The organism is Brevibacillus jepli (genome assembly GCF_047229145.1).
In the GTDB taxonomy this organism is placed as follows: domain Bacteria; phylum Bacillota; class Bacilli; order Brevibacillales; family Brevibacillaceae; genus Brevibacillus.
In genome coordinates this window covers 1-55270 of sequence record NZ_JBFEFW010000031.1, presented here as the reverse complement: position 1 = coordinate 55270, position 55270 = coordinate 1, and the positions used below count along the sequence as shown (strand labels likewise).

Below are 55270 nucleotides of genomic sequence, written 5' to 3'. Positions count from 1 at the left end.
GCTTGGCAGACTATCCTTGTCCGGCAGCAATTGATTCATTTGTGATACGAGAGCTACCGTTTCCGGTACATCCAAAGACAGCTCTCGGAGACGATCCACTTGCATGAAAACTTCCTCCGGCTTCCCTTGCAAAGCTACCTGGCCTTGTGCCATCACAAGCAGATAGTCTGCATACCGGGCTGCCTCTTCCATGCTGTGCGTTACCAATAGCGTCGTGAGGTTTTGTTCCCGATGAATCCGGTAGATCCCTTCGAGAATCGATTGACGTCCCGCAGGATCAAGACCCGCAGTCGGTTCATCCAGTACCAGAACCTTCGGCTGCATGGCAAGAACACCAGCCAAAGCTACACGTCGCATTTGCCCACCACTCAAATGAAACGGTGAGCGATCCTTGATCGTGGCATAGTCCAATCCCACAATTTCAAGGGACTCCTTTACGCGTGCCTCCACCATTTCCGCAGGCAAGTCAAAGTTGAGCGGTCCAAAAGAAACATCCTTTCCAACTGTTTCTTCAAACAGCTGATGTTCAGGATATTGAAAGACGAGCCCAATATCACGCCTTTGAGCATGGGGTAAACGCCGCTTTGGAGTGATGACCTCATTACCCAGGGTAATCTGCCCTGCACTAGGCATCAGCAACCCGTTCAAATGCTGAATCAACGTTGACTTACCGGAGCCTGTGTGGCCAATAATTCCGACAAACGAGCCTGATGGGATCGTCAGGGAAATATTGTGTAAGGCAACTCTTTCGAACGGTGTTCCCTTTGCGTAGATATGGCTTACTTGGTCAAAAGTAATTTGCATACGTGCTCCACCAGCTCCTCTTGATGCAGGACAAACGGTACATCAATCCCTTTGGAATGAAGTGCATGTCGCAAGCGAACAACAAATGGTACGTCCAAACCTACCTGTTTCAATCGCTCCACCTGATTAAACACGTCACTCGGCTGACCTTCCATCAGGACTTCTCCAGCATTCATGACGATGACCTTATCAGAATAGATGGCTTCTTCGGGAAAGTGGGTAATGTTAATGATCGTGATTCCCTCGTCACGGTTCAGTTGACGAGCCAGATTCAACACTTCCTGTCTCCCTTGTGGGTCAAGCATTGCTGTCGCTTCATCCAAGATGATGACAGAAGGACGCATCGCCATAATCCCTGCGATCGCCACGCGTTGCTTTTGTCCACCAGACAGACGATGTGGTTGTGCAAGTAAATAAGACTCCATTCCAACTGAAACTAACGCCTCATCAATACGATCACGCATCTCTTTGGGATCGACACCCATATTTTCAAGCCCAAAGGCTACATCATCTTCCACAGTAGCCCCGACAATCTGATTGTCCGGATTCTGAAAGACCATGCCAACATGTCGTCGTATTTCCCAAAGCAGCTCCCCGTTTTTCGTATCCATTCCACCGATGAGTACATTGCCGCCTTCTGGTAGCAATAGAGCATTCATCAGCTTTGCCATCGTGGATTTGCCGGAACCGTTATGACCCAGGACGGATACAAAGGAACCTTTTTGAATCGTCAGGTCAACTCCTTGCAATACCGGAACCCGTTGGCCATCCTCACCATCGTAGGTATAAGAAACATCTCGCAATGCCAGCAGGTTTTCTTCATTCATGAGGCATTCACAACCTCCCCAGCCTTCACAGGGAACTGACTAGCAGGATTTCGATGAGAAAGGAAAAAAGGGTTGAATCAGAGTCCAGCCTATGACCAGATCTGCCCCCACCCTTTTCGCGGTAATTTACTAGACCGAAGTCTAGATAAACGACCTGTTACATGTATTAAACGAATTCGATGTACGCCATTGGAGCAGCGTCGCCACGGCGAGGGCCGGCTTTCAGGATACGAGTGTATCCACCGTTGCGCTCTTTGAAGCGAGGAGCGATTTCATCGAACAGTTTTTGAACAGCATCGCGGCCTTCTGCATTCGCAACTTCTTTGCGAACGAAAGCAGCAACTTGACGGCGAGCATGCAGATCGCCACGTTTCGCGAGCGTGATCATTTTTTCAGCGATTGGGCGGAGTTCTTTCGCCTTCATCTCTGTAGTTTCGATGCGCTCGTTGATGATCAGGTCTGTTACCAAGTCGCGGAACAGCGCTTTACGAGCTGAGCTACGACGACCCAATTTACGTTGTGCCATGTGGTTTACCTCCCTCTTAATCGAGAGAACAAAAGTTTGCTTCTTGGTTTGCTATTCTAATCGTCGCTGCGCAGGGACAGGCCCAGTTCAGCTAACTTTTCTTGAACTTCTTCAAGAGATTTGCGCCCCAGATTGCGTACTTTCATCATGTCCTCTTCGGTCTTCTGCGTCAGCTCTTGCACGGTATTAATACCGGCACGCTTCAAGCAGTTGTAGGAACGAACAGAGAGATCGAGCTCTTCGATAGTCATCTCCAAGACTTTCTCTTTCTTGTCCTCTTCCTTTTCCACCATGATTTCTGCATCCTTCGCCTCGTCAGTCAAACCGACAAACAGGTTCAGGTGCTCCGTCATGATTTTAGCGCCGAGACTTACGGCTTCTTCCGGACTGATGCTACCGTTAGTCCAAACCTCAAGTGTCAACTTATCATAGTTGGTCATTTGCCCTACACGGGTATTTTCCACTTGATAGTTAACGCGCTTGATCGGCGTGTAGATCGAATCAATCGGAATCACACCAATAGGCAGATCCTCAGATTTGTTTCCGTCTGATTGAACATAACCACGACCACGTCCAGCTGTCATGCGGATATGCAGACGACCGCCATTGGCCAACGTTGCAATATGAAGATCAGGGTTTAAGACCTCCACATCACTGTCAGCACGGATATCTCCCGCTTTGACAACGCCTTCGCCTTCTGCATCGATCTCGATTACTTTTTCTTCATCGGAATGGATCTTCAGCGCCAAGCCTTTGATGTTCAGGATGATCTCGGTTACATCTTCAACGACGCCTTCAATCGTAGAGAATTCGTGAAGAACCCCATCGATTTGAACAGTACGAACTGCCGCGCCTGGCAAGGACGAAAGAAGAATTCGTCTCAGCGAGTTGCCAAGGGTAGTTCCGTATCCGCGCTCTAGAGGTTCTACAACAAACTTTCCATACGAGTTGTCGTCGCTAACTTCCACAACCTCGATTTTTGGTTTTTCTATTTCTATCATTAAACAAACCCTCCTTCAAAACGTCGAAATCCTTGGGTGGGCCGCATACGTGCCCACTCAGGAATTTCCCCGGCGGTTTACCGTTTGCGTGCATGACAAGCTATAAATCAGAATTTACCATTCTAGTATGGACATGTTCTGAACGATATAAACCAGTTACACGCGGCGACGTTTTGGTGGACGGCAACCGTTGTGCGGAATTGGCGTCACGTCTTTAATCATGTTCACTTCAAGACCAGTTGCTTGCAGGGAACGGATCGCAGCTTCACGACCAGCACCTGGGCCTTTTACCGATACTTCAAGGGAACGCATACCGTGTTCCATAGCAACGCGTGCAGCCGCTTCAGCAGCCATTTGCGCAGCAAATGGAGTGCTTTTACGGGAGCCTTTGAAGCCGAGGGAACCAGCACTGGACCAAGAGATCGCGTTACCGTGTGGATCCGTGATAGTTACAATCGTGTTGTTGAAAGTAGAGCGGATGTGTGCTACGCCGACTTCAACATTTTTACGATCACGACGACGGGTACGAGTTGCAGTAGCCTGTTTTCTTTTCGCCATGTCAGTTTACCCTCCTTTACTTCTTCTTGTTTGCTACTGTACGGCGTGGACCTTTACGCGTACGAGCATTTGTTTTAGAACGTTGACCGCGAACTGGAAGTCCACGACGATGACGGATGCCACGGAAGCAACCGATTTCCATCAAACGCTTGATGTTGAGGGAGATCTCACGACGGAGGTCACCTTCCACCTTCACAGTTTTGTCGATGTACTCACGAAGTTTTGCAACTTCATCTTCTGTCAGATCGCGAACACGCGTGTTCGCATCTACACCAGTGGTGGACAGAATTTTTTGAGACGTGGGGCGGCCAATACCAAAAATGTAGGTAAGAGCAACTTCAACGCGTTTTTCGCGCGGCAAGTCTACGCCTGCAATACGTGCCATGTGTCAAAAGCACCTCCTTGTTTACCCTTGTTTTTGCTTATGCTTCGGATTTTCACAAATAACCATTACGTTACCTTTACGACGGATAACCTTGCATTTCTCGCAGATCGGTTTAACCGAAGGTCTCACTTTCATGGTTCTTGCCTCCCTTTTCTAGGGGTTTTGCTTACCTTATTTATAGCGGTACGTAATACGTCCGCGGGTTAAGTCATACGGCGACAATTCAACAGTTACTTTATCCCCCGGCAGGATACGGATAAAGTGCATGCGGATTTTTCCAGAGACATGAGCGAGGACTTTATGTCCATTCTCTAATTCTACTCGAAACATAGCGTTTGGCAAAGGTTCGATTACCGTACCTTCCACCTCAATAACATCATCTTTTGCCATGGTAAACTCTCCTTTCTTCTGCTCTTCAGTCGGACCATGAGTTTTGCGAAATGATCACACAACGAACTTATCGTCGACACGTTGGACGACAATCCCGAAGAACCCGGAACTACCGCTTTTAAATTCGTGTAAAAATCTCATAGCCATCTTCCGTAATCGCGATGGTGTGTTCAAAATGAGCACAAGTTTTCCGATCCACTGTTACTACCGTCCAATTGTCCTCCAATGTGCGGACATAACGTTCGCCGGCATTTACCATTGGCTCAATTGCCAACACCATGCCTGGTTTCAACCGTGGACCTCGATCAGGAGGCCCGTAGTTAGGAACCTGCGGATCTTCGTGCAAGTTTTGCCCGATCCCATGCCCCACATACTCGCGAACGAGTGTGAAACCGGCAGCTTCAGCATGAACCTGAATCGCATGAGAGATATCAGACAAGCGTGCACCCGGAATAGCTTTTTCAAGCCCCTTGTACAACGACTCTTCCGTTACTCTGAGCAGCTTTTCATTTTCAGCCGATATCTTACCGACCGGATACGTCCAAGCGGAGTCGCCATGGTAACCCTGAAACTGGGCACCGATGTCTACACTAATAATGTCTCCCTCTTGTAATATCCGTTTTCCTGGGATCCCGTGTACGAGTTCTTCATTGACTGAAGCACAGATACTTCCTGGAAAGCCACCGTAGCCTTTAAACGATGGAATTGCTCCCATGCTTCGAATAAAGGTCTCGGCAATTTCGTCAAGCTGCTTCGTCGTGACACCAGGCTTGATCGCCTTGGCCAGTTCTTGATGGGTGAGTGCGACGATACGACCAGCTTCGCGCATAACCTCAAGTTCTGCTTTCGACTTTAGGATAATCATTCGCAATTACCCTCGCAACAAAGACTTAATTTCCGCAAACACTACCTGGATATCTTGTTCTCCATCGATATCTCGCAGAAGTTCCTGTGCGGAGTAGTAGTCGATGAGTGGCTGTGTTTGAGCAATGTTTACATCAAGGCGTTGTGTTACCACTTCGATCTTGTCGTCTTCACGCTGATACAGCTTACCACCATCTTTATCACATACGCCAGCCTCTTTTGGAGGATTGAACATCGTGTGATAGCTAGCACCACAAACAGGGCAGATCCAGCGACCGGTCAGACGTTCAATCAATTGCTCGCGTTGAACGTTGATGTTAATTACATGGTCAATTTCGCGTCCCAGCTCTTTTACTGTAGCTGTCAACGCTTGTGCCTGAGGAACCGTGCGAGGAAAACCATCCAAGAGGAATCCCTTTTCGCAGTCTTCCATCGAAAGGCGTTCCCGCACAATACCAATAACGACCTCATCAGGGACGAGATGACCTTTATCCATATAGGATTTAGCCTCTAGTCCGAGCGGCGTTTCGTTTTTGACCGCAGCTCGGAACATGTCGCCTGTCGAAATGTGCGGGATGTCAAACTCTTGTACGATACGTTCTGCCTGAGTCCCTTTACCGGCTCCAGGCAGTCCCATAAGAATTATATTCACGTCCATTCCCTCCGTCCCATAAAGAAAAGCTATATTCGCTTTTCTTTAAACATCCAAGTCATTACTTGATAAACCCTTGGTAGTGGCGTTTGATCATCTGACTTTCAATCTGCTTCATTGTATCCAAGCATACCCCGACCACGATCAAGAGCGATGTACCGCCGATCGAAATGGACTGTGGCAAGCTTGCAATACTACTGAAGAAGAATGGCAAAATGGCAATTGTCATCAGGAACAAAGCACCCGCCAATGTTAACCGGTTTAATGTACGAGTAATGAATACCTCAGTGTTTTTACCAGGTCGGATACCAGGAATATAACCGCCGTTTTTTCTCATGTTTTCTGCCATTTGCACAGGATTAATCTGTACAAATGTGTAGAAATAGGTGAAGCCGAGAATCAAAATAGCGTAAAGTGTCATTCCAAGAGGTTTGTGCACTTGGAAGTTCTCATAAATCCAGTTAGCGAATCCTTGTCCAGATGCATCCACCCAGAACTGTGCAATCGTGGAAGGGAACATTACGAGCGATAGCGCAAAGATTACAGGAATAACACCAGCAGAGTTGATTTTCAGTGGAATGTGGGTAGATTGACCACCGTACATTTTGCGTCCAACTACTCGTTTAGCATATTGCACTGGAATCTTACGGATACCTTGCTGCATAAAGATAACCCCGACAACAATGGCGAGGACCACCAGTAGAATAAGCACGACTTTTACGATGCTGAAAAAGATGTTTTGAGCAGGGTCACCGAACTGCATGGTGTAAATCGTTGTAGCCGCATTAGGCAGTCCAGCAACGATCCCAGCAACGATAAGAATTGATATACCGTTACCGATACCCTTTTCGGTGATCTGTTCCCCCATCCACATCATGAATGCCGTCCCAGCTGTCAATGTCAACGCAATGAGCGCATAGCTGCTAATCGACGTATCGGTTAACAAGCCAGGTGTCATATTGTTGAATCCAATCGTCATCCCTACAGACTGAACCAGACCAAGGATGATGGTGGCGTAACGGGTAACGGTAGCAATCTTGCGACGGCCAACTTCCCCTTCACGTGCCCATTGCGTCAGCTTAGGTACTACATCCATTGACATCAGCTGCATGATAATCGACGCCGTAATATATGGCATGATACCCATAGCAAATATCGAATAGTTTTGCAGAGCTCCACCCGAGAAGGTGTTCAACAAGCCAAGTAATTGGTTTGCATTCTGCTGAAATAACTCGACGTTTACGTTAGGAACTGGTACAAAGCTTCCGATCCGGAAAACAACCAGCATCATGAGCGTAAAAAGGATCTTGCGACGTAAGTCGCTAATCTTAAAAATGTTAGTTAAGGACGCTAACATTAGATCACCTCGGTTGTTCCACCGACTTGAGCGATCTTCTCAGCAGCAGCTCCGGAGAACTTGTGAGCTTTTACAGTCAGCTTCACAGTGAGTTCACCGTTAGCAAGAACCTTAACACCGTCGCGCAGCGCGCTGATAACACCAGTTTCTTTCAACAGCTCAGGTGTTACTACAGTGCCCTCTTCGAAACGGTTCAGCGCGTCCAAGCTAACAATCGCAAATTCTTTGCGGGAGATGTTAGTGAAACCACGCTTAGGCAGACGACGGTACAATGGGTTTTGACCACCCTCAAAACCAGGGCGAACTCCGCCACCGGAACGAGCGTTTTGACCTTTGTGACCTTTACCGGCAGTTTTGCCAGTACCGCTACCGATACCGCGACCGATGCGCTTACGAGTGTGACGGGATCCTTCTGCAGGTTGCAGTTCATGCAATTTCATACGTTGCACCTCCTAACTAATTGAGATGATCAATTAAGCTTCTACTTCTTTCACTTCAACCAAGTGCTTCACTTTGAAAACCATTCCACGGATTGCAGCGTTATCTTCCTTCACTACAGTGGAGTTGATTTTGCGAAGACCCAGTGCTTTTACAGTATCTTGTTGGTCAACAGTGCGACCGATCAGGCTGCGTTTGAGGGTGATTTGCAATTTTGCCATGTTCATTCCCTCCTTATTAACCCAACAACTCGTCAACAGTCTTACCGCGCAATTTCGCGACATCTTCCGCTGTTTTCAGGCGACCGAGGCCTTCCAGCGTAGCGTTGACCATGTTGATAGGATTGTTGGAACCAAGAGACTTACTCAAAATATCGCCTACACCAGCCAGTTCGAGTACGGCACGAACAGGTCCACCAGCGATAACACCTGTACCAGGGGCAGCAGGCTTGATGAGAACCTTACCAGCGCCGAATTGGCACAGTACTTGGTGCGGAACAGTTGTTCCTCTCATCGGTACACGGATCAATTTTTTCTTAGCATCGTCAATCGCTTTGCGAATGGCGTCTGGAACTTCTTGAGCTTTACCCATACCAGCACCTACGTGGCCGTTACGGTCTCCCACAACAACCAAGGCGCTGAAGCTCATACGACGTCCACCTTTAACCGTTTTTGCTACACGGTTAACTGCGACTACTTTTTCTTCGAGCTCTAATTTGCTAGGGTCGATACGCATTCCTTACCCTCCTTGTTGTTAGAATTGCAGACCAGCTTCACGAGCTGCTTCTGCCAGTGCTTTAATACGTCCATGATAGATGTAACCACCGCGGTCAAAAATCACTTCAGTCGCACCTTTTTCTTGTGCACGCTTAGCGATCAGTGTGCCAACAGCTGTAGCAGCTTCCACGTTAGCGCCATTTTTCAGGCCCAGCTCTTTATCCAAAGAAGATGCAGATGCCAATGTTGCGCCTGTTGCATCGTCGATCAATTGAGCGTAGATGTGCTTAGAAGAACGGAATACGTTCAGACGCGGGCGAATGGTAGAACCAATCACGCGTTTGCGGATTCGCAGGTGACGTTTTTTCCGAGCTTTGTTTTTATCAGCTTTCGTAAACATTAAGCGGCCTCCTTTCTCATGAAGCTAGAAGCTTATTTACCTTTTTTACCTTCTTTACGGCGAACAACTTCATCGCTGTACTTGATACCTTTACCTTTGTATGGCTCAGGTTTACGCAAAGAACGGATTTCAGCCGCAACTTGGCCAACGCGCTCTTTGTTGATACCTTTTACCACCAAAGTGGTTTGGTTTGGTACATCGATTTCGATACCCTCTTCTGGAGTAACTTCCACTGGGTGGGAGAAACCAAGAGAGAGAGTAACACCGTTGCCAGACTTGGCAGCACGGTAACCTACACCGACCAGTTCCAGGGTACGAGTAAAGCCTTCGGATACGCCAGTTACCATGTTGGATACCAGCGCACGAGTTGTACCATGCAGGGAGCGGTGAAGTTTGTTATCGCTTGGACGCTCAACGACTACTTCGTTTTCAGCGATGTTGATTTTGATATCTTCATGGAAGCTACGAACGAGTTGACCCTTAGGGCCTTTTACCGTCAGCTCAGTACCGTTCAGAGTGAGGGTAACGCCTGCAGGGACCACGATCGGTTTTCTACCGACACGAGACATGTGGTGCACCTCCTGTGCTATTTACAATCTGTTAATTACCAAATGTATGCGAGAACTTCTCCACCTACATGAGCTTGACGAGCTTGCTTGTCAGTCATTACACCAGTGGATGTAGAGATGATCGCGCAACCGAGACCACCCAAAACCTTAGGTACTTCATTGTTTTTTGCATAAACACGAAGTCCTGGCTTGGAGATACGTTTCAGACCTGTGATGACACGCTCGTTGCCCGCACCATATTTCAGGAATACGCGGATGATTCCTTGTTTGTTGTCTTCAACAAACTCCGCATCGCGGATGAAGCCTTCTTCTTTCAGAATGCGCGCGATTTCCTTCTTGATGGTGGACGCCGGGATTTCCACTTTCTCGTGGCGAACCATGTTGGCGTTACGGATGCGAGTCAACATATCTGCGATTGGATCAGTCATAACCATGAGAGAAAACCTCCTTCCCGTTTCAAATTACCAGCTTGCTTTTTTCACGCCTGGAATTTGACCTTTATAAGCAAGTTCACGGAAGCAAATACGGCAGAGTTTGAATTTGCGCAATACGGAGTGAGGACGTCCGCAACGCTCGCAACGAGTGTACGCGCGTACTGCAAACTTCGGCTGCCGCTGTTGCTTGATGATCATTGATTTCTTTGCCACATTCTTCCCTCCTTACGAGTGGGTTTATTTACGGAATGGCATACCCATTTGAGTCAGCAACTCACGAGCTTCCTCATCCGTTTTCGCGGAAGTAACAATAACGATGTCCATACCACGAACTTTATCAATTTTATCGTACTCGATCTCAGGGAAGATCAGTTGTTCCTTCAGACCAAGTGTATAGTTACCGCGACCGTCAAATGCCTTGGAAGAAATTCCACGGAAGTCACGAACACGCGGGAGAGATACGTTCATCAATTTGTCGAGGAAGTGGTACATACGCTCGCCGCGCAGAGTAACCTTCGCACCGATCGGCATACCTTCACGCAATTTGAAACCCGCGATGGATTTCTTAGCCTTTGTTACTACAGGCTTTTGACCAGCGATGATTTGCAGGTCTTCAATTGCAGTATCCAAGGACTTAGCGTTAGCTACCGCTTCGCCAACACCCATATTGATGATGATCTTTTCTACTTTCGGCACTTGCATGATGGAAGTATAGTTGAACTTGCTCATCAAACCAGGCACGATTTCGCTCGTATACTTTTCTTTCAATCTTGTTGCCATCTAGGATATCCTCCTTTCCAACCTGACTACTTGTCGAGTACTTCGCCAGACTTTTTCGCGTACCGAACTTTCTTGCCGTTATCCAAAACTTTGTAACCGATGCGAGTAGCTTTTCCGGACTTCGGATCGATCAAAGATACGTTGGATACGTGAATAGCTGCTTCTTGAGTCACAATGCCACCTTGCGGGTTAGCTTGGGACGGACGGCTATGTTTCTTCACGAGGTTGATACCTTCAACCAGAACGCGTTCTTTCTTTGGATAAGCAGCGAGAACGCGACCTTTTTTGCCTTTATCTTTGCCCGCATTTACGATAACAGTGTCGCCTTTTTTAACGTGCATCGCTTGGTGCACCTCCTATCGAACAAACTGCCTGAGTTTTGCCGTTCAATTAGATAACCTCTGGAGCCAGAGAGATGATCTTCATGAAATCCTTATCGCGGAGCTCACGAGCCACAGGTCCAAAGATACGAGTACCACGTGGGGATTGATCGTCTTTGATAACTACAGCTGCATTTTCATCGAAACGGATGTAAGAACCATCGTTACGACGAACGCCACTTACTGTGCGTACTACTACCGCTTTAACTACTTGACCTTTCTTGACAACGCCGCCGGGTGTAGCGGATTTTACGGAGCACACGATAACATCACCGATGTTCGCCGTTTTACGACCGGAACCACCCAGAACCTTGATGCACATGAGTTCCTTTGCACCGGAGTTGTCAGCAACAGCCAATCTCGTCTGAGTTTGGATCATTTACTGTTCCTCCTTCCGGAATTAATATCCGAAAATCTGACTTATACGATTACTGCCTCTTCGACGATACGTACCAAACGGAAACGCTTGTCTTTAGACAATGGACGAGTTTCCATGATTTCTACGATGTCGCCCACTTTTGCCGTATTGTTCTCGTCGTGAGCCTTGAACTTTTTCGAGAATTTCATGCGTTTGCCGTACAAAGGATGTGTCTTGTAAGTTTCAACAAGAACAACAATGGTTTTATCCATCTTGTCGGAAACAACGCGACCTACAACGGTTCGACGCATATTGCGATCTGCGGTCATCGTTCAAACCTCCTTCCTATAATTAGCCGATTCCCAATTCTCTCTGGCGCAGGACGGTTTTCGCACGAGCAATATCCTTACGCACTTGTTTGATACGAGATGTGGTTTCGAGTTGACCCGTAGCCAGCTGGAAACGAAGGTTGAACAACTCTTCTTTCAAAGAAGTAACGTTTTGTTCGATCTCGGCAGTGGTCAAATTACGGTACTCATTAGCCTTCATGTGCGTCACCACCCACTTCTTCACGCTTCACGAACTTGCACTTGATAGGCAGTTTGTGCATAGCCAGACGCATAGCTTCGCGAGCGACTTCTTCAGGAACACCAGCAAGTTCAAACATGATCTTGCCTGGCTTCACTACCGCTACCCATTTCTCAGGAGAACCTTTACCGGAACCCATGCGGACTTCGAGCGGTTTTTGTGTTACTGGTTTATCAGGGAAGATTTTAATCCATACTTTACCACCACGTTTGATGTAACGAGTCATCGCGATACGAGCTGCCTCGATCTGACGGTTAGTTACCCAAGATGGTTCCATTGCTTGCAATCCGTATTCACCGAACGCAACAGTAGTACCGCCTTTTGCGTTACCTGCCATTTTCCCGCGGTGTTGTTTACGGTGTTTCACGCGTTTTGGCGTCAACATGATTACTTGCCTCCTTCCTCAGTAGCGACGTTCTTTCTCGCTGGAAGGACTTCTCCACGATAGATCCACACTTTTACACCGATGCGACCATAAGTGGTATGTGCTTCAGCAGTACCGTAGTCGATGTCAGCGCGCAATGTGTGAAGCGGAACAGTACCTTCGCTGTAACCTTCAGAACGTGCGATGTCCGCGCCGCCAAGACGACCGCTTACCAAGGTTTTGATACCTTTAGCACCAGAGCGCAGCGTACGAGTGATCGATTGCTTTTGCGCACGGCGGAAAGAAATGCGGTTTTCCAATTGGCGTGCAATATTTTCAGCTACCAGAGTAGCATCCAAATCCGGACGTTTGATTTCATTGATATTGATATGAACGCGTTTGCCAGTCAGTTCAGTCAAGGATTTACGCAGAGTTTCAACCTCAGCTCCACCTTTACCAATTACCATACCAGGCTTAGCGGTGTGAATCGTAACGTTCACGCGATTAGCTGCGCGTTCGATTTCGATCGTGGATACAGCAGCATCTTTCAGACGCCCTTTTACATACTTACGGATTTTCAAGTCTTCGTGCAACAGAGTTGCGAAGTCCTTGTCAGCGTACCATTTGGACTCCCAGTCACGAATGACACCGATCCGAAGACCTACCGGGCTTACCTTTTGACCCACACGTAATCCCTCCTTATTTCTCGTTTAGTACCACTGTGATGTGGCTCGTGCGTTTATGGATGCGGCTAGCGCGACCCATAGCGCGCGGACGGAAACGCTTCAACGTAGGACCTTGGTCTACGAAGATTTTACCCACTACCAAGCTGTTTGGATCCAGCTCATAGTTGTGCTCAGCGTTTGCAATAGCCGACTTCAGGAGCTTTTCAACAACTGGAGAAGCTGCTTTAGGCGTGTGTTTCAAGATCGCCAAAGCTTCACCTACTTGCTTGCCTCTGATCAAGTCAACCACCAGGCGGACTTTACGAGACGCGATGCGAATATTGCGTGCAACTGCTTTTGCTTCCATCTTTGTACCTCCTCTCTGTCAAGAGAAAATTAGCGCTTCTTGGACTTCTTGTCGTTGTCGACGTGACCCTTGAAGGTACGAGTTGGTGCGAATTCACCCAATTTATGACCAACCATGTCTTCCGATACGTATACAGGTACATGTTTGCGGCCATCGTAAACTGCAAACGTGTGTCCTACGAAATCAGGGAAGATGGTGGAACGGCGAGACCATGTTTTGATCACGCGTTTCTCGTTCTTTTCATTTTGCTCGTCAACTTTTTTCATCAAGTGGTCATCCACGAAAGGACCCTTTTTTAAGCTACGTCCCATTAGTGAACCTCCCTTCGCCAAAGGCGTTCGGTTATAGTATCAGCCTACCTTACTTCTTGCGGCGGCGGATGATGTATTGGTCGGACTTGTTCTTCTTCTTACGAGTCTTGAGACCCAGGGTTGGTTTACCCCAAGGAGTAACAGGAGCCTTACGACCGATTGGAGCGCGACCTTCACCACCACCGTGTGGGTGATCGTTAGGGTTCATTACGCTACCGCGAACAGTTGGACGGATACCCAACCAGCGGGAACGTCCTGCTTTACCGATGTTCAGCAATTCGTGATCTTGGTTACCTACTTGACCGATTGTAGCGCGGCATACGTTATGAATGCGGCGAGTTTCACCGGAAGACAGGCGAACGATTACGAATTCACCATCACGACCAAGCAATTGAGCAGAAGTACCAGCAGCGCGAACCAATTGGCCACCTTTACCAGGTTTCAGCTCGATGTTGTGGATGGTAGTACCTACCGGGATTTTCTCCATTGGCAGTGCGTTACCGATTTTGATGTCGGCATCTGCTCCGGATACAATCTGGTCGCCCACTTTCAGGTTTTGTGGAGCGATAATGTAACGCTTTTCACCGTCTGCATAGTTGATCAGCGCGATGTTAGCGGAACGGTTTGGATCGTATTCAATGGTTGCTACGCGACCAATGATACCATCTTTGTTACGTTTGAAGTCGATAATACGGTATTTACGTTTATGACCGCCACCTTGATGACGAACGGTAATTCTACCTTGGTTGTTGCGACCAGCTTTTTTGCTGAGAGGCGCCAACAAGGATTTTTCGGGAGTCGACGTGGTGATCTCCTCGAAAGTAGAAACCGTCATTTGGCGACGACCAGGAGAAGTCGGTTTAAACTTTTTGATACCCATGTTAATACCCTCCTTTTCGGTAGTCGTCGAGGTTATACTCCCTCGTAGAAGGCCAATTCTTTGCTGTCATCAGTCAGCTTAACGATTGCTTTCTTCCACTCGGACGTGTAACCGGAGTATTTTCCGTAGCGTTTTGGTTTTGCAGGTACACGAACTGTGTTAACTGCTTCTACTTTTACGCCAAATACTTTTTCAACAGCTTGTTTGATTTCTGTTTTGTTGGCTTTGAGAGGCACTTCAAAAACGTACTTTTTCTCAGCCATCATATCAGTGGTGCGCTCGGTAATGACAGGGCGTTTAAGGACATCATGCAAGCTCTTCATTATGCGAGCACCTCCTCTACTTTCGCAACCGCTTCTTTCGTCACGATTACTTTGTCATGCGCTACCAGATCAAGAACGTTAATGCCTGCAGCATCTACGATTTTTGCACCTGGGATATTGCGGGAAGCGAGCGCTACGTTTTGGTCGTACTCGGAAGTAACGATCAGAACTTTGCGATCTACTTTCAGGCTGCTGAGTACAGCAGTCATTTCCTTGGTTTTAGGAGCTGCGAAGTTCAGAGCTTCCAGTACCAAGAGTTCGTTGTTTTGTACTTTCGTGGAGAGTGCGGATTTCAGTGCCAGACGACGAACTTTACGGTTCAGTTTGTAACCGTATTTGCGCGGAGTTGGACCGAATACAACACCGCCACCTTTCCATTGCGGAGAGCGAATGGAACCTTGGCGTGCACGACCTGTACCTTTTTGGCGCCATGGCTTGCGGCCACCACCACGTACTTCAGAACGGTTCTTTACATCATGTGTACCTTGGCGTTGGGATGCTTGTTGCATCACGATCGCATCGTACAGAACTGCGCTGTTAGGCTCAATCCCAAATACGCTGTCTGCCAGATCGATTTCGCCAACTTGAGAACCGGTTTGGTTATAAAGAGCTACTTTCGGCATGTCAGTTCCTCCTTTCCTTACTAGTTCTTCTTGACTGCCGTGGATACCAGTACGCAGCTGTTTTTCGGACCAGGCACGGAGCCTTTTACGAGAACCAGATTGCGTTCTGCATCTACTTTAATTACTTCCAGGTTTTGAATGGTAACGTTGTCGCCACCCATTTGACCTGGCAGGGTTTGACCTTTAAATACGCGGTTCGGAGCTACAGCACCCATGGAACCTGGACCGCGATGGTAACGCGAACCGTGAGCCATAGGACCGCGGGATTGATTGTGACGTTTGATCGCACCTTGGAAACCTTTACCCTTGGATACGCCAGCTACGTCAACCATTTCTCCCTCGGCAAAAATGTCAGCCTTCAACTCTTGACCAACCTCGTAATCAGCGAGGTTAACTCCGCGAATTTCGCGAACGAAGCGCTTAGGAGCAGTGTTAGCTTTTGCTGCATGGCCTTTTTCCGGCTTGTTAGCGCGCTGTTCTTTTTTGTCTTCGAAGCCGATTTGAATCGCTTCATAACCGTCGTTCGCAACGTCTTTCTTCTGAAGAACTACGTTAGAACCTACTTCGATAACCGTTACAGCAGTCGCTGTTCCGTTTGGACCAAAAACTTGAGTCATGCCAAGTTTTTTCCCTAAGATTCCTTTGGTCATTTGTGCCACCTCCTGTGCTTATTTCAGTAAAACGTTTTTATGTTGTATCAAGTCCCCATCGATGCGCAGGGGTGCCATTTTAAGGGTTTGTTGCTTGGTATAACACGCTTATCAAGACAACGTCTGCGCGTGTATCGCTTTTTGGGACCTTACAGTTTAATCTCGATATCCACACCAGATGGCAGATCCAGACGCATCAAAGCATCTACTGTTTGTGGTGTTGGGTTCAAGATGTCGATCAAACGTTTGTGTGTACGCATCTCGAATTGCTCACGAGAATCTTTGTACTTATGAACCGCACGCAGGATCGTGTAAACTGCTTTCTCCGTAGGGAGTGGAATTGGACCGGATACGTTAGCACCGGAACGCTTTGCAGTGTCCACAATTTTTTCTGCGGACTGATCCAGGATTTTGTGATCATACGCCTTCAAACGAATACGAATCTTTTGCTTTGCCATTGAAGTCCCTCCTTTTTCGCCCATTTTTTAAACAGACATTTCTCCGTGGAAATATCCTGCACCCCGGTCATGGCAAAGGGGCCGGGTGTGTCAGCAACCTCCCACATCATCGCAAGTCCATGACCAACATTCAATATTGTACTAAAAAGATCTGGGCAACGCAAGTTTTTTCTTGGGTTTCCGCATATTTTTTTGTACATGGTGTGCCTACTGAATGGCTCACCTTGATCATCTTACAGATTTCCGGGAAGAAAGGCAAGCGGGATTACCTACCAACTCTTCGCGCAGTCTTTCTATAATAGAAGAAAGACGTTATACTTATGGTTGTAATCGTAATGAAATGGAGGTTTTCCTCATTGTCTGATGCAAATCAAACCCCATATGAAATCATCGGCGGTGCAGATACATTAGCCCGTCTTGTCGATACCTTTTACGATCTAGTTAAGCAGCATCCAGACATCACTGATCTCTTCCCTGACGATTTAACCGAAGTGAAAGAGCGTCAATATCAGTTTTTGACGCAGTTTCTTGGTGGTCCAACTCTATACTCCGACGCACATGGACATCCGATGCTGCGTGCACGACATATGAAATTCCCTATTGGACCTACTCAAGCAGAGGCTTGGCTGTCTTGTATGGATAAAGCGATGGATCAGACTGGACTAGAAGGTGACACTCGCAAGCATATCTTTGATCGCTTGCGCTTAACCGCCCACCATATGGTCAATAAATGGGATGAACAAGAAAAAGCGTAGGACTATTACTGTCCTACGCTTTCGTTGTTATTTCAGGAGTAGCCGCCGTACTGGTGGCTTTCGGTCTTACTAGACTCCGCGAGCCCAAATAAACACCACCTACTATCATACACAGGGCCAATAAGTGTACGAGTTGAAGGCTTTCTCCCAGGAATATCGCCGCAAATACTAAGCTGGCCATTGGCATTCCGTTAAGAAAAACAGCCGTCCGACTTGCCCCCAGCTGGCGTATTCCATAGTTCCAGCCTATTGAACCAAGCGCAGTTGATAGCGCACCTGATGTGAAAATCACAAGCCATTGGAATGAAGAAACATCCAAAGAGAGATAATAAGATGCCGGTTGGACAGTCAATGCTACTCCCCACAAGAAGAAGACCCCAAACGATTGCGATAAAGCTGTAATTAAGAGAACAGGTACACCTCTTACAACCAATTTCCGTATCAGTAATCCACCCGTTACATACATGAGCATAGAGAAAAACATAATCGCATCTCCCCAGCCATTCACATGAAGACCACCATGTTGAGAGATGACCACAATCAATACTCCTGTAAAGCCCATTCCAATGCCAAGTCCTTTTCTCCACGACATGCCTTCTCCTAAGAAAAGCATGGCCAAGAGTGCCGTTGCCAATGGATTTAATCCAAGAATGAGCGATGCATTTCCTGCCGTTGTGTATTGAACACCCGCAGCCAGCGTAATTTGATGAAGGGCGATGGAACTGGCGCCGACTCCCGCTAACAAAAGCCAATCCGTTTTGCTAAAACGCAAACTCTTTCTGTTTAAGAAGATGATTGGCGACAAACATATTCCACCCACCGTCATGCGCATGGCAGCAACATATAATGGAGGAAACGTCGTTAAGTATTTGACCATGACTACGTTCAAGCCCCACAGCGTGACAACACCCGCTAGCATAAGAAACAATAATCGCTCATTATTTTTCATCTCTACTATCCCCCATCCAATCCTGATGGTATTGTAGCACATAGCTGCGAGAGGCAAATTGAATGATTTTGATGGGAGTTATTTAAAAATTCGATATAAGAACATAAAAAAACCCGACAACCAAAGTTGTCGGGTTTTTGTGTATCAGTATAACTTACGCGTCGATAGAAGCTACAACGCCAGCGCCTACTGTACGGCCACCTTCGCGGATCGCGAAGCGAGTACCTTGTTCCATCGCTACTGGAGCGATCAGTTCTACAGTGAACTCAGTGTTGTCGCCAGGCATGATCATTTCAACGCCTTCTGGCAGTTGGATGATACCTGTTACGTCAGTTGTACGGAAGTAGAATTGTGGACGGTAGTTAGCAAAGAAAGGAGTGTGACGTCCGCCTTCTTCTTTGGACAGAACGTAAACTTCTGCTTTGAACTTAGTGTAAGGCTTAACGGAACCTGGTTTCGCCAAGCATTGTCCACGCTCGATGTCGTTACGGTCTACACCGCGCAGCAGAGCACCGATGTTGTCACCAGCTTGAGCTTGATCCAGCAATTTGCGGAACATCTCAACACCAGTTACAGTTGTGGATTTTGTTTCTTCAGCCAGACCAATGATTTCTACTTGGTCACCAACTTTAACGATACCGCGCTCTACACGACCAGTAGCAACAGTACCACGACCAGTGATCGTGAACACGTCCTCTACAGGCATCAGGAACGGCTTGTCAGTTGCACGCTCAGGAGTTGGGATGTAAGTGTCAACCGCTTCCATCAGTTCAGCGATTTTCTTAGCCCACTCGCCAGTTGGGTTGTCCAAAGCTTCTTTAGCAGAACCTTTGATTACTGGAGTGTCGTCACCTGGGAACTCATATTGAGACAACAGGTCACGGATTTCCATTTCAACCAGTTCCAACAACTCTTCATCGTCTACCATGTCGCATTTGTTCATGAATACTACGATGTAAGGTACGCCTACTTGCTTGGAGAGCAGGATGTGCTCGCGAGTTTGTGGCATAGGGCCATCAGCTGCGGATACAACCAGGATTGCGCCGTCCATTTGAGCAGCACCAGTAATCATGTTTTTCACGTAGTCAGCGTGACCAGGGCAGTCAACGTGAGCATAGTGACGGTTGTCAGTTTCGTACTCAACGTGTGCTGTGTTGATTGTGATACCGCGCTCTTTTTCTTCTGGAGCAGCGTCAATCGCAGCATAGTTCATAGCTTGTGCTTTACCTTGTTGTGCCAATACAGTTGTAATAGCAGCAGTCAGGGTAGTTTTACCATGGTCAACGTGACCGATAGTACCAATGTTAACGTGTGGTTTATTACGCTCAAATTTCGCTTTTGCCATGAGAGAAAAGCCTCCTTATAGATAAGGGTTTTATGGTTTGAAGAAAGGTTTACCTTACGAATGGTTGTCCCTTCAATATTGTAAACCTTTCTGATTGCAAGATAAAGTCGTAACCTGTAATTATTCGCCTTTAGATTTCTTGATGATCTCTTCAGCGATGAATTTAGGTACTTCTTCGTAATGGTCGATCACCATGGAGTAAACGCCACGGCCTTGGGTACGGGAACGAAGAACTGTGGAGTATCCGAACATCTCGGACAGTGGTACCATCGCACGGATTACTTGTGCATTTGCACGAGCTTCCATACCTTCGATACGACCGCGGCGAGAGTTCAGGTCACCCATTACGTCACCCATGTACTCTTCAGGCATTGTAACTTCTACTTTCATGATTGGCTCGAGAAGTACAGCGCCACATTTTTTCGCAGCTTCCTTCAATGCGAGGGAACCTGCTACTTTAAATGCCATCTCGTTGGAATCGACGTCATGGTAGCTACCGTCTACGATAGTAGCTTTGATATCAACCAGCGGGAAGCCGGCGATAACACCATTTTTCATCGATTCTTCGATACCCGCTTGAACAGCAGGGATGTATTCGCGTGGTACTACACCACCAACGATTTTGTTTTCGAATTGGAAGCCTTGACCAGCTTCGAGTGGAGCAAATTCCACCCAAACGTGACCGTATTGACCACGACCACCGGACTGACGAACGAATTTACCTTCCACTTTAGCTGCGTTACGGAATGTTTCACGGTAAGCAACCTGTGGAGCACCTACGTTCGACTCGACTTTAAATTCGCGTTTCAGACGGTCTACGATAATCTCCAGGTGAAGCTCACCCATACCGGAGATGATTGTTTGACCAGTCTCTTCATCTGTGCGAGTTCTGAACGTTGGATCCTCTTCAGCCAGCTTGGACAGGCCGATACCCATCTTGTCTTGGTCTGCTTTGGATTTAGGTTCGATCGCAACAGAGATAACTGGCTCTGGGAAGTCCATAGACTCGAGGATTACAGGAGCCTTTTCATCACACAGAGTATCACCAGTAGTTGTATCTTTCAAACCTACAGCTGCTGCAATGTCACCGGAGTAAACCGTTGTGATCTCTTCACGGTGGTTTGCGTGCATTTGCAGGATACGGCCAACGCGCTCACGTTTACCCTTGGTAGAGTTGAGAACGTAAGAACCGGAGTTCAGTACACCGGAGTATACGCGGAAGAATGTCAAACGACCAACATACGGGTCAGTCATGATCTTGAACGCAAGAGCAGAGAACGGACCGTTGTCGTCAGCTGGACGATCAACTTCATCTTCAGTATCTGGCAATGTACCTTTAATTGCAGGGATATCTACCGGAGACGGCAGGTAAGCAACTACGTTGTCCAGCATAGGCTGAACACCTTTGTTCTTGTAAGAAGAACCGCACATTACCGGCGTCAGTTTGCAATCGATAGTACCCTTACGCAGAGCAGCACGGATTTCGTCGTTGGTCAGCTCTTCGCCTTCCAAGTACTTCATCATGAGCTCTTCGTCTTGTTCTGCAGCTGCCTCAACCATCGCCATACGAAGTTCTTCGCAACGAGCGAGCAGGTCAGCAGGGATTTCAGCGGAGTCAGAAGTTTTACCCAAATCATCGGTATATACGATTGCCTTCATTTCGATCAGGTCAACCATACCTTTGAATTGATCTTCTGCACCGATTGGATATTGGATAGCTACAGGATTTGCACCCAGGCGAGATTTGATCTGACCCAAGCACATATCAAAGTTAGCACCCATGATATCCATTTTGTTGATGTAGCACATGCGCGGTACGCCATAGCGGTCAGCTTGGCGCCATACGGTTTCGGTTTGCGGCTCAACGCCACCTTTTGCGTCAAAAACGGTTACAGCACCGTCAAGAACGCGCAGGGAGCGCTCAACTTCTACAGTGAAGTCTACGTGGCCTGGCGTGTCGATGATGTTGATTCGATGGCCATTCCATTGAGCAGTAGTAGCAGCCGAAGTGATCGTAATACCGCGCTCTTGCTCTTGTTCCATCCAGTCCATGGTTGCTGCACCTTCGTGCACCTCACCAATTTTATGAACGCGACCAGTGTAGAACAGAATACGCTCAGTAGTCGTCGTCTTACCAGCATCGATGTGAGCCATGATACCGATATTACGCGTATTCGGCAAAGAGAACTCGCGAGCCATTAGGTATGCTCCTTCCATACTCGAGTTTGAGAATAAACGGGTATCCAAAACGGACACCCGATTCAATTTCTACCAGCGATAGTGAGCAAACGCTTTGTTCGCTTCAGCCATCTTGTGCGTGTCTTCACGCTTTTTAACTGCTGCACCGGTGTTGTTAGCAGCGTCCATGATCTCGTTAGCAAGACGTTGTTCCATGGTTTTCTCTCCACGGTTACGGGAGTAGTTAACCATCCAACGCAGACCAAGAGTGGTACGGCGCTCCGGTTTTACTTCGATTGGTACTTGGTAGTTAGCACCACCTACACGGCGAGCTTTAACTTCCAGTACTGGCATTACGTTTTTCAGTGCTTCTTCAAACACTTCCATCGGGTTGCGACCTGTGCGCTCCTGGATGATGTCAAATGCGTTGTAGAGAATGTTCTGAGCTACACCGCGCTTACCATCCAACATCAGGCGGTTAATCAAGCGAGTAACCAACTTGCTGTTGTGAATAGGATCAGGCAGCACGTCACGACGGGTTACAGGACCTTTACGAGGCATCGTATTCCCTCCTTCTTTTCGTTATAAATTCACGCCACTTCACAGGCGCTTTTCTTATTACTTTTTCGCTGCTGCTTGACCTGGCTTCGGACGCTTAGTACCGTATTTGGAACGACCTTGTTTACGGTTGTTCACACCAGCAGTGTCAAGTGCACCACGAACGATATGGTAGCGTACCCCTGGCAAGTCTTTTACACGACCGCCGCGCACCAGCACGACGCTATGCTCTTGCAGGTTGTGGCCGATACCACCGATGTAAGCTGTTACCTCGATTCCGTTAGTCAAACGCACACGAGCGTATTTACGCAACGCGGAGTTCGGTTTTTTCGGAGTCATGGTACCTACACGAGTGCAAACACCACGTTTTTGAGGAGAACTTTGGTTGGTTTGGCTTTTCTTGAAGCTGTTGTACCCCTTTTGAAGAGCTGGGGACTTCGACTTCACAACCTTATCCTCGCGACCTTTACGCACCAATTGGTTAATTGTAGGCATGATGTTACCTCCCTTCTTAATACCCAATCTTCAAGACCACAGATCCAGGTGAGTCATTTTTAGGTCAAATAGAAAGTCCTTGTCCAGTATTACGCAACGTGTAACCACAGACAAAAACATCGTTAACCACTTTTTTTGATCGCAGCAGTAGCCGCTCCCACTTCAATTCCGCACGCTTTGCCTAAACGACGCATGGAATCTACATGGATGACTGGAACACCCTTCTCTTTGCAAAGGAGCTCGACTTTTTGGGTCAAACGCTTATCTGCATCGACAGCGATATACACTGCTTCTACCTGTTGGCTTTCAACAGCTTTGATCGTCTGCTTAATGCCGATCGTCAAGTCCTTGGCCCGCTCTACTTTTTCATAAGACATGATTCTCATATCCTCCAAAGTACAGATGTCAGGCACACTTGAATATAATATCAGGTGGGTTAGTTGTTGTCAACGCCCATTTGATATTTTTTATTTAGGAAAGCGCCCACCAATCGGTGATGGGCGCTTTTCCCGCAATTACTCTACAGAAACTGCTTCTTGCTCAGCTTTCGCTGCTTCCAGCTCTGCTTCGTAATCTACTTGACTAGCAACTTTTACATTGCGGTAACGTGACATACCGGTACCTGCTGGAACCAGCTTCCCGATAATAACGTTCTCTTTCAAACCTAGCAAGCGGTCCACTTTTCCTTTGATCGCTGCATCGGTAAGAACGCGAGTTGTTTCCTGGAAGGATGCTGCCGACAAGAAGGAGTCGGTTTCGAGGGATGCTTTGGTGATCCCCAGAAGAACCGGACGGCCCACTGCTGGATTTCTGCCTTCCATGAGAACTTTTGCGTTCGCTTGCTCAAATTCTGGTACCTCAACGTAGGAACCTGGCAAGAGGTCTGTATCTCCGCTGTCGATGACACGCAGCTTGCGCAGCATCTGGCGAATCATAACCTCTACGTGCTTGTCGTTAATTTCTACCCCTTGCATACGGTAAACTTTTTGTACCTCTTGCAAGATGTAGTTGGAAACGCCGCGCATACCACGAACTTTGAGCATTTCTTTCGGGTCTACGGAACCTTCCGTGAGCTCGTCACCGGCATTCAGCTTGACACCAACAGAAACCTTGATGCGCGAGCCATACGGTGCTGCATACACTTTGTTCTCCGCTTCCCCACGTACTTCGATCTCGCGACGATCTTTACCTTCGCGAATATCGACAACTTCACCATCGATTTCGGAGATGACTGCTTGCCCTTTCGGATTACGCGCTTCGAACAACTCCTGAATACGCGGCAAACCTTGGGTAATATCGTCTCCCGCAACCCCACCGGTATGGAAGGTACGCATAGTCAGCTGGGTACCCGGCTCACCAATGGACTGAGCAGCGATAATACCAACTGCTTCTCCCACTTCCACCTCGGCTCCTGTTGCCAGGTTGCGTCCGTAGCACAGTTTGCAGACACCATGGCTGGTGCGGCAAGCGAGTACGTTACGGATATAAACGTTAGTGATTCCTACTTTTTCAATATACTCGGCAACCTCTTCAGAGATCTCCTCATTGCGGTGCACGATGATTTCTTTTGTCTCAGGGTGGCGCAAAGTCTCGAAGCAAGTACGTCCTACCAGACGGTCAGACAGCTTCTCAATTTCTTCTTTACCATCCTTGATCGCTGTTACACGGATACCTTTATCTGTTCCACAATCGGTTTCGCGTACGATCACGTCTTGAGCAACGTCTACCAGACGACGAGTCAGGTAACCCGAGTCCGCTGTACGCAAGGCCGTATCGGCGAGACCTTTACGCGCACCGTGCGTAGAGATAAAGTACTCCAATACCGTCAGACCTTCACGGAAGTTGGATTTAATCGGCAACTCGATGATTCGACCGGATGGGTTCGCCATCAGACCGCGCATACCAGCCAGCTGAGTGATCTGGGATACGTTACCACGGGCACCGGAGTTCGCCATCATGAAGATCGCATTGAACTTATCCATGGACTTCATCAATACTTCTGTTACCTCATCCTTCGCTTTGGACCAGATGGAAATAACGCGGTCATAGCGCTCGTCCTCGGTAATCAAACCGCGACGGAATTGCGTCATGACAGTTGCTACTTTCTCATCTGCAGCGTCAAGGATGTCTTTTTTCTTTCCTGGTACCGCGATGTCCGCTACGGCAATCGTGATACCTGCTTTTGTCGAGTACGTGAAGCCCAGTTCCTTGATCTTGTCGAGGATCATGGACGTTTTCATCGTACCGAAGCGACGGAAGCACTCGGAAATAATAGTTCCCAAGAAGCCTTTCTTTACAGCGCCTGGATCTGGAAGGTTCTTAATGAACTCAGAAACATTCGTACCTTTATCAAAGACAAAGCACTCATCTGGAACCATTGTTTGCAGGTTAGCTCTAGTCGGTGCATTGATGAATGGCAAATCAGCAGGGAAGATCTCGTTGAAAATCACTTTCCCAACTGTCGTTACAATCAGCGCGTTCTCTTGACGCTCAGTAAAACTGGTTTTGTTCAGGCGTTTCGCTGGCAATGCAATACGCGTATGCAGGCTGATAAAGCCTTGCTGATAAGCGGCAATCGCATCATGAGGATCGCGATAAATCGTACCCTCGCCTTTGTCGCCTTCGCGCTCCAGTGTCAGGTAGTAGGAACCAAGCACCATGTCCTGGGATGGAGTTACTACCGGTTTACCGTCTTTCGGGTTCAAGATGTTTTGCGCTGCCAGCATGAGAATACGGGCTTCCGCCTGTGCTTCAGCAGACAACGGAACGTGAACCGCCATTTGGTCACCGTCAAAGTCCGCGTTGTACGCAGTACAAACGAGCGGATGAAGACGGATCGCACGGCCTTCAACCAATACTGGTTCAAAAGCCTGGATACCCAGACGGTGCAAGGTAGGGGCACGGTTCAACAGAACTGGATGCTCACGAATTACGTCTTCAAGAACGTCCCATACTTCTGGCTGAACGCGCTCAACCTTGCGCTTTGCACTCTTGATGTTGTGAGCAAGGCCTTTGGAAACCAGCTCTTTCATCACGAACGGCTTGAAGAGTTCCAGTGCCATTTCTTTTGGCAAACCGCACTGATACATCTTCAGGTTAGGTCCTACAACGATAACGGAACGACCGGAGTAGTCAACACGCTTACCGAGCAGGTTTTGACGGAAACGACCTTGTTTACCTTTCAGCATGTGGCTGAGAGATTTCAAAGGACGGTTACCTGGTCCTGTTACTGGACGTCCACGACGACCGTTGTCGATGAGCGCGTCTACTGCTTCCTGCAGCATGCGTTTCTCGTTTTGTACGATAATGTCAGGAGCACCCAGTTCGAGCAGGCGCTTCAGACGGTTATTACGGTTGATTACACGACGATACAGGTCATTCAGGTCGGAAGTGGCAAAACGTCCACCATCCAGCTGAACCATTGGACGAAGCTCTGGCGGGATAACTGGCAGTACATCGAGAACCATCCAATCCGGGTTATTACCGGAGTTGCGGAATGCCTCAAGTACTTCCAGACGCTTGATCGCACGGTTGCGACGCTGACCTTGTGCTGTCTTCAAATCTTCTTTTAACGTTTCCACGTCTTTATCCAAATCGATTTCGGCAAGCAGGCGTTTAATCGCTTCTGCTCCCATCATCGCTTGGAAAGAGTGGCCGTATTTCTCACGATAGTTGCGATACTCTTTTTCGGAGAGCAATTGCTTTTTATCGAGAGGAGTGTCACCTGGATCAGTTACTACGTAAGAAGCAAAGTAGATTACTTCCTCCAGGGAACGAGGAGACATGTCGAGTACCAAGCCCATACGGCTTGGAATCCCTTTGAAGTACCAGATGTGAGAAACTGGGGCAGCCAGCTCAATGTGCCCCATACGCTCACGCCGTACTTTGGCGCGGGTCACTTCCACGCCACAACGGTCGCACACTACACCTTTATAACGAACACGCTTGTATTTACCGCAATGGCACTCCCAGTCCTTGGTTGGTCCAAAGATGCGTTCGCAGAACAAGCCGTCTTTTTCCGGTTTCAGTGTGCGGTAGTTGATCGTCTCTGGCTTCTTCACTTCCCCGAAAGACCACGAACGGATCTTATCGGGGGAAGCCAAGCCGATCCTCATATATTCGAAGTTGTTCACGTCAATCACAGGGCGTTACCTCCCTTGGTACCGGAATCTTACTCTTCGTTCAAGCTTCCGCCTTCGAGTACGAGGTTCAGTTTTTCACCGTTACCTTCATCCTCGTCTTCCATTTCACGCATTTCAATCTCCTGCTCATCACCGGACAGAATCTTCACGTCCATACCCAAGCTCTGGAGCTCCTTGATCAATACCTTGAAGGACTCTGGAACACCTGGTTCTGGAACATTTTCGCCCTTAACGATCGCTTCGTACGTTTTCACGCGGCCCACGACATCATCCGACTTAACAGTGAGAATTTCTTGCAAGGTGTAGGCAGCACCGTATGCTTCCAATGCCCAAACCTCCATCTCCCCGAAACGCTGTCCACCGAATTGAGCTTTACCACCCAATGGCTGCTGCGTAACAAGAGAGTAAGGACCAGTAGAACGAGCATGGATTTTGTCGTCAACCAAGTGAGCCAGTTTCAGCATGTATACGCAACCTACCGTTACACGGCGGTCAAACGGTTCACCTGTACGACCATCAAACAAGATCGTTTTTCCGTCACGATCCAGACCTGCTTCTTCCAACGTTTCGAATACTTCTGCCTGACGTGCACCGTCGAATACCGGCGTTGCTACGTGGATACCCAGAAGCTTCGCTGCCATACCCAAGTGAGTCTCCAATACCTGACCGATGTTCATACGCGAAGGTACGCCCAACGGGTTGAGTACGATCTCTACTGGAGAGCCATCTGGCAGGAACGGCATATCTTCTTCCGCCATGATACGGGCGATAACCCCTTTGTTACCATGTCGACCGGCCATTTTGTCACCCACGGAGATTTTCCGTTTTTGGGCGATGTAAACGCGAACGAGTTGGTTTACGCCTGGTGGCAATTCGTCGCCATTCTCACGCGTAAATACTTTAACGTCTACGATGATACCGGAACCACCGTGCGGTACGCGCAGGGATGTATCACGAACTTCACGAGCTTTTTCACCGAAGATGGCATGCAGGAGACGCTCTTCTGCTGTCAGCTCAGTAACCCCTTTTGGTGTAACCTTACCAACGAGAATGTCGCCGTCCTGAATCTCCGCACCAACACGGATGATACCCCGTTCGTCCAGGTTCTTCAGAGCATCTTCCCCGACGTTTGGAATATCGCGAGTGATTTCCTCTGGACCCAGCTTGGTGTCGCGAGCTTCGGACTCGTATTCTTCAATATGGATAGACGTATACACGTCATCTTTTACAAGTTTTTCACTCAGAAGAATCGCGTCTTCGTAGTTGTATCCTTCCCACGTCATAAACGCAACGATTACGTTACGACCGAGAGCCAATTCACCTTTTTCAGTGGATGGGCCGTCCCCAACGATATCGCCTTTTTCAATCCAGTCTCCACGGCTTACGATTGGACGCTGGTTGATGCAGGTACCTTGGTTGGAACGGATAAACTTGTGCATTTTGTATTTATCGAGATCACCGGCAACTTTTCTGCCGTCGATTTCCTGGTAACGACGAATCCAGATTTCGCGAGCCGTTACGCGCTCTACTTGACCCGGATGCTTGGCAACGATCGCCACACCGGAGTCTTGCGCTGCTTTATGTTCCATACCTGTACCGACAAACGGTGCTTGTGGAATCAAAAGCGGAACGGCCTGCCGCTGCATGTTTGAACCCATCAGCGCGCGGTTGGCGTCATCGTTCTCAAGGAACGGAATCAGCGCAGTCGCTACGGATACAACCTGCTTCGGCGATACGTCCATGAAGTCTACCTTGTCGCGCGGTACGCTCAAGATCTCACCTTTACGACGGCAGATTACCATGTCGTTTACGAAACGGCCATCATCATCAAGTGGCTGATTGGCCTGTGCCACGTTGAACACGTCTTCCTCATCAGCAGTCAAGTAGCTGATATCAGTCAACACGAAGCCTGTTTCCGGATCTACTTTCCGACGAGGTGTCTCGATAAATCCGTAATCGTTAATGCGCGCAAAGGAAGACAGAGAGTTGATCAAACCAATGTTTGGTCCCTCTGGCGTCTCAATTGGACACATACGACCGTAGTGGGAATGGTGAACGTCGCGCACTTCGAAGCCTGCGCGCTCACGCGTCAAACCACCTGGTCCGAGTGCGGACAGACGGCGTTTGTGCGTCAGCTCAGCCAATGGATTTGTTTGGTCCATAAACTGGGACAGCTGCGAGCTACCAAAGAACTCCTTCAGTGATGCAATCACTGGACGGATGTTAATGAGAGCTTGCGGTGTAATCTGGTTTTGATCCTGGATGGACATGCGCTCACGAACCACACGCTCCATACGGGACAAACCGATACGGAACTGGTTCTGCAGAAGCTCACCCACGGAACGCAGACGACGGTTACCCAAGTGGTCGATATCGTCTGTGGAACCTACACTGTGCAGGAGGTTCATGAAATAGTTGATCGCCGATACGATATCCGCCGGCGTAATATGCTTGAAGGACTTATCTACATTTCCGTTTCCGATTACTTTGATGATCTTGCCATCTTCAATCGGAGAGAAAATATTGATAGATTGCAAATGAATCGCTTCATCTTCCAGTACACCGCCATGCGTGCGAACGTCGATAAAGCCGACATTACCTTCCAGCGCTGGCAAGATGCGATCCAATACACGACGGTCAATCATTTGACCTGCTTCGGCAAAAATTTCACCTGTCGTCGTATCGATCAGCGTTTCAGCCAGACGTTGGTTGTACAGACGGTTTTTCAAATGAAGCTTTTTATTCATTTTGTAACGACCAACAGAAGCCAAATCATAGCGCTTAGGGTCGAAGAAACGAGAGATCAAGAGGCTCTTCGCATTTTCGACTGTTGGTGGCTCACCCGGACGAAGTCGCTCGTAGATTTCAATGAGCGCTTTTTCCGTAGAATCGGTATTGTCTTTTTCCAGCGTGTTCTTGATGTATTCATCTTCACCCAGCAAGTTGAGAATCTCGATGTCAGAACCAAAGCCCAACGCACGCAAAAGAACCGTTACCGGGATTTTTCGCGTACGGTCGATGCGGACATAAATTACGTCTTTCGCATCAGTCTCCAGCTCCAGCCAAGCACCCCGGTTCGGGATTACTGTAGCTGTAAACATCTGCTTGCCGTTTTTGTCCACTTTGGTGTTGTAATATACACTGGGGGAACGAACAAGCTGGCTGACAATAACGCGCTCAGCACCATTAATAATGAAGGTTCCCGTTTCGGTCATGAGCGGGAAATCCCCCATGAAGACTTCTTGTTCCTTCACTTCTCCCGTCTCTTTGTTCAACAAACGTACCTTCACACGCAGAGGCGCCGCATAGGTGACGTCACGTTCTTTCGACTCGTCAACATCGTACTTCGGCTCTCCCAAGCTGTAGTCGATAAACTCCAGCACGAGATTACCAGTGAAGTCCTGGATTGGCGAAATGTCTTGGAACATCTCACGGAGCCCCTCATCAAGGAACCATTGGTAGGACTTTTGTTGAATCTCGATGAGATTTGGAAGGCCCAGCACTTCGTTAATACGTGAATACGTACGACGCTGGCGGTGTCGGCCACTTTGAATCACTTTACCTGCCAACTTATTCACCCCTCAGGTTGTGTTTTCACACATAGAAACTCGGCATTCGGCAACTTTTTGCAGGTCGCAGACGAATGCCTAAAAATAAAAATGGGTTAAAGCAGCTTCAACCAATTTTAACCCAGAGAAACTCTATTTTAAAAGAATTCCCATGTTTTCACGCAAACATTCCTATCTAAGGAAAAAAGTAGAAACGCTTGACAGACAGGGAATTGCTGAAAAATAGACATTTATCCCATATTGACATTTTATAATACTACCACAATCAAATATTCACGTCAAGAAAACTTTTCTAATGATTTCTTCTTGATTATTTGATAGCACGGAATATGTGGTAGCCTTTTTCCCGATCTACCTCAATTACTTCGCGGTACGTTTCCTGCAGCTTCTTCAATGCGGATGGTGCGCCTTGCTTCTTCTGAATGACAACCCACATTTCTCCGCCTTCTACTAACAGGTCGTATCCTTCAACAAAAATACGATGAACGATTTCCTTGCCCGCGCGAATCGGCGGATTGGTTAGAATGACGTCAAACTGCTCACCTTGCACACCGCTGTAAACATCACTCACTCGAACCTCGACATTTTTTATTCCATTTGCTTCTGCATTACGACGAGCCAGGTTAACCGCACGCTCATTCACGTCGATCATGGTCACTCGCCCCTGATTAGCAAGCCTGGCAGCCGTCAAACCCATCGGACCATACCCACAGCCCACATCAAGTACTCGCGCATGACTGTTGATTTCCATGTTCTTGATAAGCAATACACTTCCAAAATCAATCCGGTCTCGGGAAAAAACACCTGCATCCGTAATGAAACGAAGCTCATTGCCACGGAGCGTAAACGAAAATTGCTGTTCGTCATGTGCAGCGCCCGGTTGATTGGTGTAGTAGTGATCTGCCACGTGTGATTCACCCTTCCTCATCGTTTACGAAAACCTCTATTATCAAGAGCTTACAGAAAAACCCCCTGCCGCAGGCAAGGGGATTTTCCTAAAGGAAGCTAACTTACTTTACTTCTACTTGTGCGCCAGCTTCTTCGAGTTTTGCTTTGAGAGCTTCTGCTTCGTCTTTGGAAACGCCCTCTTTGAGTGTTTTTGGAGCGTTGTCTACCAGGTCTTTTGCTTCTTTCAGACCCAAGCCAGTCAGCTCGCGAACAACTTTGATTACGTTGATTTTGGAAGCGCCGCCGCTTACCAGGTTAACAGTGAATTCAGTTTGCTCAGCAGCAGCTTCTGCTCCGCCACCAGCAACTACAGCTACAGGAGCAGCAGCAGTTACGCCGAATTCTTCTTCGATTGCTTTTACCAAGTCGTTCAGTTCGAGAACGGACATGCCTTTAATGGCTTCCAAGATTTGCTCTTTAGACATTTGTAAATCCTCCATTCAAGGAATAGTATTTGTAAAACATTAACCGATCAGACGATTACGCGCCTTGACCTTCTTTTTGTTCTGCCACTGCTTTGACTGCCAATGCAACGTTGCGCATAGGAGCTTGCAGGACGGAGAGAAGCATGGACAAGAGACCTTCGCGGTTCGGCAGGGAAGCCAGAGCTTTAATTTGCTCAGCATCAACTACTTTACCTTCGATAACGCCACCCTTGATTTCCAGCTTGTCGTTTTTCTTAGCGAATTCAGCGATAACTTTCGCTGGAGCGATGATATCGTCTTTGGAGAACGCCAGAGCGTTTGGTCCAGTCAGATATTGATCCAGTTCAGTCAGGCTTTCCTTCTCAGTAGCCAATCGAGTCAGGGAGTTTTTCAACACCTGGAACTCAACACCAGCTTCACGCAATTGCTTACGGAGCTCAGTTACTTGTGCTACTGTCAGACCGCGGTAGTCAGCTACCACTGTAGTTTGGCTTTCGCGAAGCTTAGTTGCGATTTCGTTGATCGCTTGTACCTTTTCTTCACGAATAACGGTTGGACGAATTTCTGCCATTGTTTACACCTCCCGTGCTCTAATCCTAGAAAATGAAGAATGCCCTCGCAGACTCACGAGGGCATAATGCTATATCGTCAAAGGAAAACAGCGTTTCCTCATTCGTACATTACACGCCTCGGAGGGATATTAAGCGTTACTCTCACAAGTACCGCACCTTCTGTCTACGGCATATTCTTTTCATCAACAGGGACTATCTTAACAACTCCCATAAAGGAAGTCAAGTGTCATTATTTTACAGCTACGCGTACGCCAGGGCCCATAGTGGAGCTCAGGGTTACATTCTTCATGTAAACACCTTTAGCCGCAGCTGGTTTCGCACGATTCAGTGCTTCAGTCAGAGCTGCCAGGTTTTCAACCAGCTTGTCAGCATCGAAGGATGCTTTACCGATAGGAGCGTGGATGTTACCTGCTTTGTCTACGCGATACTCAATTTTACCTGCTTTGATTTCGTTAACCGCTTTTGTTACATCGAAAGTAACAGTACCGGTCTTAGGGTTTGGCATCAGGCCTTTTGGACCGAGTACACGACCCAATTTACCTACTTCACCCATCATGTCAGGAGTAGCTACTACAACGTCAAAGTCGAACCAGCCACCTTGAATTTTCGCGATCATGTCTGCATCGCCTACGAAGTCTGCGCCAGCTGCTTCTGCATCTTTTGCTTTTTCGCCTTTTGCGAATACGAGAACACGTTGTACTTTACCAGTACCATGTGGCAATACAACTGCGCCACGGATTTGTTGGTCAGCACGCTTAGGGTCTACACCCAAACGGAAAGCTGCTTCAACAGTTTCATCGAATTTAGCAGTAGCTGCTTTTTTAACCAGCTCAACGCCTTCTGCTACTTCGTATACTTTGTTTTTATCAACGAGCTTTACAGCCTCTTGATATTTCTTACCTTTTTTCGCCATGATTAAATCTCCCTTCAATGTGGTCGTAGCGGTTGATCCTCCCACAGACAGGGGGGCACAACGTCTGTGCCCCCTTGCACTCAAGACAATTAGTCTTCGATTACAATACCCATAGAACGAGCTGTACCTTCAACCATGCGCATAGCCGCTTCAACGGATGCAGCATTCAGGTCAGGACGCTTCAGTTCTGCGATTTCACGAACTTTATCACGCTTCAGCGTAGCAACCTTTGTTTTGTTTGGTACGCCAGAACCGGACTCGATACCAGCAGCTTTCTTCAACAGAACTGCAGCTGGTGGAGTTTTAGTGATAAAGGTGAAAGAACGATCTTCGAACACGGTGATTTCCACCGGGATGATCATACCTACTTCACTCTCTGTACGAGCATTGAATTCTTTACAGAATCCCATGATGTTTACACCAGCTTGACCGAGAGCCGGACCTACTGGAGGTGCAGGATTCGCTTTACCTGCTGGGATTTGTAATTTAATTACGCGGATAACCTTCTTAGCCACGTAAGACACCTCCTTACTTCACATGTGGTTATTACGGGGGAATGCCCCCTCCCACCGTTTTTTGAAAGTCTAGTAAAAGACTTTCGATCTATAGTGAGAGTGCAAGAAACCCCAAATAGTGTTGTGGGATTGTTAAAACAAGATGAAATGTACCACATAGCGCGATACTTTTCAAGTTGAATCCTAATCCAATTTTTGAACTTGTGTAAAGTCTAGCTCTACCGGTGTTTCGCGACCGAAGATGTCCACCAATACGCGAACCTTCTGCCTGTCCGGGTGAATCTCGATAATCTCCCCGGTGCGATTAGAAAACGGACCATCTGTGACGCGCACCATATCGCGGAGAGCAAAATCGACTCTGATCTTGGGAATTTCGATTCCCATTTGCTTGAGAATCGTATCGGCCTCTTCAGGACGCAGCGCTGTCGGTTTAGAGCCAGCACCCGTGGATCCGACAAAGCCGGTAACCCCAGGGGTGTTGCGCACGACATACCAAGAGTCGTCCGTCATCACCATTTCAACAAGGACGTATCCAGGAAACACTTTTTTCGTGACGGTGCGCTTCTTACCATCCTTGGTTTCCACCTCTTCTTCAGTGGGAACAAGAACGCGAAAGATCTTGTCTTCCATGCCCATCGACTCGAGTCGCTTCTCCAGATTGGTTTTAACCTTGTTTTCGTAACCTGAGTACGTATGAAGTACATACCATGCTTTTTCCATATCCAACAGGACGATAACCGTCCGTCCCTCCTAAGACTTGCATAATTACGTTCCTAGAATCAAATCGATCAAGCGCGAGATACCCAAATCAACGACGAAGAAGAATACTGCCAGGAGCACAACCGTAACAAGAACAACGAGCGTATAAGTCGTCAATTCTTTACGGTTGGGCCAACGGACTTTCTTTAGTTCGGACATTACGTCACTAAAAAAACCACCGGTACGGCGAAAACTGGCTCCGATTCGTGATAAAAAACCCACTTTGCCACCCCCTGACTTCGTCGCATCAACCATTACTTCGTCTCGCGATGAAGGGTTTGCTTCTTGTCACGGGAGCAATACTTTTTCAGTTCAACACGTTCAGTAGTGGTGCGCTTGTTCTTCGTGGAGATATAGTTACGCTCGCCACACTCGGTGCACGCCAACGTGATGTTTACTCGCATTTATTGCCACCTCCATCTCATTTCAAACCTGCTATTAGTTAAAAGTACCCCGATGATAAATAGTACGGGAAAACCGCTACTTTTTCCAGACCATTTCATTCACCTAAGTAACCATAGAACAGAGAGATAAGAGTCTATGGCTACCTAAATAAATTTATCATACCGAAATACCCATGTCAAACAAAATGACTTGACAACCGGAAGTCCTTTTGCTTCCAAAACAAAAAGAGAGATTCTCTCTTACAGATGAATCTCTCTTCCCTCTAAATAGCGCTCTAGCTTGCGCTTGACTCTCTGTAATGCATTATCGATAGACTTGACATGACGCTTCAGTTCAACAGCAATCTGCTGATAGGATCGTCCGTCCAAGTAAAGCATGAGAACCTGACGCTCCAAGTCACTCAAGATTTCACTCATTTTGCCCTCGATGTCATCGAACTCTTCCCGATTGATAAACAATTCCTCTGGATCGGTCACCTTGGTTCCCGAAATCACATCGAGTAATGTGCGGTCAGAATCTTCATCGTATATAGGCTTGTCCAGTGAGACGTAAGAATTGAGCGGGATGTGCTTTTGGCGTGTCGCCGTCTTGATCGCGGTAATGATCTGACGGGTAATACACAGTTCGGCAAATGCTTTGAACGACGTGAGCTTGTCTCCTCGGAAGTCGCGAATAGACTTGTACAGTCCGATCATCCCTTCCTGCACGATGTCTTCGCGGTCAGCCCCAATAAGAAAATAGGATCTCGCTTTGGCACGAACGAAGTTCTTGTATTTGTTGATCAAATACTCCAAAGCTTCGGCGTCATTATCGCGAACCAGGTCGACTACTTCTTCGTCGGTCATTAGTTCATATTGGGCATGTTTTAACTCCTTGAGGTCAACACTCACAAATGATCCCTCCGCCAACCGGTTTCTCCAATAGATAGCGCTATTATACATGATGCCGTAAAAAAGCGTCAACCGAATCCAAGTTATTCCCTTCTCCATTTTTCGAATATTTTCGCTATTTCATCATTCAGCGTAATCCGCCTGGAGAAGCCGTCTTCTTGCGTTTTTTCGACTTGTTTCTTGATTTCTTTCCCCGCATTTTCCATATCGAGCAACAATTCCCGGGCAGATTTGCGCAAAGCTCCCTGCCCAAATATGACACGTTGTGACGTATAGTCAGAAGTTGCCACATAAATTTGTCGATTTTTATTGTGAAATTGGGAGACTAACTGCTCAATTTTCTCGTCAGCCGTCTCCTTTTTCTTCGTAAAATAAACTTCAACCAGGTAATCTTCCGTTTGACGACCGATGCCCGGAACATTGTACGCATCAAAGACGATGATGACCTTCGTCCCGGTGTAGCTCTGGTATTCGGCCATCTTAGCTATCAACTGATCACGTGCCTCGTCCATCCGCTCTTGGTCCTTCAGCAGGCGCAGATCGGGCCAGGCGCCGATGATATTGTAACCGTCTACGATCAACAGCTGCTTGGCTTTTCTTTTCGCCATGTCATTTCACCCGCGTCGGAATCGGACTCCTGGAACGATAGACTTCATACATCAACAAGGCAGCGGCTACAGAAGCATTGAGTGAGGTAACATTGCCCGCCATCGGAAGACTGTACAGAAAATCACAGTTTTCCCGGACGAGACGACTCATTCCCTTTCCTTCGCTGCCAATAACAATCGCGAGCGGCATTGTATAATCACCTTGGCGGAAATCTTGTTTGGCACTTGCGTCCGTTCCCGCAATCCATACACCACGTTCCTTGAGCTCTTCCATGGTACGAACCAAGTTCGTCACGCGCGCTACTGGTACATAATTGATTGCTCCAGCTGAAGCCTTTGCTACCGTTGCAGTCAGACTGACAGAGCGGCGTTTTGGAATGATGACACCATGTGCACCTACTGCATCAGCTGTCCGCATGATCGAACCGAGGTTATGCGGGTCTTCCAGCTCGTCCAACAGCAAAATGAACGGAGCCTCGTTTTTTTCCTCAGCGCGCTTCAAAATATCGTCTACCTCAACATAATCGTAAGCAGCAACAGAAGCCACTACTCCCTGATGGTTATCCGTCGACACGAGCTGATCCAGCTTTTTACGGTTCGCCGTCGTCACAATAACACCCTGTTCTTTCGCCAAGGCAAAAACAGGTCCCATCAGATTTTTGTTCGTTCCCTCTGCAATCCAAATCTTATTAATCGTACGGCCTGATCGTAAAGCCTCGATGACGGGGTTTTTCCCCAGAATCCACTCTTCACTCATCATGATTCTCCTTCCACTATGGCAAAAGCCTGCTGCACAATTTCAGCGATCCGCTCTTCTTTTCCACTCAAGTACAGGTACCCAATTAACGCTTCAAAAGCCGTTGCATGACGGTAGTCGATAATATCGGCGTTTTTGGCAGTGGAGCCGGACTTGGCATTTCGTCCCCGCTTCACTACATTCAGTTCTTCCTCCGGCAATGTGGGCATCAGCGTCAACAAGACATTGGCCTGCGCTTTCGCTGAAACGTAGCGGTTGGCCGCCTTGTGGAGCTGGTTTGGTTTAACCAGCCCCTTGGCGATCAAATGATATCTGACACAATGCGCATAGGTAGCATCCCCGAGGAAGGCGAGCACCAGTGGGTTTGTGAGATTAGGATCTCGGGTCAGTTCTTCTTTTTGCATCTATTTTCTTCGGCCCCTTATTTTCGACGCCAGCGAACACCTTGTGGCGTGTCCTCCAGCACGATTCCTTTTGCTGCGAGCAAATCGCGGATTTCGTCAGAACGGGCAAAGTTTCTTGCTTTGCGAGCTTCTGTGCGCTCCTCGATCAACGCATCGATCTCACTATCCACCAGCTCCTGCTCTTCTGCAATCTCAAGACCAAGAACCTCCATCAGTTCCACCAGCAAATCCATATAAGCGCGGACTTCGGTTTCGCCAACATTTTGATGACGCAAATACAGATTGGCTTCTTTCACTACATCAAAAATAACAGTAATCGCATTGGCTGTATTGATATCATCATCCATCTCGGTGATAAATCGTTCACGGAGCTCCCCAATGATTCGTGCCTGCTCTTGCGCCTGACCATTTGGCTCTTCTGCGCGCACGGTATCCAGACGATGTGACAGATTCGTATACGCGGTCTTGATTCGCTCCAAACCATTGGCCGCCTGTTCAATCAACTCTTCGCTAAAGTTGATCGGGTTGCGATAGTGTCCCTGAAGCATGAAGAAGCGGATTAATTGACCGCCGAACTTCTCAGCAAGCTCGCGGGCAAGCAAGAAATTCCCGAGTGATTTGGACATTTTTTCATTATCAATATTGAGCATGCCATTATGCAGCCAATAGCGGGCAAAGACTTTACCCGTAAAGCACTCCGACTGCGCAATTTCGTTTTCGTGATGCGGGAACACGAGGTCCGTACCGCCCGCATGAATATCAATTTCCTCACCCAAAAACTTCAAGGCCATGGCCGAGCACTCAATATGCCAGCCTGGTCTTCCCTCGCCCCACGGACTGTCCCAGGTAACTTCTCCGGTCTTGGCCGCTTTCCAAAGGACAAAGTCCAGAGGATGTTCCTTTTTCTCGTTGATTTCTACACGAGCACCTGCCTGCAAATCATCCAACGGTTGATGCGATAGCTTTCCGTATTCCTGAAAACGTCCCGTGCGGAAATAGACATCACCCTCGCTCTCGTAGGCAAAGCCTTTTTCAATCAGCCCTTGCACGAATTCAATGATCTCCGGAATCGTCTGCATGACTCGTGGTTGAATATCAGGCGGCAGTACGTTCAGTGATTTCAGATCCGCGTTGTACGCATCCGTGTATCGATCAGCGACTTCTTTGACAGTAACACCTTCCTGATTCGCTACACGAATCAATTTGTCATCGACGTCTGTAATGTTTTGTACGAACGTCACTTCATAGCCACGATACTTCAAGTAACGGCGAAGTGTATCGAACACAATGGCAGGGCGCGCATTTCCAATGTGGATGTAGTTGTACACGGTTGGGCCGCACACGTACATTTTTACCTTTCCTGGCTCCAATGTGTGGAACGGTTCCTTTCGCCGCGTCATCGTGTTAGTCAGTTGAATGCCCATCGTTCTTTTTATCCTCCCTCAAAAGCTCCAATTCTTTGCGCATTTGATCAATTTCCTTTTGCATCATGCGTATCGTATCCGCTACCGGGTCCGGCATGTTTACATGATCCAAATCATTTTTGACGCGTTTGCCATCCTGAATGACGATGCGTCCCTTGATTCCTACTACGGTCGAATTGGGTGGTACCTCCTGCAAGACAACAGCACCAGCCCCTATCTTTGAATTATCGCCAATCTTGAAGGAACCCAACACTTTTGCTCCTGTAGCAATAATGACATCATTGCCGATCGTAGGGTGGCGCTTGCCTTTTTCCTTGCCTGTTCCCCCAAGTGTAACCCCTTGATATATGGTTACATTGTCTCCGATTTCGCACGTCTCTCCGATTACAACACCCATGCCATGGTCAATAAACAAGCCGCGGCCAATTGTTGCGCCCGGGTGAATCTCAATTCCCGTGAAAAAGCGGGATACTTGAGAGACAATGCGGGCGAGTGTACACAATTCGGCCTTCCAGAGCCTGTGGGCAATCCGGTGCCCCCATATCGCGTGCAAACCGGAATAGGTCATGACGACTTCCAGCGTACTTCGCGCAGCCGGGTCGCGTTCAAAAACAGCATGAATGTCATCTCTCATCTGTGCTAACATTTTTGGGTGGCACCTCCTGCCTGATTTTACCTGCGCAGTGTTTGACTACCTCTTACAAATAAAAAACGTCCCTATCCCCTCATACGAAGGGACAGAGACGGGTTTACCGTGGTTCCACTCTGCTTAGATCATCATCACTGTCCAATTAACGGCACAACAGTCATGAACGAATCTCGCTCACATCCCGATAACGGCGGGGAGCCGATGGCGCCTACTGATATCCTTGGCAAAAAGATAGGTTCAGCTCATTGCTCACAGGGGCATTTCCAAACAGGGCACGTCGGATGGCTCTCACCTATCCATCCTCTCTGTAGACGCGCAAACCGTTGTACTTCTCCTGATCGTCGCATTCATTTGTATGAAATCAGTTAGCAGGCTATATGCCTACTGACCGTTTGCAATCACTTGCTCTGCACGTGCAATCACCTTGTCGCGTCCGAGCAGGTACAATGTCTCCGCCAAATCACGACCATGCGCCTGACCAGTCGTTCCTACACGAACTGGCATAAACAACGCCTTGCCCTTGTGACCTGTTTCCTTTTGCACTTCTTTGAGCGCTGCTTTAATAATATCCACATTGTATGCATCTTGAGCGGATACGTGTTTCACAAAGGAAGCTAGTACTTCTGGCAATTGCGGTTCTTTTAGCACCAAGGTTGCTTCTTCATCGTACACCACTTCGTCGAGGAAGAAAAGAGCTGCCAACGGAACGATTTGCGCACAGTAGGACATTTGCTCTTGATACAAGGCAACGATACTGCGAACCCACTCGCGTTTCTCATCAGACAGATTTTCTTCAATAAAGCCAGCCTTTTGCAAATGAGGCGTGCACATTTCTGTAATCAGGTCTAGCGGTTGACGCTTCAAATAGAAGTTGTTCATCCAGTTCATCTTCGTTGCATCAAACACCGCTGGCGACTTGTTCACGCGGTCCATCGAGAACAGCTTGATCAAATCATCCATTAAGAAAATCTCTTCTTCGCCACCTGGTGACCATCCCAAAAGAACAAGGAAGTTCACGATTGCTTCTGGCAGGAAGCCGAGGTCACGATACTGCTCAATGAATTGAAGAATGCTCTCGTCGCGCTTGGACATCTTTTTGCCATCTTGGTTGAGAATCAGTGCCAAGTGAGCAAAGTCAGGAGCTTCCCATCCAAACGCTTCATAAATCATCAACTGACGAGGCGTATTGGACAGATGCTCTTCTCCACGAATCACGTGGCTAATCTTCATCAAATAGTCGTCCACAACAACGGCGAAGTTGTATGTAGGAATTCCATCTGGACGGCAAATAACGAAATCGCCCATCTCGTTAGAGTTGAACGTCACTTGACCACGAATCAGGTCATTCACGACATACTCGCGATCATCTTGCACGAGGAAGTGGATAGATGGCACTCGACCTTCTGCTTCGTACTGAGCACGCTGCTCGTCCGTTACATGGCGGTGCTTTTCCAGAATGCGCGGAGTCTCTCCACGTGCGAGCTGCTCTTCACGCTCTGCATCCAGCTCTTCTTTTGTCGCGTAGCAGTAGTACGCCTTGCCTTCTGCCAGCAATTGATCAATATATTTACGATAAATGTCCAGGCGCTCTGTTTGACGGTACGGTCCATATGGTCCACCAAGGTCCGTTCCTTCTTCCCATTCGACGCCGAGCCATTTCAGGTTTTTCATTTGCTCTTCGTCCGCATTTTCCTTATTGCGCGTTTGGTCCGTATCTTCAATCCGAACGATGAACGAACCCCCGTGATGTTTCGCAAAAAGATAATTGAAGAGCGCTGTTCGCGCCCCGCCGATGTGTAAATGCCCCGTAGGACTCGGCGCATAACGAGTGCGGATTTCTTTCGCCATTGGTAGCACCATCCTTATGAATGTAAAAATTCAAGTTCAAAAAGTCAACTCTTTCGACGCCGAATAAACTTTGAACATCCCTTTAATAACGTATCTAAGGCTTTATGTTACACCTTGCCCCTCTACTTGACAAGCAAGCATACTGCCTGCGCAGCGATTCCTTCCCCTCTGCCTGTAAAACCGAGTTTCTCAGAGGTAGTCGCCTTCACGTTTACTTGCGAAAGGTCTTCTGCTTCCAGCACACGTGCAATGACTTCACACATTTGCGGGATATATGGTGCCATTTTCGGAGCTTGGGCAATGATCGTTGCATCCACATTTCCTAAACGGTAGCCGCGCTCCCGAACCAGCTTCCATACATGCTCTAACAGCTTTACGCTATCCGCATCCTTAAAAGCTGGGTCTGTATCCGGGAAATGGCGGCCAATATCTCCCTCACCAATTGCTCCAAGAATGGCGTCACTAATCGCATGGAGGAGAACATCCGCGTCAGAATGCCCCAACAAGCCTTTTTCATAAGGGATGGTGACACCTCCAATGATGCATGGACGACCCTCCACTAATTGATGCACGTCAAAACCTTGTCCAATACGCATGAGCTACTCTCCCTTTCGTTTCCGCAATATTTCTTCACCAAACCACAAATCATCTGGCGTAGTAATCTTAATGTTCTCATAGCTTCCTTGCATCACCGCTACCGGGTGACCCAGCCACTCAACCAGCATCGCATCATCCGTCCCCAGCTTCCCCGCTGCCTCTGCTGCCTGATGCGCCTCTCGCAATAAAGACATACGAAAAGCTTGTGGGGTTTGAACCGCCCACAAGCTTTCCCGTGCCGGGGTTGACTCTACAAGTCCTGATGCCCCCACCACTTTTATCGTATCTTTGACAGGCACTGCCATAATCGTTGCCTGATCTTGTCGCACCTGTTTGATCATGTCACTGATCTGTTTGCGAGTGACGAAAGGACGAGCAGCATCGTGAACCAGTACGTAATCACAATCCGCGGAAAATGAAGCCAAGCCTTTTCTCACACTGTCTTGTCGCTCCGCTCCACCCAGAGTCACCACGATCTCCAGCTTTTCAGCCAAGAGCCAGGCCATTACTTCTGCGTGGTCGTTTTCACTCACCACCAACACGACTTGATCAATGTCCGGATGAGTAGCAAAAAGACGTACCGTATGAGCCAAGATCGGCTCGCCCGCAAGCGATAACCACAACTTGTTTCGTTGTCCGCCCATTCGTTTACCCGAACCGGCTGCAACGATCACGACACCCGTACTCACTGATTTATCCCTCTCCCGTCTCTCTATAACGCTCGTTCCAGCAGCTTCGGTTTGGCAAAGATCATTCGACCTGCTGAAGTTTGGAGCACACTCGTTACGAGAACGTCGACGTCGTTTCCGATGTATTCTCGTCCGCCCTCTACGACAATCATCGTGCCATCGTCCAGATAGGCGACGCCTTGACCGTGCTCTTTACCGTCCTTGATCACTTGAACGTTCATTTCTTCCCCAGGTAAAACAACGGGCTTGACTGCATTTGCCAAATCATTGATGTTCAGTACAGCTACACCTTGCAGCTCGCATACTTTATTCAGGTTAAAGTCGTTAGTTACGACCTTTCCGTTAATAACTTTTGCGAGCTTGATCAGCTTGCTGTCCACTTCAGATACTTCTTCAAAATCGCCTTCCCAAATCTGAACCTTTACCTTCATTTCTTTTTGAATCTTGTTCAAGATATCCAGACCACGGCGACCGCGGTTTCTCTTCAGTACATCGGAGGAATCAGCAATATGCTGCAGCTCCTCTAACACAAAGCCCGGAATGACAAGCACACCTTCCAGAAAGCCGGTACGGCAAATATCTGCGATGCGTCCGTCAATGATCACGCTTGTATCAAGAATCTTGTTCTCCAAGTTAACGGTAGTTGTTGCACTTTCTTTTTTCTTATCCTTACGTCCAATAGAAAACACCGACATAATCTCGTCCCGCTTACGAAAACCTACCTGGAAGCCCAAATACCCGAGCAACCCGGATACAATCAACGGCAAAAGATCTCCTACAAATGGAATCGGAATTTTACTGATGGGCAGGAATAATAAAAATGCAACAATAAGACCACTAATCAACCCCATCGCTCCGAACATAACATCGACAACCGGCATTTTGACGAGCGTCTCTTCTCCCCAACGCACTACGCGCAGAATATAATCCACGAACCAATTCGCTAAGAAGAAAAACAAGATGGCACCTAGTACAGCTCCAATATATTGCGATCCGGCTACTACACCAAAGTTTAACAGTGGATCGAGCAGAGAGAACAGGTCATCACCATATCGATACCCTAAGGTTCCACCAACCAAAACAAAAAAGAATTTTCCTATTCGGCGTAACATGCCTTCACCTCCTTTTATTAATATAGACAGAAGCCTAAGAGTAAAACCCTATTTCTTTCCAAATCATGACAATTGATCATATTACTTTCCCTCACTATAGCAAAAATGATTTTACCATGTCAAATAGCCAAAAATTTTAACATAGTTGTCATTTTCTCGTCAACCGGGAACACCTGTTTCTTTCGATGATAAATTGACAGAGAGCTGACTCCCTTCTTATAATGTCAGTAACACAATGAGCGAAAATTGTGACGATACCAACAGCCTAAAGCAGAGGTGAACCAGATGGACATTCGAAACGTAGACGACTTTCAAACGCAAGTATCAGAGCTTTTGATCAGACATCGAAGCGTACTGGACGTCATGTCCAAAGTTCAGGAAACGGCATCCCGTATTAACCGTTCACTGACAAAAGCCATCACCGAATGCGGCTGTGTAGAAGTGGTTGCCAAAAAACAGACGTACGATTCCAACAAAAATCTGGAGGACAACAAGTCCCATTTGGACACCCACTTTAACGGTCCGCTGTGCGAGCATTGTCGCGACGTAGTTACTGCCGAGCTAGGCAAGAACCTCTTTTACCTCACAGCCTTGTGCAATATTACTGACATCAAGCTGGAAGATGTGCTACAGAAAGAAACCAACCGACTGAATACTCTGGGTGTCTTCAATCTCTCTTAAAAGTCCTTCACTCGTATTACGAATGAACCCCTAAAAAAGTTGCATACAAAAAAAGAAAAACCCGCACATAAAAGTGTGGGTTTTTTCATGCTGAAACTATTCAAACGGTACGGATTCTTCCTCTTTGTTTTTACGCTTACGTAATTTTTTGACGAGAAAGTCAACGTTTTTTTTTATTCCATACAGAGCGTAAAAAGCAAGTGGCAGGAAGACGATTTTTGGAAATTGCTGCGGATACTTAATCGCAACGACAACCACGATCGCAATGATAATCGGTGTGATCCAGTAGGCCGATTTTGGAATCCCCACTTTTTTGAAGTTAGGATACTTGACCTTGGATACCATCAAAAACGCAAGAAGCAACATACTTACGGCAAGCAATACCGGAGTGAACACTTGATGATAGAGTGCAAGTGTTGCCAGTACGCCACCCGCTGCCGTAATTGGCAAACCGATGAAATACCCCGGAACCCCGGCCTGTACGTTAAAACGCGCCAAACGAAGCGCACCACAGATCGGAAAAATGGCTGTTATGAGAATCCCAAGCAAATCAAAGTGTTGCAAGACGACAACATACATGATGAACGCTGGCGCAATCCCAAATGTAATGACGTCAGAGAGTGAATCCAGTTCCTTCCCGAACTCGCTTTGGGCATTTAGCATACGCGCTACACGTCCATCCAGCCCATCTGCCAGCATACCAATGATCACTGTGATCGCTGCATATTCGACGTATTGATCGCCTCGAAACGCAAGAATAATTGCTAAAACTCCCAGAAACAAGTTGCTTACGGTTAGTATGTTCGGTAACGATTTCACGAACATAGACTACCTCCTGATTTCTTTTGCGTAAGGAGCAGGTTAGTCCCCTAGGCAAATGCTGAATACAAATAATGCCTTTATCCTATTCTACTTTAAATGTGCCTGTCAATGAACACTTGTTCTTGAATCCGTTTCAGTCCCTCTTTAATCGCTCTCGCTCGGACCTCACCAATTCCTTCTACTTCGTCTAATTCCTGAATCGTAGCCATCATAATCCGTGGTAAATGATGAAAATGCTCTACCAGGTTCGCGATGATCGATATGGGCAGACGCCGTATCTTGTACAGGATTCGATAACCTCTTGGAGAAACCGATTCGTCCAGCATACTGGCATTGGAGGAATACCCCAGCGCTCTTAAAAAAGATGTGAGCTCCAGCATTTCATCAGAGTTCAGTTTTTTCATGTCCCTGAGCACGAGATCAGGTGAATAGGATGGATCTCTGGAATAGTCCCGTATGAGCATATGGGCCTCTTCCTCAATGTTTGAAACAAGCTCCTCCAGCTGCATACTGACAAGCCTTCCTTCTACCCCCAATTCACATATGTACTTGGATACCTCTGTCTTTATACGTATCACCATCTCAATGCGTTGCAAAACAGAGGCAACCTCATGTAAGGTAACGAGCTCCTCAAATTCTAATGCACCGAGATTCGTCAACGTTTGATCCAGCACAGCCTTGTACTTCTCAAGCGTAGAGACTGCCTGATTCGCCTTGGCCAAAATAACGCTGCTTTCACTTAAGACATACCGAAAATGACCCTGGTACAACGTGATCACATTGCGACGCTGAGAGATAGCAATGACCAGATGATTGGTTTGGATTGCCGTCCGTTGCGCTGTGCGATGCCGAGTCCCTGTCTCGCTCGTAGGGATAGAGGAGGGTGGGAAAATTTGTGTATTGGCGTACAGGATGCGCTTTGCGTCCTCACTAACTATAATCGCCCCATCCATCTTCGCTAATTCATACAAATGGGCAGGAGAAAAATCACAATTGATGGAAAAACCGCCATCTACGATCGTCTTCATCTCCGGACCGTACCCAATGACGATCAAGCCCCCGGTTTTCGCCCGTAAAACATTTTCCAACCCTTCACGAAGCTGTGTTCCGGGTGCCACGAGGCGAAGCACATCACCGAATTGTGGAGTTCTTTTGTTGTTCCCCTGCATGCCCACTCCTACCTCCTTATCACCTCGTTCAACGCATCAGCAATATTGCTGACACCGATCACTTGAATATCTTCTGGTGCATCCAGACCGCGGATGTTTTTCTCCGGTATGATGACGCGTTTAAAGCCTAATTTATGTGCCTCTCTCACTCGTTGTTCAATACGGGAGACACCGCGCACTTCACCTGTCAATCCAATTTCTCCGATGACGACATCATGTGGATTGGTAGCGTGATCACGGAAGCTGCTAGCAATGCTTACGGCGATCGCCAAATCAACCGCTGGCTCATCTAATCTTACCCCACCTGCTACATTCACATAAGCATCCTGGTTTTGCAGCATCATGCCCATGCGCTTTTCCAATACAGCCATAATCATCGCCACCCGCTGATGATCGACCCCTGTTGCTGTTCTCCTTGGGGTAACGAAGCTAGTAGGAGCAACGAGAGCCTGCAGCTCAACCAATACGGGACGTGTGCCCTCCATACTTGCTACTACAGTAGAACCCGCAACGCCGAATGGACGTTCTGCCAAAAAAATTTCCGATGGGTTCGCTACTTCCTCCAAACCGCGATCCTTCATCTCGAAAATGCCGATTTCGTTTGTCGAACCAAAGCGGTTTTTGACGGCGCGCAAGATTCGAAACGTATTATGTCGCTCTCCTTCAAAGTAGAGAACAGCATCCACCATGTGCTCAAGCATACGCGGACCGGCGATGGAGCCTTCCTTGGTTACGTGACCAACGATGAAGGTACCGATCCCTTTTCCTTTGGCAATTCTCATTAATTGGGCAGTCGCCTCGCGTACTTGCGCAACACTTCCCGCAGCTGATTGGATGGCGGGATGAAACACCGTCTGGATCGAGTCAATGATCAGTACATCAGGGTCTACTTGATTAATATGCTGTTCGATCAAATCCAAATCATTTTCTGCCAATACAAACATCGGCGGCGTTTGCATATGAAGTCGATCCGCGCGAATTTTAATTTGCTTTGCCGACTCCTCCCCAGATACATAGAGAACCTTTGCCCCTTGATGTGCCAAGGCAAACGAGGTCTGCAAAAGCAATGTCGATTTTCCGATTCCGGGGTCCCCCCCGACCAAAATGAGTGACCCAGGAACGAGTCCTCCACCAAGCACACGATTCAATTCTCCGATGGTTGTATCCATGCGAGGCTCTTCTTCACTTGCTACCTGGGTTAATGGGATCGCCGCTTGGCGCTGACCGCCACTCAGACCTTCGTGACGATGTGCGTTTTTTACCGTTACTTCCTCCACTAAGGTGTTCCAGTTGCTGCATCCCGGACATTTTCCCATCCACTTCGGCGATTCATAGCCACATTCTTGACACGCGTATTTCGTTTTATACTTTGACATAATCGCACCCTCACTTGGATTTCTTTCTCTACTTTTATCATAATTACGCACCCAAAAAAAGAATACCTCCCGAATCAGGAGGCATTCTATTACGTTTAGACCCGCTTACGATTTCGATTTTTCAAGACGCTTAACAACCAGCTTACCTTCTTCGGCTTCGATATTGACGGTATCGCCTTTACTGATCGTGCCCTTGAGCAATTCCTCGGACAAATTATCCTCGATGTGGCGCTGAATAGCACGACGCAGAGGACGAGCACCGTAGGCCGGATCGAAGCCTTCTTTTGCCAATACCTTCTTGGCTTCTTCGGTCAATTGGAAATCAATGTCTTGCTCTTTCAAACGTTTACGCAGCTCTTCTGTCATGAGAGATACGATTTGTTCGATGTGCTCTTGCTCCAAGGAGTGGAACACGATGACTTCGTCGATACGGTTCAAGAACTCAGGACGGAAGCTCTTCTTCAGCTCATCCATGACTTTGTCCTTCATATCCTGATATTTTCTTTCCGAATCGTTGGTCGTGAAGCCGAGTGTCGTATTCTTCTTGATCATGCTCGCTCCAACGTTGGAAGTCATGATGACAACCGTATTGCGGAAATCAACGGTACGTCCCTTGGAGTCTGTCAGACGACCATCATCCAATACTTGTAGCAAGATGTTGAATACATCTGGATGGGCCTTCTCGATTTCATCCAGCAAAATAACGGAGTAAGGCTTACGACGCACTTTTTCGGTCAGCTGACCGCCTTCGTCAAAGCCTACATAGCCAGGAGGGGCACCTACCAGACGAGCTGTAGAATGCTTCTCCATATACTCGGACATATCCACTCGGATCATTGCGTCTTCGTCACCGAATAGCGTCTCCGCTACGGCACGAGCCAATTCAGTTTTACCCACACCGGTAGGACCCAGGAAGATAAACGAACCGATCGGGCGTTTTGGGTCTTTGAGACCAGCACGGGCACGACGGATGGCACGCGAGATGGATTTGACTGCTTCGTCCTGACCAATGACGCGATCGTGCAAAATCTCTTCCATCTTCAGCAAGCGCTCGGTTTCTTCTTCCTTCAGCTTCAACACCGGGATACCCGTCCAGCTCGCTACAACTTGAGCGATGTCTTCAGGAGTAACCTCCATGTTTAACTGACCTTGGCGCTCTTTCCAGTCTTTTTTCGTTTTATCCAGTTCTTCCCGCAGTTTTTGCTCCTGATCGCGAAGTGCTGCTGCTTCCTCGAATTCTTGCGATTGTACCGCTGCGTCCTTTTCCTTGCGCACCTCTTCCAGACGTCCCTCAAGCTCTTTGAGGTTCGGTGGAACGGTAAAGGATTGCAAACGGACCTTGGATGCCGCCTCGTCGACCAGGTCAATGGCCTTGTCAGGCAGGAAGCGATCTGAAATATAGCGGTCAGACAGTTTCACTGCCTGTTCGATTGCTTCATCTGTAATTTTGACACGGTGATGCGCTTCATAGCGATCACGCAAACCGTGAAGGATTTTTATAGCATCCTCAGCCGTTGGTTCATCGACCTGAATTGGTTGGAAACGACGCTCCAGTGCCGCATCCTTTTCGATGTACTTGCGATATTCATCCAGCGTAGTAGCACCCACGCACTGTAGCTCGCCACGTGCCAGAGCAGGCTTCAAAATATTGGAGGCATCAATTGCACCCTCTGCTCCACCTGCACCAATCAAGGTGTGCAGCTCATCAATAAACAGGATGATATTTCCGGCTTGGCGAATTTCGTCCATGATTTTTTTCAGACGATCTTCGAACTCACCGCGATATTTGGTTCCCGCGACAACGGTACCCATATCTAATGTCATGACGCGTTTGTCACGAAGTGTCTCCGGAATTTCGTTATTGACGATTTTTTGGGCAAGACCTTCTGCGATTGCGGTTTTCCCTACACCAGGCTCACCAATCAGAACAGGGTTGTTCTTGGTGCGTCTGCTAAGTACTTGGATCACACGCTCAATTTCCTTTTGGCGACCGATGACCGGGTCGAGCCCACCATCACGAGCGATTGCTGTCAGATCCCGAGCTAAACCGTCCAATGTCGGTGTATTTGCCGCTGGATTTCCTCCAGACGGTTGATGAGATGCCATCATTTCTGAGCTTCCCAGAAGCTGAAGAACTTGCTGACGTGCCTTGTTCAGACTAACGCCCAGATTGTTCATGATTCTAGCAGCAATGCCTTCCCCTTCACGGATCAAGCCAAGTAGAATATGTTCAGTACCCACATAGGTGTGACCCAGCTTGCGGGCTTCATCCATAGACAGTTCAATGACCTTTTTGGCGCGAGGTGTATAGTTTGGTGTGTAATTACTACCGGACTGCTCTGTTCCCCGCCCGATTAACGACTCCACTTCGCTCTGGATTTTATCGAGGCCAAGCCCGAGTGATTGCAATGCTTTTGCTGCAATCCCTTCGCCTTCTCGAATGAGTCCCAGTAGCACATGCTCTGTCCCAATATCTTTGTGGCCGAGACGAACCGCCTCTTCCAGTGCAAGTGCCAGTACTTTTTGTGCTCGTTCTGTAAAACGTCCAAACATCATATCGTACACCTCCGTATAACCGTGTTTTTTCTCTATAGATTAACAATTGCGTGTTACCATTCGTACTACTCTTCTTGTGATTCAACTACGCGCAGACGCTCACGAATCAACCGTGCCCTTCTTTCGTCGCGTTGGTCTGGCGTGAGCTTTTGTCCTGCATGATGCTGCAAAAACCCTGGCTGTGTCGTTACCAGCAGTTCGTTTAGAACCAGCGGCGATACATTCGGGATGATACCAAGATCAATACCCAGCCGCACATCAGACAAGCGCTGAGCCGCTTCCTTGGACTCTACCGTACGGGCATACATCAGGATGCCATATGACCGAAAAATGCGATCCTCCAAAGATATACGCGTATGCTCCAGCAAGTACGTACGTGCTACTCGTTCTTGTTCGATGATCTGCCTGGCTACGCCGTATAGGTTGGAAAGGATATCTGACTCAGACATCCCCAGTGTTACCTGATTGGATAACTGAAAAAGATTCCCTAATGCTTCGCTTCCTTCTCCATAAATTCCTCTAACCACCAGACCAACTTGATTAATTGCCTGTAAAATTCTGCTGATCTGCTGGGTCATCACCAGAGCTGGCAGGTGCAGCATCACAGACGCACGTATTCCCGTGCCGACATTCGTTGGACAGCTAGTAAGATAACCCCTACTCTCGTCGAATGCGTAGTTCAAGTTTTTCTCGAAAATGTCGTCTATCTTCGTACCTATGTCCCACGCCTCATTCAAGCGAAAACCGGGTAAAAGTACCTGTATTCGAATGTGGTCCTCTTCATTAACCATGATGCTGACAGACTCATCTTCTCGAAGCAATACAGCGCCTTTGCGTGATTCCTCCGCCAGATGAGGGCTAATCAGATGCTTCTCGACGAGAACGCGTTTTTCTAATGGGTTAATTTGGTCCATATGGACGACCTGGAGCTGATGCTTTTTGCGCATGGCCTGCGAATCGCTTACTTCAGTTACCTTTCTGACGACTTCCTCGCCCTGCGAGTCCGTTGCCAATAACGGAAAAGGGTGCTGGCGCAGGTTACGGGCAATACGCAACCGTGTGCTGATGACAATATCGGAATCAGGACCTTCTCCTTTCATCCAATTGCTCCACGGATTTTGCATAAACTGCTTCTGGGACATAACCAGCTTACCTCCCTTGCTACGATTGGGCCATTTTTTGTTCCAGTGCTCGAATTCGATCACGCATTTCTGCAGCCTTCTCGAACTCTTCACTGGCGACATGACTTTGCAGCGCTTGCTTTAATTGCTCCAGCTCTTTGCGGATCTTCAGTTGACCACCCGTCCGCTCTGGTACTTTTCCACTATGCTGTGTGTTCCCATGAATCCTGCGGAAAAGTGGGTCCAGTCGATCACCCAAAAAGGTGTAGCAATCACTACAGCCGAATCGGCCGCTTTTACTGAACTGAGAATATGTGAGCCCACATGTTTCGCATTGAAGCGGCTTATTCGTCGCTGTTTCGCGTCCATTCTTTTGCATGGGATCGAATTTTAAAAGTCCTGACAGGAGATTATTGATGCTGAAGTTGTGAAAGCCGGTAAAGACGTCGCCTTTTTCCTGAGCACAGTGCTCGCAAATATGGTATTCGGTTTTCTCACCATTGACGATTTTCGTCAAATGCAGTGTCGCCGGTCGTTTTCCGCATTCCTCACAGTTCATTTCATCATACCTCCTAACGCTTGCTTTTAATTACCTCAACAAGATCGCTGCGATCATCTGCTTTAAAATATTTGCCCGCAAACGATCTCGCAATTCAGCTTCTAGAGTTAAAACGCTTCGCGAGGTAGCGATTTTCATTAATGTTGCTTCCCTGATGTTGACTAGACCTTCCTCCAGCAATCTTTCTACGATCGCGTTTCCTACGCTCTGACTGATACTTTCGCCAATCAGTTCTTCCGTTAACAATTCCTGCAAGCGTGCTTTGCTGACAATTTGCACCTTGCGTATTCGAATATACCCGCCGCCTCCGCGTTTACTTTCTACGATATATCCTTTTTGAACAGTAAAACGCGTATTGATGACGTAGTTGATCTGAGACGGCACACATTGAAAATGGTCGGCAAGCTCACTACGCTGAATCTCGATCGATCCATTGGGACTGTTTGTAATGATGCTTTTCAAGTGATGTTCAATGATGTCCGAGATGTTACGCAAGTCATCGCCTCCTATTCCTCTGTGCTTGTTCTTTAAGAGTGTTGTCACCATTGACTTTGACTATCTTTGACGTTAATTATAATGGGTTTATTGCGTGCCCGCAAGTGTCCCTTACACATTCTAGTGTGGGCAAAAGAGGGTCGCTTGAAACAAGGACATCATCAACAAAAAAACCACTCCCTGAGGAATGGTTTATGTTTGTTATTGTGCATTGGTGTCGATTGCTGGCAAATGACTCAGCAGCTGAGAGAAGCTGGTAATGATGACATCGGCACCGTCAAGTTCACCTGGTTTGGCAAAACCAAAGTCGCATCCAATGGTAAATAAGCCATTGGTCTTCCCTGCTTCCACGTCGGAGTGGCGATCGCCTACCATGATTGCCTGCCCGACTTTGTAATCAGACAAAAGTTTTGCAACCAGGTCATTTTTCGTTTGCGTACGGAATCGGCCAGCCGAGTATAGGTCGGTCATCAGCGGCTTTAACCCATATTCGTGACAAATGGCATCGATGTACGCTTCCTGACCATTACTCGCTACAAACAAAGCAAATCCTTTTGCATGCAGATTTTCCAGGGTTGCTTTTACTTCTGGATAAAGCTCGGTCACTCTTTCTTTGATTAACTGGATTTCATTGTCTAATAAGAAAGCGTCTGCTGAGCGAATGGCTTCATCACTCGCACCCGGCAGCAATTTATCCCAAATCTGCTCGATCGTCATTCCCAGTACATGGATCAGTTCACGTTCGTCAGGGGTCTCACCTTGCCATAGCCCTTTTTGACGAAGCTGGTCAAACGTTCGAATAAATGCTGGTGTAGACAGCTTTTCTGTTTGCAGTAACGTGCCATCCATATCAAATAATATGGCGTATGGTACACTCATGGGCTCCTCCATTTTGTCTGGCTAGGCAGCTATTCTACTTCTCCTTGCACCATATTCATGTCTTCCATGATAAACTCGGTAATTCGTTGTGCAGCATCTGGCTTCGAGATTTTTTGCCCCATTCGCCGCATATAGTCGACTTTTGACGGGCTGTGTAATAGTTCATCAATAAAGTAAATCAACTGCTCCGACAGATTGGCATGTACCGCACATCCGTTATTGAGCAAAAAGTGACTGTTCCTCTCTTCCTGTCCAGGCAAAGGGTTATAAATAATCATCGGTACCCGTTTACTCATCACTTCAGCTGATGTGAGTCCACCTGATTTAGTTACAATTAAATCAGCCGTTTCCAAGTACTCGTGGAAATTATTGATGAATTTTAGCGGTACTACCTCGTGGCGATACGTACGGTTCACAACTTTTTTGTACAGCTTATCGTTTGTCCCTGTTAACACAAAGGTTTTCAACGGAATATTAATCTCTTCCAGACCATCTAATACCTTTTCCATCGAACCAAGACCCAATCCGCCGCCTGAAAGAATGATACTTTTTTGTTCAGGAGCAAGACCGAGCTTCTGCCGAATCAGATCTGGTTCCAATGGCAAGCTGAATTTACGCATGATGGGAATCCCCATCGGAATGAATTTTTGATGATCCTGCCGGTACACATCTAACAGGTAATACAACTGTTCATGTCCGATGAAGTAATAATTGATGTGGTGATTAATCCATGAAGGATGGATTGTATAGTCGGTAATGATCGTATAGATCGGTTCCTTCCAATCATTTCTCCCTTTCAGTACGGAGAGCATACAGCTGGCAAATGGATGCGTAGCAATGAAGGCATCAGGCTGTACACTGTTGATCAGCTTTTTTAGTTTGTTTGCCAATAACTTATTCATCAGCACATTCATATCGAAGAAGCGGCTTTTTTCTGTATTATGATAGATTCTGCCCCACATCTTTGGTGACAATCTCAACAGATTCATATAGCTTTCCAGCAAGATCTTGTGAAAAGTGGGGCTAATATATTCCAACGTATCAATGATCATCGATGTGCAACCACTCTCGGCCAAGCTTTCTTGCATGGCCCGCGCTGCCTGGTTGTGACCGTTACCGATGGAAGCGGAAAAGATTAGAATTTTTTTCATGAACGATTCTCCTTCATAACCTCGCCTACTCCAACGCCTGGATCAGGTACCTTCTCATGTTAGTCTACCCCAAGACCCGTCTGCAAGAGGGAACTTGTCGGTCGTTCGGCCTAACTTATCGACAAAATAATTGCGAGTTTGACTTTTTAGCTGTAAAAACGAAAAACCTCCTTACCCATTCTGGGGTAAAGAGGCTGGTTTCATTCCCTGAAAACTGAATACGCATGATTGCTAAGTGTGTGGATAAGTCCTCGACCGATTAGTATTCGTCAGCTCCACGCGTTACC

General features: G+C 47.7%; 69 protein-coding genes and 2 other annotated features (1 of these 71 cut by a window edge). Of the genes, 2 read left to right on the top strand and 67 right to left on the bottom strand.

What is annotated here, in order from left to right; genetic code table 11:
* The 32 genes from AB1L17_RS25650 to rpsJ all read right to left on the bottom strand — a co-directional run.
* Positions 1–804, bottom strand: the 5' portion of a protein-coding gene (locus AB1L17_RS25650) for an energy-coupling factor transporter ATPase (protein WP_412847853.1). The gene continues 69 nt to the left of window position 1, outside the view; 804 of the gene's 873 nt are visible here — the first part of the coding sequence; it begins with the start codon at positions 802–804; the stop codon falls past the left edge of the window.
* Complete coding sequence (locus tag AB1L17_RS25645) at positions 780–1631, bottom strand: energy-coupling factor transporter ATPase (protein ID WP_412847852.1); 852 nt, start codon at positions 1629–1631, stop codon at positions 780–782. Before AB1L17_RS25645 ends, AB1L17_RS25650 begins: the two co-directional genes overlap by 25 nt.
* A gap of 166 nt (positions 1632–1797) precedes the next feature.
* The gene (gene rplQ / locus AB1L17_RS25640) at positions 1798–2157 is read right to left on the bottom strand and encodes a 50S ribosomal protein L17 (RefSeq protein WP_012684000.1); all 360 of its coding nucleotides are present in this window, start codon (positions 2155–2157) and stop codon (positions 1798–1800) included.
* 56 nt (positions 2158–2213) lie between these two features.
* Positions 2214–3158, bottom strand: coding sequence for a DNA-directed RNA polymerase subunit alpha (locus AB1L17_RS25635; protein WP_017247057.1), 945 nt, complete (start codon positions 3156–3158; stop codon positions 2214–2216).
* A gap of 156 nt (positions 3159–3314) precedes the next feature.
* Entirely contained in the window at positions 3315–3716 is a 402-nt protein-coding gene (gene rpsK / locus AB1L17_RS25630; RefSeq protein WP_005828803.1) for a 30S ribosomal protein S11, read from the bottom strand.
* Between the two features lie 16 nt (positions 3717–3732).
* Complete coding sequence (gene rpsM / locus AB1L17_RS25625) at positions 3733–4101, bottom strand: 30S ribosomal protein S13 (RefSeq protein WP_412847851.1); 369 nt, start codon at positions 4099–4101, stop codon at positions 3733–3735.
* Between the two features lie 21 nt (positions 4102–4122).
* Positions 4123–4236 carry a 50S ribosomal protein L36 gene (gene rpmJ / locus AB1L17_RS25620; RefSeq protein WP_003333770.1) on the bottom strand — a complete coding sequence of 38 codons (114 nt, stop codon included), beginning with the start codon at positions 4234–4236 and terminating at the stop codon, positions 4123–4125.
* A 36-nt stretch (positions 4237–4272) separates the two neighbouring features.
* Positions 4273–4491, bottom strand: coding sequence for a translation initiation factor IF-1 (gene infA / locus AB1L17_RS25615; RefSeq protein ID WP_003333772.1), 219 nt, complete (start codon positions 4489–4491; stop codon positions 4273–4275).
* 118 nt (positions 4492–4609) lie between these two features.
* Positions 4610–5356 (bottom strand): type I methionyl aminopeptidase, encoded by a 747-nt coding sequence (map, locus tag AB1L17_RS25610; protein WP_412847850.1) that lies wholly within the window; start codon positions 5354–5356, stop codon positions 4610–4612.
* A 6-nt stretch (positions 5357–5362) separates the two neighbouring features.
* Positions 5363–6007 carry an adenylate kinase gene (locus AB1L17_RS25605; RefSeq protein ID WP_412847849.1) on the bottom strand — a complete coding sequence of 215 codons (645 nt, stop codon included), beginning with the start codon at positions 6005–6007 and terminating at the stop codon, positions 5363–5365.
* Positions 6008–6068: 61 nt separating this feature from the next.
* The gene (gene secY / locus AB1L17_RS25600; protein ID WP_412847848.1) at positions 6069–7364 is read right to left on the bottom strand and encodes a preprotein translocase subunit SecY; all 1296 of its coding nucleotides are present in this window, start codon (positions 7362–7364) and stop codon (positions 6069–6071) included.
* Positions 7364–7804 carry a 50S ribosomal protein L15 gene (gene rplO / locus AB1L17_RS25595; RefSeq protein WP_007716272.1) on the bottom strand — a complete coding sequence of 147 codons (441 nt, stop codon included), beginning with the start codon at positions 7802–7804 and terminating at the stop codon, positions 7364–7366. Before rplO ends, secY begins: the two co-directional genes overlap by 1 nt.
* 33 nt (positions 7805–7837) lie before the next feature.
* Complete coding sequence (gene rpmD, locus AB1L17_RS25590; RefSeq protein ID WP_007716270.1) at positions 7838–8023, bottom strand: 50S ribosomal protein L30; 186 nt, start codon at positions 8021–8023, stop codon at positions 7838–7840.
* 16 nt (positions 8024–8039) lie between these two features.
* Positions 8040–8537: a 30S ribosomal protein S5 gene (gene rpsE, locus AB1L17_RS25585; protein ID WP_007716268.1), complete on the bottom strand. Its 498-nt coding sequence runs from the start codon at positions 8535–8537 to the stop codon at positions 8040–8042.
* Between the two features lie 18 nt (positions 8538–8555).
* Positions 8556–8918, bottom strand: a complete 363-nt coding sequence (gene rplR / locus AB1L17_RS25580; protein WP_412847847.1) for a 50S ribosomal protein L18 — start codon at positions 8916–8918, stop codon at positions 8556–8558.
* Positions 8919–8950: 32 nt separating this feature from the next.
* Positions 8951–9487 carry a 50S ribosomal protein L6 gene (gene rplF, locus AB1L17_RS25575; protein ID WP_412847846.1) on the bottom strand — a complete coding sequence of 179 codons (537 nt, stop codon included), beginning with the start codon at positions 9485–9487 and terminating at the stop codon, positions 8951–8953.
* Positions 9488–9522: 35 nt separating this feature from the next.
* Positions 9523–9921 (bottom strand): 30S ribosomal protein S8, encoded by a 399-nt coding sequence (gene rpsH / locus AB1L17_RS25570; protein ID WP_012683992.1) that lies wholly within the window; start codon positions 9919–9921, stop codon positions 9523–9525.
* Positions 9922–9948: 27 nt separating this feature from the next.
* Positions 9949–10134 carry a type Z 30S ribosomal protein S14 gene (locus AB1L17_RS25565; RefSeq protein ID WP_005828830.1) on the bottom strand — a complete coding sequence of 62 codons (186 nt, stop codon included), beginning with the start codon at positions 10132–10134 and terminating at the stop codon, positions 9949–9951.
* A gap of 24 nt (positions 10135–10158) precedes the next feature.
* Complete coding sequence (gene rplE, locus AB1L17_RS25560) at positions 10159–10701, bottom strand: 50S ribosomal protein L5 (RefSeq protein ID WP_007716254.1); 543 nt, start codon at positions 10699–10701, stop codon at positions 10159–10161.
* 26 nt (positions 10702–10727) lie between these two features.
* Positions 10728–11042, bottom strand: coding sequence for a 50S ribosomal protein L24 (rplX, locus tag AB1L17_RS25555; protein WP_007716253.1), 315 nt, complete (start codon positions 11040–11042; stop codon positions 10728–10730).
* Between the two features lie 49 nt (positions 11043–11091).
* On the bottom strand, positions 11092–11460 hold the full coding sequence (rplN, locus tag AB1L17_RS25550; protein ID WP_012683990.1) for a 50S ribosomal protein L14: 369 nt from the start codon (positions 11458–11460) through the stop codon (positions 11092–11094).
* Between the two features lie 41 nt (positions 11461–11501).
* Complete coding sequence (gene rpsQ, locus AB1L17_RS25545; protein WP_012683989.1) at positions 11502–11768, bottom strand: 30S ribosomal protein S17; 267 nt, start codon at positions 11766–11768, stop codon at positions 11502–11504.
* 22 nt (positions 11769–11790) lie between these two features.
* Entirely contained in the window at positions 11791–11988 is a 198-nt protein-coding gene (rpmC, locus tag AB1L17_RS25540) for a 50S ribosomal protein L29 (protein ID WP_012683988.1), read from the bottom strand.
* Positions 11978–12412 (bottom strand): 50S ribosomal protein L16, encoded by a 435-nt coding sequence (gene rplP, locus AB1L17_RS25535; RefSeq protein ID WP_007716249.1) that lies wholly within the window; start codon positions 12410–12412, stop codon positions 11978–11980. Before rplP ends, rpmC begins: the two co-directional genes overlap by 11 nt.
* A 2-nt stretch (positions 12413–12414) precedes the next feature.
* The gene (rpsC, locus tag AB1L17_RS25530) at positions 12415–13077 is read right to left on the bottom strand and encodes a 30S ribosomal protein S3 (protein WP_048035658.1); all 663 of its coding nucleotides are present in this window, start codon (positions 13075–13077) and stop codon (positions 12415–12417) included.
* A 13-nt stretch (positions 13078–13090) separates the two neighbouring features.
* Positions 13091–13423 carry a 50S ribosomal protein L22 gene (gene rplV / locus AB1L17_RS25525; RefSeq protein WP_017247049.1) on the bottom strand — a complete coding sequence of 111 codons (333 nt, stop codon included), beginning with the start codon at positions 13421–13423 and terminating at the stop codon, positions 13091–13093.
* A 29-nt stretch (positions 13424–13452) separates the two neighbouring features.
* The gene (gene rpsS, locus AB1L17_RS25520) at positions 13453–13734 is read right to left on the bottom strand and encodes a 30S ribosomal protein S19 (protein ID WP_007716246.1); all 282 of its coding nucleotides are present in this window, start codon (positions 13732–13734) and stop codon (positions 13453–13455) included.
* Positions 13735–13783: 49 nt separating this feature from the next.
* On the bottom strand, positions 13784–14614 hold the full coding sequence (rplB, locus tag AB1L17_RS25515; RefSeq protein ID WP_007716245.1) for a 50S ribosomal protein L2: 831 nt from the start codon (positions 14612–14614) through the stop codon (positions 13784–13786).
* Between the two features lie 32 nt (positions 14615–14646).
* Positions 14647–14937: a 50S ribosomal protein L23 gene (gene rplW / locus AB1L17_RS25510; protein WP_007716243.1), complete on the bottom strand. Its 291-nt coding sequence runs from the start codon at positions 14935–14937 to the stop codon at positions 14647–14649.
* A complete protein-coding gene (gene rplD / locus AB1L17_RS25505; protein ID WP_016742844.1) occupies positions 14937–15560 on the bottom strand; it encodes a 50S ribosomal protein L4 in 624 nt (207 codons plus the stop codon). The genes rplW and rplD overlap by 1 nt, the downstream gene beginning before the upstream one ends.
* Positions 15561–15580: 20 nt before the next feature.
* A complete protein-coding gene (rplC, locus tag AB1L17_RS25500; RefSeq protein ID WP_412847845.1) occupies positions 15581–16210 on the bottom strand; it encodes a 50S ribosomal protein L3 in 630 nt (209 codons plus the stop codon).
* Between the two features lie 149 nt (positions 16211–16359).
* A complete protein-coding gene (gene rpsJ / locus AB1L17_RS25495; RefSeq protein WP_005828858.1) occupies positions 16360–16668 on the bottom strand; it encodes a 30S ribosomal protein S10 in 309 nt (102 codons plus the stop codon).
* Positions 16669–17024: 356 nt separating this feature from the next.
* On the opposite strand from rpsJ, the gene AB1L17_RS25490 reads away from it, so the two are divergent.
* Entirely contained in the window at positions 17025–17423 is a 399-nt protein-coding gene (locus AB1L17_RS25490) for a globin domain-containing protein (RefSeq protein ID WP_412847844.1), read from the top strand.
* Between the two features lie 13 nt (positions 17424–17436).
* Here the strand turns inward: AB1L17_RS25490 and AB1L17_RS25485 are convergent, their stop codons facing one another.
* The 26 genes from AB1L17_RS25485 to AB1L17_RS25360 form a co-directional block, all read right to left on the bottom strand.
* A complete protein-coding gene (locus tag AB1L17_RS25485; protein ID WP_412847843.1) occupies positions 17437–18372 on the bottom strand; it encodes a DMT family transporter in 936 nt (311 codons plus the stop codon).
* A gap of 154 nt (positions 18373–18526) precedes the next feature.
* A complete protein-coding gene (gene tuf / locus AB1L17_RS25480; protein ID WP_412847842.1) occupies positions 18527–19717 on the bottom strand; it encodes an elongation factor Tu in 1191 nt (396 codons plus the stop codon).
* Between the two features lie 120 nt (positions 19718–19837).
* Positions 19838–21916 carry an elongation factor G gene (fusA, locus tag AB1L17_RS25475; protein ID WP_412847841.1) on the bottom strand — a complete coding sequence of 693 codons (2079 nt, stop codon included), beginning with the start codon at positions 21914–21916 and terminating at the stop codon, positions 19838–19840.
* A gap of 69 nt (positions 21917–21985) precedes the next feature.
* Positions 21986–22456, bottom strand: coding sequence for a 30S ribosomal protein S7 (gene rpsG, locus AB1L17_RS25470; RefSeq protein WP_007716226.1), 471 nt, complete (start codon positions 22454–22456; stop codon positions 21986–21988).
* 57 nt (positions 22457–22513) lie between these two features.
* Positions 22514–22948 (bottom strand): 30S ribosomal protein S12, encoded by a 435-nt coding sequence (gene rpsL / locus AB1L17_RS25465; RefSeq protein WP_012683978.1) that lies wholly within the window; start codon positions 22946–22948, stop codon positions 22514–22516.
* 122 nt (positions 22949–23070) lie between these two features.
* Positions 23071–23325 carry a 50S ribosomal protein L7ae-like protein gene (locus AB1L17_RS25460; protein WP_017247041.1) on the bottom strand — a complete coding sequence of 85 codons (255 nt, stop codon included), beginning with the start codon at positions 23323–23325 and terminating at the stop codon, positions 23071–23073.
* A 138-nt stretch (positions 23326–23463) separates the two neighbouring features.
* Positions 23464–27090, bottom strand: coding sequence for a DNA-directed RNA polymerase subunit beta' (gene rpoC, locus AB1L17_RS25455; RefSeq protein ID WP_412847840.1), 3627 nt, complete (start codon positions 27088–27090; stop codon positions 23464–23466).
* 29 nt (positions 27091–27119) lie between these two features.
* Entirely contained in the window at positions 27120–30659 is a 3540-nt protein-coding gene (gene rpoB / locus AB1L17_RS25450) for a DNA-directed RNA polymerase subunit beta (RefSeq protein ID WP_412847839.1), read from the bottom strand.
* 310 nt (positions 30660–30969) lie between these two features.
* Complete coding sequence (locus AB1L17_RS25445; RefSeq protein ID WP_412847838.1) at positions 30970–31566, bottom strand: class I SAM-dependent methyltransferase; 597 nt, start codon at positions 31564–31566, stop codon at positions 30970–30972.
* A gap of 103 nt (positions 31567–31669) precedes the next feature.
* Positions 31670–32032 carry a 50S ribosomal protein L7/L12 gene (rplL, locus tag AB1L17_RS25440; protein WP_088910278.1) on the bottom strand — a complete coding sequence of 121 codons (363 nt, stop codon included), beginning with the start codon at positions 32030–32032 and terminating at the stop codon, positions 31670–31672.
* 55 nt (positions 32033–32087) lie between these two features.
* Positions 32088–32603 carry a 50S ribosomal protein L10 gene (gene rplJ / locus AB1L17_RS25435; protein ID WP_016742852.1) on the bottom strand — a complete coding sequence of 172 codons (516 nt, stop codon included), beginning with the start codon at positions 32601–32603 and terminating at the stop codon, positions 32088–32090.
* 24 nt (positions 32604–32627) lie between these two features.
* Positions 32628–32791 (bottom strand) — a sequence feature (ribosomal protein L10 leader region).
* A gap of 42 nt (positions 32792–32833) precedes the next feature.
* Positions 32834–33517, bottom strand: a complete 684-nt coding sequence (gene rplA, locus AB1L17_RS25430; RefSeq protein ID WP_106656577.1) for a 50S ribosomal protein L1 — start codon at positions 33515–33517, stop codon at positions 32834–32836.
* 89 nt (positions 33518–33606) lie between these two features.
* Positions 33607–34032 carry a 50S ribosomal protein L11 gene (rplK, locus tag AB1L17_RS25425; protein ID WP_005828886.1) on the bottom strand — a complete coding sequence of 142 codons (426 nt, stop codon included), beginning with the start codon at positions 34030–34032 and terminating at the stop codon, positions 33607–33609.
* Between the two features lie 183 nt (positions 34033–34215).
* On the bottom strand, positions 34216–34752 hold the full coding sequence (gene nusG / locus AB1L17_RS25420; RefSeq protein ID WP_049742216.1) for a transcription termination/antitermination protein NusG: 537 nt from the start codon (positions 34750–34752) through the stop codon (positions 34216–34218).
* Positions 34753–34797: 45 nt separating this feature from the next.
* A complete protein-coding gene (gene secE, locus AB1L17_RS25415) occupies positions 34798–35046 on the bottom strand; it encodes a preprotein translocase subunit SecE (RefSeq protein ID WP_106841294.1) in 249 nt (82 codons plus the stop codon).
* Positions 35046–35195, bottom strand: a complete 150-nt coding sequence (gene rpmG, locus AB1L17_RS25410) for a 50S ribosomal protein L33 (protein ID WP_003392018.1) — start codon at positions 35193–35195, stop codon at positions 35046–35048. The genes secE and rpmG overlap by 1 nt, the downstream gene beginning before the upstream one ends.
* A gap of 240 nt (positions 35196–35435) precedes the next feature.
* The gene (sigH, locus tag AB1L17_RS25405) at positions 35436–36086 is read right to left on the bottom strand and encodes an RNA polymerase sporulation sigma factor SigH (protein ID WP_005828894.1); all 651 of its coding nucleotides are present in this window, start codon (positions 36084–36086) and stop codon (positions 35436–35438) included.
* Between the two features lie 83 nt (positions 36087–36169).
* Positions 36170–36694 (bottom strand): NYN domain-containing protein, encoded by a 525-nt coding sequence (locus tag AB1L17_RS25400; protein ID WP_412847837.1) that lies wholly within the window; start codon positions 36692–36694, stop codon positions 36170–36172.
* Between the two features lies 1 nt (position 36695).
* Entirely contained in the window at positions 36696–37451 is a 756-nt protein-coding gene (rlmB, locus tag AB1L17_RS25395; protein WP_142067628.1) for a 23S rRNA (guanosine(2251)-2'-O)-methyltransferase RlmB, read from the bottom strand.
* The gene (locus tag AB1L17_RS25390; RefSeq protein ID WP_412847836.1) at positions 37451–37855 is read right to left on the bottom strand and encodes a Mini-ribonuclease 3; all 405 of its coding nucleotides are present in this window, start codon (positions 37853–37855) and stop codon (positions 37451–37453) included. Before AB1L17_RS25390 ends, rlmB begins: the two co-directional genes overlap by 1 nt.
* 17 nt (positions 37856–37872) lie before the next feature.
* Positions 37873–39279 (bottom strand): cysteine--tRNA ligase, encoded by a 1407-nt coding sequence (cysS, locus tag AB1L17_RS25385; protein ID WP_412847835.1) that lies wholly within the window; start codon positions 39277–39279, stop codon positions 37873–37875.
* Positions 39260–39925, bottom strand: a complete 666-nt coding sequence (cysE, locus tag AB1L17_RS25380) for a serine O-acetyltransferase (RefSeq protein WP_412847834.1) — start codon at positions 39923–39925, stop codon at positions 39260–39262. Before cysE ends, cysS begins: the two co-directional genes overlap by 20 nt.
* 90 nt (positions 39926–40015) lie before the next feature.
* Positions 40016–40279 (bottom strand) — a binding site (T-box leader).
* A 30-nt stretch (positions 40280–40309) separates the two neighbouring features.
* Complete coding sequence (gene gltX / locus AB1L17_RS25375) at positions 40310–41776, bottom strand: glutamate--tRNA ligase (RefSeq protein ID WP_412847833.1); 1467 nt, start codon at positions 41774–41776, stop codon at positions 40310–40312.
* A gap of 122 nt (positions 41777–41898) precedes the next feature.
* Complete coding sequence (gene ispF, locus AB1L17_RS25370; RefSeq protein WP_017247030.1) at positions 41899–42372, bottom strand: 2-C-methyl-D-erythritol 2,4-cyclodiphosphate synthase; 474 nt, start codon at positions 42370–42372, stop codon at positions 41899–41901.
* A 3-nt stretch (positions 42373–42375) separates the two neighbouring features.
* Positions 42376–43062 carry a 2-C-methyl-D-erythritol 4-phosphate cytidylyltransferase gene (ispD, locus tag AB1L17_RS25365; RefSeq protein WP_412847832.1) on the bottom strand — a complete coding sequence of 229 codons (687 nt, stop codon included), beginning with the start codon at positions 43060–43062 and terminating at the stop codon, positions 42376–42378.
* A gap of 23 nt (positions 43063–43085) precedes the next feature.
* A complete protein-coding gene (locus tag AB1L17_RS25360; RefSeq protein ID WP_412847831.1) occupies positions 43086–44174 on the bottom strand; it encodes a PIN/TRAM domain-containing protein in 1089 nt (362 codons plus the stop codon).
* A gap of 285 nt (positions 44175–44459) precedes the next feature.
* Between AB1L17_RS25360 and AB1L17_RS25355 the strand changes: the two genes are divergently transcribed.
* On the top strand, positions 44460–44855 hold the full coding sequence (locus AB1L17_RS25355) for a nucleoside triphosphate pyrophosphohydrolase family protein (RefSeq protein ID WP_412847830.1): 396 nt from the start codon (positions 44460–44462) through the stop codon (positions 44853–44855).
* A 96-nt stretch (positions 44856–44951) separates the two neighbouring features.
* Here the strand turns inward: AB1L17_RS25355 and pssA are convergent, their stop codons facing one another.
* The 9 genes from pssA to AB1L17_RS25310 all read right to left on the bottom strand — a co-directional run bounded on the left by pssA (position 44952) and on the right by AB1L17_RS25310 (position 54983).
* Positions 44952–45680: a CDP-diacylglycerol--serine O-phosphatidyltransferase gene (gene pssA, locus AB1L17_RS25350; RefSeq protein WP_017247027.1), complete on the bottom strand. Its 729-nt coding sequence runs from the start codon at positions 45678–45680 to the stop codon at positions 44952–44954.
* An 89-nt stretch (positions 45681–45769) separates the two neighbouring features.
* Positions 45770–46846 (bottom strand): DNA integrity scanning diadenylate cyclase DisA, encoded by a 1077-nt coding sequence (disA, locus tag AB1L17_RS25345; RefSeq protein ID WP_412847829.1) that lies wholly within the window; start codon positions 46844–46846, stop codon positions 45770–45772.
* Positions 46847–46854: 8 nt separating this feature from the next.
* Positions 46855–48222: a DNA repair protein RadA gene (gene radA, locus AB1L17_RS25340; RefSeq protein WP_412847828.1), complete on the bottom strand. Its 1368-nt coding sequence runs from the start codon at positions 48220–48222 to the stop codon at positions 46855–46857.
* Positions 48223–48327: 105 nt separating this feature from the next.
* Positions 48328–50778, bottom strand: a complete 2451-nt coding sequence (locus AB1L17_RS25335; RefSeq protein ID WP_412847827.1) for an ATP-dependent Clp protease ATP-binding subunit — start codon at positions 50776–50778, stop codon at positions 48328–48330.
* Positions 50779–50843: 65 nt separating this feature from the next.
* Positions 50844–51920: a protein-arginine kinase McsB gene (mcsB, locus tag AB1L17_RS25330; protein WP_412847826.1), complete on the bottom strand. Its 1077-nt coding sequence runs from the start codon at positions 51918–51920 to the stop codon at positions 50844–50846.
* A gap of 19 nt (positions 51921–51939) precedes the next feature.
* Positions 51940–52458: a protein-arginine kinase activator protein McsA gene (mcsA, locus tag AB1L17_RS25325; RefSeq protein WP_412847825.1), complete on the bottom strand. Its 519-nt coding sequence runs from the start codon at positions 52456–52458 to the stop codon at positions 51940–51942.
* Positions 52459–52488: 30 nt separating this feature from the next.
* Positions 52489–52953 carry a CtsR family transcriptional regulator gene (locus AB1L17_RS25320; protein WP_412847824.1) on the bottom strand — a complete coding sequence of 155 codons (465 nt, stop codon included), beginning with the start codon at positions 52951–52953 and terminating at the stop codon, positions 52489–52491.
* Between the two features lie 201 nt (positions 52954–53154).
* Positions 53155–53832 (bottom strand): HAD hydrolase-like protein, encoded by a 678-nt coding sequence (locus AB1L17_RS25315; protein ID WP_412847823.1) that lies wholly within the window; start codon positions 53830–53832, stop codon positions 53155–53157.
* Positions 53833–53861: 29 nt separating this feature from the next.
* Positions 53862–54983, bottom strand: a complete 1122-nt coding sequence (locus AB1L17_RS25310; RefSeq protein WP_412847822.1) for an MGDG synthase family glycosyltransferase — start codon at positions 54981–54983, stop codon at positions 53862–53864.
* Positions 54984–55270: the final 287 nt, after the last annotated feature.

What these genes read in the sequence shown, in the direction of transcription:
- AB1L17_RS25645 (WP_412847852.1), bottom strand. Translation starts at nt 1,631, where the DNA reads ATGAATGAAGAAAACCTGCTGGCATTGCGAGATGTTTCTTATACCTAC.
- rplQ (WP_012684000.1), bottom strand. Translation starts at nt 2,157, where the DNA reads ATGGCACAACGTAAATTGGGTCGTCGTAGCTCAGCTCGTAAAGCGCTG.
- AB1L17_RS25635 (WP_017247057.1), bottom strand. Translation starts at nt 3,158, where the DNA reads ATGATAGAAATAGAAAAACCAAAAATCGAGGTTGTGGAAGTTAGCGAC.
- rpsK (WP_005828803.1), bottom strand. Translation starts at nt 3,716, where the DNA reads ATGGCGAAAAGAAAACAGGCTACTGCAACTCGTACCCGTCGTCGTGAT.
- rpsM (WP_412847851.1), bottom strand. Translation starts at nt 4,101, where the DNA reads ATGGCACGTATTGCAGGCGTAGACTTGCCGCGCGAAAAACGCGTTGAA.
- rpmJ (WP_003333770.1), bottom strand. Translation starts at nt 4,236, where the DNA reads ATGAAAGTGAGACCTTCGGTTAAACCGATCTGCGAGAAATGCAAGGTT.
- infA (WP_003333772.1), bottom strand. Translation starts at nt 4,491, where the DNA reads ATGGCAAAAGATGATGTTATTGAGGTGGAAGGTACGGTAATCGAACCT.
- map (WP_412847850.1), bottom strand. Translation starts at nt 5,356, where the DNA reads ATGATTATCCTAAAGTCGAAAGCAGAACTTGAGGTTATGCGCGAAGCT.
- secY (WP_412847848.1), bottom strand. Translation starts at nt 7,364, where the DNA reads ATGTTAGCGTCCTTAACTAACATTTTTAAGATTAGCGACTTACGTCGC.
- rplO (WP_007716272.1), bottom strand. Translation starts at nt 7,804, where the DNA reads ATGAAATTGCATGAACTGCAACCTGCAGAAGGATCCCGTCACACTCGT.
- rpmD (WP_007716270.1), bottom strand. Translation starts at nt 8,023, where the DNA reads ATGGCAAAATTGCAAATCACCCTCAAACGCAGCCTGATCGGTCGCACT.
- rpsE (WP_007716268.1), bottom strand. Translation starts at nt 8,537, where the DNA reads ATGCGTATCGACCCTAGCAAATTAGAGCTCGAAGAAAAAGTAGTCGCA.
- rplR (WP_412847847.1), bottom strand. Translation starts at nt 8,918, where the DNA reads ATGTTTACGAAAGCTGATAAAAACAAAGCTCGGAAAAAACGTCACCTG.
- rplF (WP_412847846.1), bottom strand. Translation starts at nt 9,487, where the DNA reads ATGTCTCGTGTCGGTAGAAAACCGATCGTGGTCCCTGCAGGCGTTACC.
- rpsH (WP_012683992.1), bottom strand. Translation starts at nt 9,921, where the DNA reads ATGGTTATGACTGATCCAATCGCAGATATGTTGACTCGCATCCGTAAC.
- rplE (WP_007716254.1), bottom strand. Translation starts at nt 10,701, where the DNA reads ATGGCAACAAGATTGAAAGAAAAGTATACGAGCGAAATCGTGCCTGGT.
- rplX (WP_007716253.1), bottom strand. Translation starts at nt 11,042, where the DNA reads ATGCACGTTAAAAAAGGCGACACTGTTATCGTAAATGCGGGCAAAGAT.
- rplN (WP_012683990.1), bottom strand. Translation starts at nt 11,460, where the DNA reads ATGATCCAAACTCAGACGAGATTGGCTGTTGCTGACAACTCCGGTGCA.
- rpsQ (WP_012683989.1), bottom strand. Translation starts at nt 11,768, where the DNA reads ATGACCGCAGATCGCAATATGCGTCGAACCGTTGTAGGTCGCGTTGTT.
- rpmC (WP_012683988.1), bottom strand. Translation starts at nt 11,988, where the DNA reads ATGAAGGCTAATGAGTACCGTAATTTGACCACTGCCGAGATCGAACAA.
- rplP (WP_007716249.1), bottom strand. Translation starts at nt 12,412, where the DNA reads ATGTTGACGCCAAAACGCGTGAAACACCGTAAACAACACCGCGGGAAA.
- rplV (WP_017247049.1), bottom strand. Translation starts at nt 13,423, where the DNA reads ATGGAAGCAAAAGCAGTTGCACGCAATATTCGCATCGCGTCTCGTAAA.
- rpsS (WP_007716246.1), bottom strand. Translation starts at nt 13,734, where the DNA reads ATGGGACGTAGCTTAAAAAAGGGTCCTTTCGTGGATGACCACTTGATG.
- rplB (WP_007716245.1), bottom strand. Translation starts at nt 14,614, where the DNA reads ATGGGTATCAAAAAGTTTAAACCGACTTCTCCTGGTCGTCGCCAAATG.
- rplW (WP_007716243.1), bottom strand. Translation starts at nt 14,937, where the DNA reads ATGAAGAGCTTGCATGATGTCCTTAAACGCCCTGTCATTACCGAGCGC.
- rplD (WP_016742844.1), bottom strand. Translation starts at nt 15,560, where the DNA reads ATGCCGAAAGTAGCTCTTTATAACCAAACCGGTTCTCAAGTTGGCGAA.
- rplC (WP_412847845.1), bottom strand. Translation starts at nt 16,210, where the DNA reads ATGACCAAAGGAATCTTAGGGAAAAAACTTGGCATGACTCAAGTTTTT.
- rpsJ (WP_005828858.1), bottom strand. Translation starts at nt 16,668, where the DNA reads ATGGCAAAGCAAAAGATTCGTATTCGTTTGAAGGCGTATGATCACAAA.
- AB1L17_RS25485 (WP_412847843.1), bottom strand. Translation starts at nt 18,372, where the DNA reads ATGAAAAATAATGAGCGATTATTGTTTCTTATGCTAGCGGGTGTTGTC.
- tuf (WP_412847842.1), bottom strand. Translation starts at nt 19,717, where the DNA reads ATGGCAAAAGCGAAATTTGAGCGTAATAAACCACACGTTAACATTGGT.
- fusA (WP_412847841.1), bottom strand. Translation starts at nt 21,916, where the DNA reads ATGGCTCGCGAGTTCTCTTTGCCGAATACGCGTAATATCGGTATCATG.
- rpsG (WP_007716226.1), bottom strand. Translation starts at nt 22,456, where the DNA reads ATGCCTCGTAAAGGTCCTGTAACCCGTCGTGACGTGCTGCCTGATCCT.
- rpsL (WP_012683978.1), bottom strand. Translation starts at nt 22,948, where the DNA reads ATGCCTACAATTAACCAATTGGTGCGTAAAGGTCGCGAGGATAAGGTT.
- AB1L17_RS25460 (WP_017247041.1), bottom strand. Translation starts at nt 23,325, where the DNA reads ATGTCTTATGAAAAAGTAGAGCGGGCCAAGGACTTGACGATCGGCATT.
- rplL (WP_088910278.1), bottom strand. Translation starts at nt 32,032, where the DNA reads ATGTCTAAAGAGCAAATCTTGGAAGCCATTAAAGGCATGTCCGTTCTC.
- rplJ (WP_016742852.1), bottom strand. Translation starts at nt 32,603, where the DNA reads ATGGCAGAAATTCGTCCAACCGTTATTCGTGAAGAAAAGGTACAAGCG.
- rplA (WP_106656577.1), bottom strand. Translation starts at nt 33,517, where the DNA reads ATGGCGAAAAAAGGTAAGAAATATCAAGAGGCTGTAAAGCTCGTTGAT.
- nusG (WP_049742216.1), bottom strand. Translation starts at nt 34,752, where the DNA reads ATGGAAAAAGCATGGTATGTACTTCATACGTACTCAGGTTACGAAAAC.
- secE (WP_106841294.1), bottom strand. Translation starts at nt 35,046, where the DNA reads ATGGTTGATGCGACGAAGTCAGGGGGTGGCAAAGTGGGTTTTTTATCA.
- rpmG (WP_003392018.1), bottom strand. Translation starts at nt 35,195, where the DNA reads ATGCGAGTAAACATCACGTTGGCGTGCACCGAGTGTGGCGAGCGTAAC.
- AB1L17_RS25400 (WP_412847837.1), bottom strand. Translation starts at nt 36,694, where the DNA reads ATGGCGAAAAGAAAAGCCAAGCAGCTGTTGATCGTAGACGGTTACAAT.
- rlmB (WP_142067628.1), bottom strand. Translation starts at nt 37,451, where the DNA reads ATGAGTGAAGAGTGGATTCTGGGGAAAAACCCCGTCATCGAGGCTTTA.
- AB1L17_RS25390 (WP_412847836.1), bottom strand. Translation starts at nt 37,855, where the DNA reads ATGCAAAAAGAAGAACTGACCCGAGATCCTAATCTCACAAACCCACTG.
- cysS (WP_412847835.1), bottom strand. Translation starts at nt 39,279, where the DNA reads ATGGGCATTCAACTGACTAACACGATGACGCGGCGAAAGGAACCGTTC.
- cysE (WP_412847834.1), bottom strand. Translation starts at nt 39,925, where the DNA reads ATGTTAGCACAGATGAGAGATGACATTCATGCTGTTTTTGAACGCGAC.
- gltX (WP_412847833.1), bottom strand. Translation starts at nt 41,776, where the DNA reads ATGGCGAAAGAAATCCGCACTCGTTATGCGCCGAGTCCTACGGGGCAT.
- ispF (WP_017247030.1), bottom strand. Translation starts at nt 42,372, where the DNA reads ATGCGTATTGGACAAGGTTTTGACGTGCATCAATTAGTGGAGGGTCGT.
- AB1L17_RS25360 (WP_412847831.1), bottom strand. Translation starts at nt 44,174, where the DNA reads ATGTTACGCCGAATAGGAAAATTCTTTTTTGTTTTGGTTGGTGGAACC.
- AB1L17_RS25355 (WP_412847830.1), top strand. Translation starts at nt 44,460, where the DNA reads ATGGACATTCGAAACGTAGACGACTTTCAAACGCAAGTATCAGAGCTT.
- pssA (WP_017247027.1), bottom strand. Translation starts at nt 45,680, where the DNA reads ATGTTCGTGAAATCGTTACCGAACATACTAACCGTAAGCAACTTGTTT.
- disA (WP_412847829.1), bottom strand. Translation starts at nt 46,846, where the DNA reads ATGCAGGGGAACAACAAAAGAACTCCACAATTCGGTGATGTGCTTCGC.
- radA (WP_412847828.1), bottom strand. Translation starts at nt 48,222, where the DNA reads ATGTCAAAGTATAAAACGAAATACGCGTGTCAAGAATGTGGCTATGAA.
- AB1L17_RS25335 (WP_412847827.1), bottom strand. Translation starts at nt 50,778, where the DNA reads ATGATGTTTGGACGTTTTACAGAACGAGCACAAAAAGTACTGGCACTT.
- mcsB (WP_412847826.1), bottom strand. Translation starts at nt 51,920, where the DNA reads ATGTCCCAGAAGCAGTTTATGCAAAATCCGTGGAGCAATTGGATGAAA.
- mcsA (WP_412847825.1), bottom strand. Translation starts at nt 52,458, where the DNA reads ATGAACTGTGAGGAATGCGGAAAACGACCGGCGACACTGCATTTGACG.
- AB1L17_RS25315 (WP_412847823.1), bottom strand. Translation starts at nt 53,832, where the DNA reads ATGAGTGTACCATACGCCATATTATTTGATATGGATGGCACGTTACTG.
- AB1L17_RS25310 (WP_412847822.1), bottom strand. Translation starts at nt 54,983, where the DNA reads ATGAAAAAAATTCTAATCTTTTCCGCTTCCATCGGTAACGGTCACAAC.